Source organism: Arthrobacter sp. CMU6, from assembly GCF_059090205.1.
Map to the genome: position 1 here is coordinate 1 of NZ_JBNHFL010000025.1, position 57,671 is coordinate 57,671.

Annotated in this window: 43 protein-coding genes and 2 pseudogenes (1 of these 45 running past the window's edge); 23 read left to right on the plus strand and 22 right to left on the minus strand. The window is 66.8% G+C overall.

The window, feature by feature from the left end; translation table 11 throughout:
• The 3 genes and pseudogenes from AC5RWD_RS16855 to xylA all read right to left on the minus strand — a co-directional run.
• Positions 1-337, minus strand: a pseudogene (locus tag AC5RWD_RS16855) (hypothetical protein); the annotation flags it as partial.
• Between the two features lie 209 nt (positions 338-546).
• A complete protein-coding gene (locus AC5RWD_RS16860) occupies positions 547-2,052 on the minus strand; it encodes a xylulokinase (RefSeq protein WP_494021170.1) in 1,506 nt (501 codons plus the stop codon).
• Positions 2,053-2,071: 19 nt separating this feature from the next.
• Positions 2,072-3,262, minus strand: a complete 1,191-nt coding sequence (xylA, locus tag AC5RWD_RS16865; RefSeq protein ID WP_494021115.1) for a xylose isomerase — start codon at positions 3,260-3,262, stop codon at positions 2,072-2,074.
• 198 nt (positions 3,263-3,460) lie between these two features.
• Here xylA and AC5RWD_RS16870 point away from each other — a divergent pair, with 198 nt between their 5' ends.
• Positions 3,461-4,747, plus strand: coding sequence for an FAD-binding protein (locus AC5RWD_RS16870; RefSeq protein ID WP_494021116.1), 1,287 nt, complete (start codon positions 3,461-3,463; stop codon positions 4,745-4,747).
• A gap of 13 nt (positions 4,748-4,760) precedes the next feature.
• Complete coding sequence (locus tag AC5RWD_RS16875) at positions 4,761-5,969, plus strand: ROK family transcriptional regulator (RefSeq protein ID WP_494021117.1); 1,209 nt, start codon at positions 4,761-4,763, stop codon at positions 5,967-5,969.
• Between the two features lie 20 nt (positions 5,970-5,989).
• Here the strand turns inward: AC5RWD_RS16875 and AC5RWD_RS16880 are convergent, their stop codons facing one another.
• The 5 genes from AC5RWD_RS16880 to AC5RWD_RS16900 all read right to left on the minus strand — a co-directional run bounded on the left by AC5RWD_RS16880 (position 5,990) and on the right by AC5RWD_RS16900 (position 14,623).
• Positions 5,990-9,172 carry an Ig-like domain-containing protein gene (locus AC5RWD_RS16880; RefSeq protein WP_494021118.1) on the minus strand — a complete coding sequence of 1,061 codons (3,183 nt, stop codon included), beginning with the start codon at positions 9,170-9,172 and terminating at the stop codon, positions 5,990-5,992.
• Positions 9,173-9,221: 49 nt separating this feature from the next.
• On the minus strand, positions 9,222-11,261 hold the full coding sequence (locus AC5RWD_RS16885) for a beta-galactosidase (RefSeq protein ID WP_494021119.1): 2,040 nt from the start codon (positions 11,259-11,261) through the stop codon (positions 9,222-9,224).
• An 87-nt stretch (positions 11,262-11,348) separates the two neighbouring features.
• Positions 11,349-12,695 carry an ABC transporter substrate-binding protein gene (locus AC5RWD_RS16890; protein WP_494021120.1) on the minus strand — a complete coding sequence of 449 codons (1,347 nt, stop codon included), beginning with the start codon at positions 12,693-12,695 and terminating at the stop codon, positions 11,349-11,351.
• A 42-nt stretch (positions 12,696-12,737) separates the two neighbouring features.
• Positions 12,738-13,688, minus strand: coding sequence for a carbohydrate ABC transporter permease (locus AC5RWD_RS16895; protein WP_494021121.1), 951 nt, complete (start codon positions 13,686-13,688; stop codon positions 12,738-12,740).
• Between the two features lie 2 nt (positions 13,689-13,690).
• Positions 13,691-14,623, minus strand: coding sequence for a carbohydrate ABC transporter permease (locus AC5RWD_RS16900; RefSeq protein WP_494021122.1), 933 nt, complete (start codon positions 14,621-14,623; stop codon positions 13,691-13,693).
• Positions 14,624-14,746: 123 nt separating this feature from the next.
• On the opposite strand from AC5RWD_RS16900, the gene AC5RWD_RS16905 reads away from it, so the two are divergent.
• The 3 genes from AC5RWD_RS16905 (at position 14,747) to AC5RWD_RS16915 (ending at position 17,675) form a co-directional block, all read left to right on the plus strand.
• A complete protein-coding gene (locus AC5RWD_RS16905; protein ID WP_494021123.1) occupies positions 14,747-15,829 on the plus strand; it encodes a LacI family DNA-binding transcriptional regulator in 1,083 nt (360 codons plus the stop codon).
• Between the two features lie 101 nt (positions 15,830-15,930).
• Positions 15,931-16,392, plus strand: a complete 462-nt coding sequence (locus tag AC5RWD_RS16910) for a MarR family winged helix-turn-helix transcriptional regulator (protein WP_494021124.1) — start codon at positions 15,931-15,933, stop codon at positions 16,390-16,392.
• Positions 16,389-17,675 carry an MFS transporter gene (locus AC5RWD_RS16915; protein WP_494021125.1) on the plus strand — a complete coding sequence of 429 codons (1,287 nt, stop codon included), beginning with the start codon at positions 16,389-16,391 and terminating at the stop codon, positions 17,673-17,675. Before AC5RWD_RS16910 ends, AC5RWD_RS16915 begins: the two co-directional genes overlap by 4 nt.
• Here the strand turns inward: AC5RWD_RS16915 and AC5RWD_RS16920 are convergent.
• The 4 genes from AC5RWD_RS16920 to AC5RWD_RS16935 all read right to left on the minus strand — a co-directional run bounded on the left by AC5RWD_RS16920 (position 17,641) and on the right by AC5RWD_RS16935 (position 23,509).
• Complete coding sequence (locus AC5RWD_RS16920) at positions 17,641-18,174, minus strand: GNAT family N-acetyltransferase (protein ID WP_494021126.1); 534 nt, start codon at positions 18,172-18,174, stop codon at positions 17,641-17,643. The genes AC5RWD_RS16915 and AC5RWD_RS16920 overlap by 35 nt on opposite strands.
• 161 nt (positions 18,175-18,335) lie before the next feature.
• Complete coding sequence (locus tag AC5RWD_RS16925; RefSeq protein ID WP_494021127.1) at positions 18,336-20,591, minus strand: immunoglobulin-like domain-containing protein; 2,256 nt, start codon at positions 20,589-20,591, stop codon at positions 18,336-18,338.
• 95 nt (positions 20,592-20,686) lie between these two features.
• Entirely contained in the window at positions 20,687-20,809 is a 123-nt protein-coding gene (locus tag AC5RWD_RS16930; protein WP_494021128.1) for a hypothetical protein, read from the minus strand.
• 156 nt (positions 20,810-20,965) lie between these two features.
• Positions 20,966-23,509, minus strand: a complete 2,544-nt coding sequence (locus AC5RWD_RS16935; protein WP_494021129.1) for an alpha-L-arabinofuranosidase family protein — start codon at positions 23,507-23,509, stop codon at positions 20,966-20,968.
• Positions 23,510-23,869: 360 nt separating this feature from the next.
• Between AC5RWD_RS16935 and AC5RWD_RS16940 the strand changes: the two genes are divergently transcribed.
• The 5 genes from AC5RWD_RS16940 to AC5RWD_RS16960 all read left to right on the plus strand — a co-directional run bounded on the left by AC5RWD_RS16940 (position 23,870) and on the right by AC5RWD_RS16960 (position 30,017).
• Positions 23,870-24,853 (plus strand): ABC transporter substrate-binding protein, encoded by a 984-nt coding sequence (locus tag AC5RWD_RS16940; protein ID WP_494021130.1) that lies wholly within the window; start codon positions 23,870-23,872, stop codon positions 24,851-24,853.
• A gap of 79 nt (positions 24,854-24,932) precedes the next feature.
• A complete protein-coding gene (locus AC5RWD_RS16945) occupies positions 24,933-26,459 on the plus strand; it encodes a sugar ABC transporter ATP-binding protein (RefSeq protein ID WP_494021131.1) in 1,527 nt (508 codons plus the stop codon).
• Entirely contained in the window at positions 26,456-27,487 is a 1,032-nt protein-coding gene (locus AC5RWD_RS16950) for an ABC transporter permease (protein WP_494021132.1), read from the plus strand. Before AC5RWD_RS16945 ends, AC5RWD_RS16950 begins: the two co-directional genes overlap by 4 nt.
• Positions 27,487-28,503, plus strand: a complete 1,017-nt coding sequence (yjfF, locus tag AC5RWD_RS16955; RefSeq protein WP_494021133.1) for a galactofuranose ABC transporter, permease protein YjfF — start codon at positions 27,487-27,489, stop codon at positions 28,501-28,503. Before AC5RWD_RS16950 ends, yjfF begins: the two co-directional genes overlap by 1 nt.
• A 62-nt stretch (positions 28,504-28,565) precedes the next feature.
• Complete coding sequence (locus AC5RWD_RS16960; RefSeq protein WP_494021134.1) at positions 28,566-30,017, plus strand: family 43 glycosylhydrolase; 1,452 nt, start codon at positions 28,566-28,568, stop codon at positions 30,015-30,017.
• Positions 30,018-30,488: 471 nt separating this feature from the next.
• On the opposite strand, the gene AC5RWD_RS16965 is transcribed toward AC5RWD_RS16960, so the two are convergent.
• Together AC5RWD_RS16965 and AC5RWD_RS16970 are read right to left on the minus strand one after the other, a co-directional pair.
• On the minus strand, positions 30,489-31,409 hold the full coding sequence (locus AC5RWD_RS16965; protein WP_494021135.1) for a DMT family transporter: 921 nt from the start codon (positions 31,407-31,409) through the stop codon (positions 30,489-30,491).
• The gene (locus tag AC5RWD_RS16970) at positions 31,406-31,999 is read right to left on the minus strand and encodes a TetR/AcrR family transcriptional regulator (RefSeq protein WP_494021136.1); all 594 of its coding nucleotides are present in this window, start codon (positions 31,997-31,999) and stop codon (positions 31,406-31,408) included. Before AC5RWD_RS16970 ends, AC5RWD_RS16965 begins: the two co-directional genes overlap by 4 nt.
• Positions 32,000-32,346: 347 nt before the next feature.
• Between AC5RWD_RS16970 and chvE the strand changes: the two genes are divergently transcribed.
• The 4 genes from chvE (at position 32,347) to AC5RWD_RS16990 (ending at position 36,669) form a co-directional block, all read left to right on the plus strand.
• Entirely contained in the window at positions 32,347-33,471 is a 1,125-nt protein-coding gene (gene chvE, locus AC5RWD_RS16975) for a multiple monosaccharide ABC transporter substrate-binding protein (protein WP_494021137.1), read from the plus strand.
• An 85-nt stretch (positions 33,472-33,556) separates the two neighbouring features.
• On the plus strand, positions 33,557-35,086 hold the full coding sequence (gene mmsA / locus AC5RWD_RS16980; protein ID WP_494021138.1) for a multiple monosaccharide ABC transporter ATP-binding protein: 1,530 nt from the start codon (positions 33,557-33,559) through the stop codon (positions 35,084-35,086).
• 4 nt (positions 35,087-35,090) lie between these two features.
• Positions 35,091-36,425, plus strand: coding sequence for a multiple monosaccharide ABC transporter permease (gene mmsB / locus AC5RWD_RS16985; protein WP_494021139.1), 1,335 nt, complete (start codon positions 35,091-35,093; stop codon positions 36,423-36,425).
• Positions 36,426-36,459: 34 nt separating this feature from the next.
• Complete coding sequence (locus AC5RWD_RS16990) at positions 36,460-36,669, plus strand: hypothetical protein (protein WP_494021140.1); 210 nt, start codon at positions 36,460-36,462, stop codon at positions 36,667-36,669.
• 206 nt (positions 36,670-36,875) lie between these two features.
• Here the strand turns inward: AC5RWD_RS16990 and AC5RWD_RS16995 are convergent, their stop codons facing one another.
• From AC5RWD_RS16995 to AC5RWD_RS17020, 6 genes are all read right to left on the minus strand, one after another.
• Positions 36,876-37,856, minus strand: a complete 981-nt coding sequence (locus AC5RWD_RS16995) for a LacI family DNA-binding transcriptional regulator (protein WP_494021171.1) — start codon at positions 37,854-37,856, stop codon at positions 36,876-36,878.
• A 46-nt stretch (positions 37,857-37,902) separates the two neighbouring features.
• Positions 37,903-38,817, minus strand: a complete 915-nt coding sequence (locus AC5RWD_RS17000; protein WP_494021141.1) for an aldose 1-epimerase family protein — start codon at positions 38,815-38,817, stop codon at positions 37,903-37,905.
• Positions 38,814-40,334, minus strand: a complete 1,521-nt coding sequence (araA, locus tag AC5RWD_RS17005) for an L-arabinose isomerase (protein WP_494021142.1) — start codon at positions 40,332-40,334, stop codon at positions 38,814-38,816. The genes AC5RWD_RS17000 and araA overlap by 4 nt, the downstream gene beginning before the upstream one ends.
• A gap of 46 nt (positions 40,335-40,380) precedes the next feature.
• The gene (locus AC5RWD_RS17010; RefSeq protein ID WP_494021143.1) at positions 40,381-41,091 is read right to left on the minus strand and encodes an L-ribulose-5-phosphate 4-epimerase; all 711 of its coding nucleotides are present in this window, start codon (positions 41,089-41,091) and stop codon (positions 40,381-40,383) included.
• Entirely contained in the window at positions 41,088-42,842 is a 1,755-nt protein-coding gene (araB, locus tag AC5RWD_RS17015; protein ID WP_494021144.1) for a ribulokinase, read from the minus strand. The genes AC5RWD_RS17010 and araB overlap by 4 nt, the downstream gene beginning before the upstream one ends.
• Before the next feature lie 106 nt (positions 42,843-42,948).
• Positions 42,949-43,959, minus strand: a complete 1,011-nt coding sequence (locus tag AC5RWD_RS17020; RefSeq protein ID WP_494021145.1) for a LacI family DNA-binding transcriptional regulator — start codon at positions 43,957-43,959, stop codon at positions 42,949-42,951.
• 82 nt (positions 43,960-44,041) lie between these two features.
• On the opposite strand from AC5RWD_RS17020, the gene AC5RWD_RS17025 reads away from it, so the two are divergent.
• The 4 genes from AC5RWD_RS17025 (at position 44,042) to AC5RWD_RS17040 (ending at position 50,745) form a co-directional block, all read left to right on the plus strand.
• Positions 44,042-45,655, plus strand: a complete 1,614-nt coding sequence (locus AC5RWD_RS17025) for an FG-GAP repeat domain-containing protein (RefSeq protein ID WP_494021146.1) — start codon at positions 44,042-44,044, stop codon at positions 45,653-45,655.
• Positions 45,656-45,909: 254 nt separating this feature from the next.
• The gene (locus tag AC5RWD_RS17030; protein ID WP_494021147.1) at positions 45,910-48,132 is read left to right on the plus strand and encodes a multicopper oxidase family protein; all 2,223 of its coding nucleotides are present in this window, start codon (positions 45,910-45,912) and stop codon (positions 48,130-48,132) included.
• Complete coding sequence (locus AC5RWD_RS17035) at positions 48,129-49,313, plus strand: hypothetical protein (protein ID WP_494021148.1); 1,185 nt, start codon at positions 48,129-48,131, stop codon at positions 49,311-49,313. Before AC5RWD_RS17030 ends, AC5RWD_RS17035 begins: the two co-directional genes overlap by 4 nt.
• Positions 49,314-49,455: 142 nt before the next feature.
• Entirely contained in the window at positions 49,456-50,745 is a 1,290-nt protein-coding gene (locus AC5RWD_RS17040; RefSeq protein ID WP_494021149.1) for an ammonium transporter, read from the plus strand.
• Here AC5RWD_RS17040 and AC5RWD_RS17045 read toward each other — a convergent pair.
• Together AC5RWD_RS17045 and AC5RWD_RS17050 are read right to left on the minus strand one after the other, a co-directional pair.
• The gene (locus tag AC5RWD_RS17045) at positions 50,694-51,296 is read right to left on the minus strand and encodes a GNAT family N-acetyltransferase (protein WP_494021150.1); all 603 of its coding nucleotides are present in this window, start codon (positions 51,294-51,296) and stop codon (positions 50,694-50,696) included. The two genes, AC5RWD_RS17040 and AC5RWD_RS17045, sit on opposite strands and share 52 nt — an antisense overlap.
• A 3-nt stretch (positions 51,297-51,299) precedes the next feature.
• Entirely contained in the window at positions 51,300-53,234 is a 1,935-nt protein-coding gene (locus tag AC5RWD_RS17050) for an FAD/NAD(P)-binding protein (RefSeq protein WP_494021151.1), read from the minus strand.
• Between the two features lie 245 nt (positions 53,235-53,479).
• On the opposite strand from AC5RWD_RS17050, the gene AC5RWD_RS17055 reads away from it, so the two are divergent.
• From AC5RWD_RS17055 to AC5RWD_RS17075, 5 genes and pseudogenes are all read left to right on the plus strand, one after another.
• Positions 53,480-54,577 carry an amino acid ABC transporter permease gene (locus AC5RWD_RS17055; RefSeq protein ID WP_494021152.1) on the plus strand — a complete coding sequence of 366 codons (1,098 nt, stop codon included), beginning with the start codon at positions 53,480-53,482 and terminating at the stop codon, positions 54,575-54,577.
• 5 nt (positions 54,578-54,582) lie between these two features.
• Entirely contained in the window at positions 54,583-55,392 is an 810-nt protein-coding gene (locus tag AC5RWD_RS17060) for an amino acid ABC transporter ATP-binding protein (protein WP_494021153.1), read from the plus strand.
• 9 nt (positions 55,393-55,401) lie between these two features.
• Positions 55,402-56,451, plus strand: a complete 1,050-nt coding sequence (locus AC5RWD_RS17065; RefSeq protein WP_494021154.1) for an ABC transporter substrate-binding protein — start codon at positions 55,402-55,404, stop codon at positions 56,449-56,451.
• An 80-nt stretch (positions 56,452-56,531) separates the two neighbouring features.
• Positions 56,532-57,020, plus strand: a pseudogene (locus AC5RWD_RS17070) (LLM class flavin-dependent oxidoreductase); the annotation flags it as partial.
• On the plus strand, positions 56,998-57,671 hold the 5' portion of the coding sequence (locus AC5RWD_RS17075) for a DUF1684 domain-containing protein (RefSeq protein ID WP_494021172.1). The gene runs 202 nt beyond the window's last position; only the first 674 of its 876 coding nucleotides appear in the window; it begins with the start codon at positions 56,998-57,000; its stop codon lies beyond the right edge, outside the window. The pseudogene AC5RWD_RS17070 and the gene AC5RWD_RS17075, both read left to right, overlap by 23 nt.

Genomic DNA, 57,671 nt, shown 5'->3' on the forward strand with positions numbered 1-57,671 from the left:
GCGTCGTTCCGGACCCGCGCCCGGCAGTCCCGGTGGCGGCGCCACCGGCCAACAGGACATCTGCAAACTGGACGTCCCTAAAGAGAAGCTCGGGGAAAGGGTCCTCGGGGAAAACATCGTCCGGGTACACGAAGTCTGGGTCATCGCCATCGTCATCCGGTAACCCGTAGTTGGTGAACTGATCGAACGGGAACCCGCCGTCCGGGAACGCTACCTCGGGAATCGCGTCAAAAGGAAGAATCACGCATGGAAGAAGGGCGTCAGGAGCCGCGGCAGCCAGCAGAACGCCGCCGTGCGGCGCTCCTGCTGTCAGTGCTGCATTCCCCATGCCTTCCATGAACACAGTCTGCCAAGGGGGACTGACATTAAAGGGCCGATCCGGCACACATCGGGCGTGATCCAAAAGTTTTTTGGATCACGCCCGAGCAGCGGAAACTGGGTAGCAGCTCAGGACGTTCCCGCCCTGAGAACGTCCTAAACTGTTACGCATTGGAGCCCGCTGGCACGCATAGGCGGCCCAGGTTTCGGCAGGCCCAACCGGCAGACTCAACCAGCGGCCTGCTCCACCTTGCGCTGCTCCACCCGGTATTGCTCCGCAATGGCGGGACGGAAGTCCGGTTCCGGCGTGCTGTCCAGCTCCACCTTCCAGTCCGGCCGCTCGCCGATCAGGGCCCAGGCCGCCTGTACTGCCGCTCCCCGGGCCACGTACTCTCCGGGGCTGGGAACCAGCACGGGCAGGTCGAAAACCTGGGCCGCGATCCGCTGGACCGCTGGGTTCTGCACGGCGCCGCCGATCAGCAGGAGCCGCTCGGCGGGGTGGCCCAGTCCGCGGAGGGCATCGAGCCCTCCGGCCAGTCCGCAGAGCATCCCTTCGATTGCGGCCCGGGCGATGTTGGCGCGTGTGGTCGAGGCGATGGTGAGCCCGGAGAAACTCGCCGTGGCGTGGGGCAGGTTGGGCGTCCGCTCCCCCTCGAAATACGGGACAAGCACCACGCCGCCTGCCCCCGGTTCCGCCTCCAGCGCCAGCCGGGACAACTCGCCGAAATCCACGCCCAGCAGCCCCGCGACCGACGTCAACACCCGCGCTGCATTAAGGGTCACGGCGATCGGCAGGAACATCCCGCTCGCGTCCGCGAAGCCCGCCACCGTCCCGCTCGGGTCGCCAATGGGCCCATCGGAGACGGCGAACACGGTCCCGCTGGTGCCCACGGACACGACGACGTCGCCCGCCCTTGCACCCAGGCCCAGGGCCGCGGCGGCGTTGTCCCCCGCCCCGGCACCAAGCAAGACTGGCTGTTCTGCGATGTCTCTGTGGACCTGGCCGGGTGAGGCACCGGGGTCCAGCACCCGGGGCAGGATCACGGCATCGCCGGCCCCTGCACCGTCGCCGTCCAGCCCGGGCGCAGCAGACGAATCCGGGGAGGCTTCGACGGCGGGGCGGCCAAAGGCGAGGCGGAACAGCTCCAGATCGTAGCTGTCTGTTGCCGGGTTCCAGTAGCCGGTGCCGCTGGCGTCGGAGCGGTCGGTGGTGAGCTGCCCCAGGTCCGGTCCCAGGGGGCTGGCGCCGGCGGGGCCGTAGCCCCGCAGGCGCCAGGTCAGCCAGTCGTGCGGCAGGGCGACGGCGGCAACCCGGCTGGCGATCTCCGGCTCATGGTCCCGGACCCAGCGGACCTTGGTGACCGTGAAGGAGGCCACGGGCACCAGGCCTGTCCGCTTCGCAAAGTCCTCCGCGCCGACTTCTTCGGCGAGGGCCGCGGCAGCGCCTGCCGAGCGGGTGTCGTTCCAGAGCAGCGCCGGCCGCAGCACCTCACCGGCGGCGTCCAGCAGCACCATGCCGTGCTGCTGGCCCCCCACGGACAGCGCGCCCACCCCGGCGAGTCCGCCGGCGTCGTCGAGCGCTGCGGAGAGCGCCCGCCACCAGTGGTCCGGGTGGACCTCGGTGCCGTCCGGGTGGCCGGCACGGCCCTCCCGGACCAGCGCGCCGGTCTCGGCGTCCAGCACTACCACCTTGCAGCTTTGGGTCGAGGAGTCGACCCCGGCAACCAGTGACACAGGCGTGGCCGTCACAGTATCAGCGGGCGCCGAGCAGGTGCTCGATGAAGAGCTGCTGAAGCTTGACGAAGCCGAAGCCCTTGCCGCCGAAGTAGGCGTCGGCGTCGAAATCCTCGTAGGACGAGCGGTCGGCGAGGAGCTGCTCGTAACCCTCGCCCGGGTTCAGGGTGGGGACGTTGATTTCGGAAACCCGCGACGCCTCCAGGGCAGCCTGCACCTCGGGGTCGGAACGGAATGCCTTGGCGCGTTCCTTGAGCAGCAAGTAGGTCTGCATGTTGGCGGCCGCCGAATCCCAGACCCCGTTGATGTCCTCGGTCCGGCTGGGCTTGTAGTCGAAGTGGCGCGGGCCCCCGTAAGCCGGGCCGCCCTGCGGACCGCCGTTTTCCAGCAGGTCCACCAAGGAGAAAGCGTTCTGCAGGTCGCCGTGGCCGAACACCAGGTCCTGGTCGAACTTGATGCTGCGCTGGCCGTTGAGGTCGATGTGGAAGAGCTTGCCCTGGTACAGCGCCTGGGCAATGCCATGTGTGAAGTTCAGCCCGGCCATCTGCTCGTGGCCGGTCTCGGGGTTGATGCCCACCAGCTCCGGGCGCTCGAGGGTTTCGATGAACGCCAGGGCGTGGCCCAGGGTGGGCAGCAGGATGTCGCCGCGGGGTTCGTTGGGCTTGGGCTCGATCGCGAAGCGGATGTTGTAGCCCTTGTCCGTCACGTAGTCACCCAGCAGGTTCACGGCCTCACGGTAGCGCTCGAGAGCCCCACGGATGTCCTTGGCAGCGTCATACTCACTGCCTTCGCGTCCGCCCCACATCACGAACGTTTCAGCGCCCAACTCGGCGGCGAGGTCGATGTTCTCCAGGACCTTGCGCAGGGCAAAGCGGCGGACACCCCGGTCATTGCTGGTGAAGCCGCCGTCCTTGAAGACCGGGTGGCTGAACAGGTTGGTGGTGATCATCGGCACCACCATGCCGGTGGCCTTCAGCGCACCGGTCAGGCGGTCGATCTCCCGCTGCCGGTCAGCCGCGGAGCACCCGAACGGGAAGAGGTCGTTGTCATGGAACGTGATGCCGTAGGCGCCCAGATCGCTGAGCCGGTTGATCGCCTCCACAGTGTCCAGCGGCGGGCGGGTCGCGGAACCGAACTGGTCCTGCGCCTCCCAGCCAACCGTCCACAGGCCGAAGGAAAACTTGTCATCACGCGTGGGCTGAATCGCCATTGAGTGCTCCCGTTTGGTTTGGAGGGACCTATCCCGCGGGAAGATCCGGAAAATGTTCCATAACCAAACATATTCGGTTTTGACGCCCTGTCAACTGTTTTTCCGAGTTTAATGGCCGAGATCCGCTGGCCGGAAACCCCTATCGGAGCGTCCCGTCGGAGTGTTATGTTCTCTAAAACACCAAACGAAGGGCGGGCAATGGCCAGCGAAGCAGGAATCGAGCTGCACACCGAGGAGTACAACTGGGCCGGCAACCTCAGGTACGCCGCGGCCGAGGTGCGGGAACCGCGCACCCTGGCGGAGCTCCAGGACCTGGTTGCCGGCGCGTCCCGGCTTCGCGCGCTCGGCTCGCGGCACTCCTTCAACCGCATTGCCGACACCACGGGCGCCCTGGTCTCGCTCGAACACCTCGCGCCCGCCATCGAAGTGGACTCCGCGAACATGACCGTGACCGTGAGCGGCGGCACCCGGTACGGGACCCTGGCGGCGGAGCTGCAGCGGCAAGGCTACGCGCTGCACAACCTGGCTTCCCTCCCCCACATCTCGGTGGCGGGGGCCATCGCCACCGCCACCCACGGATCAGGCGACCGGAACGGCAACCTGGCCACCGCCGTCGCCGGCCTTGAACTGGTCACCGCCGACGGAGGGATCCTCACCGCCCGCCGCGGCGAAACCCCGGACTTCGACGGGATGGTGGTTAGCCTTGGCGCCCTCGGCGTGGTCAGCAGCCTGACGCTGGACATCGAACCGGCTTTCCCGGTGGCGCAGATGGTCTTTGAGAACCTCTCGTGGGACCAGGTGCTGGCGGATTTCGACGGCGTCACCTCCTCGGCGTACAGCGTCAGCCTCTTCACCGATTGGAGCGGGGACCGGATCGGCCAGGCCTGGCTGAAGTCCCGGACGGAGGCGGAAGCCGCAGCGGAGCCCGCAAGTTTCTTCGGCGGCAGCCCGGCCACAGACGCCAGGCATCCCATCGCCGGGGTTTCCGGCAGCACCTGCACGCAGCAGCTGGGCGTGCCCGGCCCCTGGTCGGACAGGCTGGCCCACTTCCGGATGGAGTTCACCCCCAGCAAGGGCGACGAGCTGCAGAGCGAGTATTTGGTTCCTCGCGAGCACGCGGTGAACACCATCGAGGCAATGCGCCGGCTGTCCCATCTCGTGACTCCGCTGCTGCTGGTCTCGGAAATCCGGACCATGGCCGCGGACAGCCTCTGGCTGAGCCCGAACTACGGAACCGACAGCATCGGCCTGCACCTCACATGGCGGCAGGACCAGCCCGCCGTCGAGGCCGTGCTCCCGGTAATCGAGGCCGAGCTTGCGCCGTTCGGCGCCCGTCCGCACTGGGGCAAACTGTTCGACGGCGATGCCTCACGCCTTGCGCCGCTTTACCCGCGCTTCGCCGACTTTAAGGCCCTCGCGCGCCGCCTCGACCCGCAGGGGAAGTTCCGCAACGACTTCCTCGACACCAAGGTCTTCGGCAGCTGATATCGTTCCGATGATGCCTTCCCCTCGCCAACGGGCCGCCCCGATCGCCCCGCCCAGCGAGCTGGACCCCTCCCGGCGGAACAACCTGGCGCTGATCACGTCCCTGGTCCACCATCACCGCGTCCTCAGCCGGGCGCAGCTGACGAAGAGGACCGGGCTCAACAGGTCAACGGTCGGAACCCTGATCGGCCAGCTGGTTGCGCTCGGCCTGGTCTACGAGACCGCGCCAACCGGCGAAGCCCAAGTGGGCCGGCCGAGCCCCGAGGTGCGGCCGAGCCCTTCCATCGCGGCGCTCGCCGTCTACCCGGAGATTGATGCTGTCACCATCGGGCTGGTCAACCTGGGCGGCATTGTCCAGAAGAAGATCCGGTTCGCTACCGAGCGGATTCCCAGTGCCCGGGAAGCGGTGAACATCGCCGCAGCCGTGATCGAGGGGATGCGCACGGAGCTGGAGCACTCGTACCGGATCACCGGCATCGGCGTGGCGGTGCCCGGCCTGGTGAATCCCGACGACGGAACGGTCCGCCACGCGCCGCACCTGGGCTGGCGGGACGAGCCTGTTGCCCGGATGCTCAGCGAAGCCACTGGTTATGCCTGCCAGGCGGCCAACGACGCGTCGCTCGCGGCCGAGGCGGAACTGATCTTCGGAGCCGGCGCCGGGCGGGACAACCTTGTGTACCTCAACGGCGGGGCCAGCGGCATCGGCGGCGGGATCATTTCCAACGGCATGGTGCTCCGCGGTGCCTCCGGCTACGCCGGGGAACTGGGCCACACGTTCGTCCGCACTTCCGGCGAACAGTGCCACTGCGGCGCCACCGGCTGCCTGGAAACAGAGGTGTCCCAGGGACGGCTCTTCGAAGTCCTCGGCCTCAGCGGCGGCGACACGCCCCAGCTGGAACAGGCACTGAGGGCGTCAGGCAGCCCCGCCGTCGCGGAGGAGATCTCCCGGCAGCTGGGCTTCCTGGCCATCGCGCTGCGGAATGCCGTCAACACCTTCAACCCCGAGGTGATCATCCTCGACGGTTTCCTGGGGGTCCTCTACGCGCTCGCGCCGTCCGCCCTCGACGGCCTGCTGCTGTCCCAGGCGATGGACGGGCCGGCCGCCCAGGCCAAGGTGCACCCCGCGGCACTCGGGTCCAATCTGATGATGATCGGCGCCGCGGAACTGGGGTTCGCCCGGTTCCTGGCGGACCCCGCAGGGCTGGGTTCCGCCGCGGAATAGCGGCGGCGGAACCCAGCTTCCTACTTGGCGAACACGACCTCGTACGTCCGGGTCTGGCTGCCATCCTCGCTACGGACCGTCACCACGGCGGTTCCGGACTGTGCCTCCGCCTGCTGCACGGTGACCGCAGCGTAGGGGTCTGCCGCGGTGGCGGTCACTGCTTGGCGTGGCCCCTGGGCGGCGGCCCGGTAGGAGGTGACGTCCGGGTCGAAGCCGGCCAGCGGCTCGCCGTTGACGGAGATTCCCGCCGCGGCGGCGTCGGAGGACTTGCCCGCAGCCAGCGCCAGCACCTGCACTTCACTGACCGTCATGTGGGTGTTCGGCCGGGCGGTGAGCACCACACGGACGTCACTGGTATCCACATTGGCAACCGGAACTGTGACCACCGGGGCGGGGCTGCCGCCGGGAACCTGGACCGGGGCGCCGGCGTTCCGCCACGTCCCGTCGGCTGCCTTGGTCTGCGCCTGGAGGCTTTGGGCGTAGCTGTCGGTGGATCCGTCCCGGTAGAAGTGGACCTTGACGCCGGTCACTGTTTTCCGGCTGGCGAGCGCCACGGACAGGCTGTCGGCGGTGTTCTTGGTGCCCGACTTCCAGTTGGACCAGGCCTTGTCCGTCAGGTTTCCATTGCCCAGTCCTGCCGTGCCGTAGCCTGGTTCGGTGAACGTGGCGCTGAACGTGGTGCCGGGGTCATCGGCCACGTTGTCGGCTGTTCCCGCCGTGACCTGGACGCGCACGGTGGCGGGCAGCTTCCGCCCGTCGGCGGCGTCGGCGGTGCCCGTAACCGTGGCCACACCAATCGCGGTGAACGCTCCGGCGGCATCCCAGACAACCGGCCGCTCCACTTCGCTGCCGCCTGCAGTCACCGCTGTCACGGTGGCAGGCAGCACGGGTGTTCCGCCTGCATAGGTCTTGGCCCGGGCCGGAAGCGTCGAGACAAGCCTGTCCACCGTGACTTTGGCCGTCACCGGATGCGCAGCACCCAGGACGTCGGTCGCGGTTCCGCGCACGTCAACGGTTCCGGGTGTGCTCCACCGGTTCTCCGGCGGCATGGTCCAGGTCACCGGAAGTTCGCCCCGGGCACCGTCGCGGTAGACGGGGACCACCGTGGCGGGCAGCTGCGGAGCGGTCCCGGGCACGGTGAAAGCCTTGACGTTTTGGAATCCCTGGACAGTTTCGTCGATCACCCGCCAGCGCTGGTTCTCGCCGGAGTTGGCCGTCCACAGGGTCACCGGGGATCCGTCCGCGGTGGCGTGCCCTCCAACTTCGAGGAGCCTGCCGGTTGCCGCGTTGACGAACGTGTAGGTGCCGTCGCCGGTAGTTGACATGGTCCACTGGGAGGCGTCAGCCGGCGTCGGCTCTGCCGGAGCCAGCCGGGGCGTTCCGTCGACGACGGCGAGCTGCCGCCCGCCGTCGGGCGTTTCAATCGCGTAGCGGGCACGGTTGCTGTTCTCGCCGCTGAGGCGGCGGAGGTTCCACTGCTGGTCGGCGCCTGCGCCGGAACGGATGACGGCGGTGCCGCCGGTTCCCTGGGTGAGGGACTTGCCGCTTTCCACTCCCTGCAGGCGGTAGACGTGGTCCGCCTGAACCAGCGCGGCGTCCTTGGCCACGCCGTGCACACCATTGACGAGGAAGGTCGTGACGGATTCGGCCGCTACCGTGAGGACCGCCGTGCGGTCCTTTCCGACGGCGACCGGCTCGCCCTGCACCAGCGCGCCCGAGGCGTCGCTGGTCACCGGCGTCACGGTGGCATTCCCCTGGATTGCACCGAACCCGGAGAGGTCCAGGGCAACCTTGCGCTGCTGCTTGCTGTCGTTCACGTGCACCACGGTGGCTCCGGAACCGGAGACGGCGGCCGCGCTGTTCATGTCGTCCACCTTGACCAGGCGGTCCCCGGGCTTGATGTAGTGCGTGAAGTTCCGCGCGGTGTCGTACTTGGTGTTCGTGTAGATCGGGCAGGTTTCGAGGTTGTCCCCGGCACCGCAGTCGAAAGGCAGCTGGATCTCGCCCCAGTTGGAGCCAATGGCACTTTCGCCGCCGGGCTTCATGTTGTTGTAGTCCTCAACGGGCTGCCAGAACACCCAGGCCTCGGGCTCGAGCTCGCGGAGGTCGTTGACCATGTGCTGGGCCAGGCCGAGGCCGGGCTGCATGCTGGTGAAGTTCTGCCCGTCCAGCCAGGAGCCGCCGGTTTCGCTCATCCACAGCGGCTTGTCCTCGCCCTTGGCGATGTCCCGGACTGCTGTCCGCTGCCCGGTTCCGTAGGTGTGGACGTTGAGCTGCCCGACGTTTGCCTTGGCGTCGGCGGAATAGCTGTTCCAGTTGCTGGCGAACGTCGAGGGGTTGGTCTCGTCCATGGCGCTGATGACGGCGCCGGTGTCGGCACTGGCCAGTGCCTTGGCCAGGGACTGGACCACCTTCTGCTGCAGTTCGGGGCCCATGTGGGCGCCTTCCTGCCGGCCACCGACGGGCTGGCCTGCCGAGTTCAGGTTGGTTCCCCAGTACGGGGTGTTCGGTTCGTTCATGGGGTCGATGGTGTCGATCTTGATGCCGTGCGCTTTTTCCAGCTGCTTGACGGCGCCCACCAGGTAGGAGGAGAAGTCGTCGACGCTCTCGGTCCGCAGCTGGTCCTGCGAGGAGTTGAAGCCGCCCGAAACGTATCCGCTGACAGTCTGGAACCACGGCGGGGAGTTGCTGAAGGCTTCCCAGTGCGTGATGTCGTTCTTGATCCGGTCCACCCACCAGCGCTGCGTCTGGTCGGCGTCGAGGTTCCAGTGGTCCGGATTTTCCGGATCCCACCAGTCCTTGTCCTGTCGGGTGGTGCCCTCGGGCGCCTTCCACCAACCTTCAACCGCGCCTCCCGCCCGGAGGTAGTCCTTCACATCCGGCGCGTTTCCGCCGCCGATGTTGTACCGCGCGATGTTGAGGTTCAGCCCCTCGTCACCGAAGACCATGTCAGCAAGCTTGTTGCGGATTTCATCCGGATAGCCGCCGGTGGCGTTGGCGAACCAGACCAGGCTGGTGCCCCACCCTTCGAAGGCGTCACCCTGGTAGGAGGGGTCCGGCCGCACGGTCACGGCGCCGGCCGGAACGGGTTCATCGGCCGCCGGGGCGGCGGGCGCGGGTCCGGCCACGAGCCCTGCGGAGAAGACCGCCGCGGTGATGCCGGCGGCGGTCACGGCCCAGGGCCGTCTGGATCTGTTCGTCATTGAATTCCCTTCGGTGCGGTGATGCTGCTGATCTCTGGGGACTGCTGCTTTATTTGGGGCTTTTGAGGACGGCCACGCCGCGGGCGGCGAGCTTGGCGGTACCGGCGCCCGGCCCGGTGCCCGCGAGCACGGCCCCGGGGACCGCCGAGATATCGACGGCCTGGTCCGTTCTGTTGATCAGGAAAAGGAAGCGTCCGTCCTCCCCTGCGCGGACGGCGAGTTCGACGGCGCCGCACAGTTCCGCGGGCAGTTCAGACCCGACGCCGGCCAGGCCTGCGAATTCCCGCAGGACAGGCACCAGGCCGGCCGGTCCGAGCCGCGTCGCCACGTAGCCCGCGGATCCGCTGCCCACGATGCGCCGGGTTACGGCCGGCTCGCCGGCGTGGTCACCGGAGGTGAACCGGCGCAGGACCTTCGTCTCGCCCGAGGTGGCGGCCACCCGGTCCGCCCACAGCGTGCCGGTTGACCCGTCGTCGAGCGTGGCTTCTTCCCCGGGGGCCAGAGGCCCGAACTCTTCCACCCGGATCCCCAGCAGCTCTCCGAGAGCGCCGGGATATCCCCCGAGCCACACGTGGTCGTTCTGGTCCACGATTCCCGAGAAGTAGGTGGTCACCAGGTGCCCGCCTGCCTCGACGAACGCGGTCAGGCGTGAGCGCAGCTCCGCCGGCACCACGTGCAGGACCGGTGCGATCACCAGTTGGTAGCCCTCAAGGGAAGCTGCCGCCGGGAGGACATCGGCCCGGATGCCGGTGGCCAGGAACGCCGAGTACCAATCGAGTGCCTCCTGCCGGTAGCGGAGCCGGTCACTGGGATGGGAGTCCAGCTCGCTGGCCCACCAGGAGTCCCAGTCGAAGAGGATCGCGGCCCGTGCCGGCTCACGCCGGCTGCCGGTGATCGGCGCGAGTTCACCCAGCGTGCGTCCCAGCGCGGTCACGTCGCGGAAGAGCCTGCTGTCACTGCCGGCGTGCGAAACCATGGCGGAGTGGTATTTCTCTGCCCCCGCACGCGACTGCCTCCACTGGAAGAAGCAGACCGCGTCTGCGCCGTGGGCAACGTGGGTGAGCGAGTCCCGGGCGAGGGCCCCGGGTTTCTTGGGCGTGTTCACGGGCTGCCAATTGACGGCGCTGGTGGAGTGCTCCATGAGGAACCAGGGGTTGCCGCCGGCGATGTTGCCGGTCAGGTTCGCGGAGAAGGACAATTCGTCATGGTCCTGCGGCCCCGGGACCACGTAGTGGTCGTTGGAGACGAAATCGACGTCGGCGGCCCAGGCAGCGTAGTCCATCCCCTTGGTCTCCCCCATCACCATGAAATTGGTGGTGACGGGGATATCCGGGGTGATGTTGTTGAGGATGTCGCGTTCGGCGCGGAGGTAATCCCGCAGCGAGTCCGAAGAGAAGCGCTTGAAGTCCAGCTGCTGGGTGGGGTTCGGGTAGGACGCCGCCTTGCGCGGCGGGAGGATGTGGTTCCAGTCCGCGTAGCGCTGGGACCAGAAGTCGGTCCCCCAGGCGGTGTTCAGCTCCTCAAGGGTGCCGTAGCGGTCCTGGAGCCAGCGGCGGAAGGCGGCCGCGGCGTCGTCGGAATAGTCATAGATGTTGTGGCAGCCGAGCTCGTTGGAAACGTGCCAGGCGCAGACGGCAGGGTGGTCCTTGTAGCGCTCGGCCATGGCGCGCACCAGCTCCAGCGCGTGCTCGCGGAACACCGGCGACGTGGGCCGCCAGTGCTGCCGGCCTCCCGGCCAGAGGGTTTCGCCGTTCGGGGTGACCGGCAGGATTTCCGGGTGCTCGGCCGCAAGCCACGGCGGCGGGGAGGCAGTGGCGGTGGCGAGGTCCACGGCAATGCCGTTGGCGTGGAGCAGGCCGATGATGTCATCGAGCCAGGCAAAGTTCCAGGCATCCCGTGAGGGCTGGATGCGGGCCCACGAGAAGATGGCCAGGGAAACGATGTTGACCCCGGCCTCCCGCATGAGCCGCACGTCCTCTGCCCAGACCTCGCGGGGCCACTGCTCAGGGTTATAGTCGGCACCGAAGGCCAGCCTCCTGGTGTCCGGGGACGGCCAGCGCAGCCAGCGGTGGTGGGTGGTGTGGGTCATGGAGTTCCTCTTTTTGGGCGCGGTTGGGTGGCCGCGGACGCGCCGGGCTGGCTGGCGCGTCCGCGGAGATGGACGTGGCTGCGGCTGCTATTCCTTAACCGTGAACCCCTGCTCGGTGCCGTACTTGACCGAGGCTTTCTGCCATGCAGTCAGGCCGTCCTTGAGCGTGGTCCCGGAGACGTAGGCCTGGCCGGCGGTGTCGTTGAAGATGCTGTTGGCGTAGACCTGGAACGGCAGGTAGGACCAGCCGGCGGGAACATTCTTCGCCGATTCGGCGAAGATCTGGTTGGCCTTTTGGCCGCCGAAGTACTTGAACTCGGTGTTCTGGAATTTCTCCGACGCGAGGTCCTTTGAGGTGGCGGGGAACGCGCCGCCGTCGATCCTGGCCTGGACGCCTTCCTCGTCAACGTTGGAGTACTTCAGGAAGCCGTAGGCCAGCGCTGCCTGGCTGCTGGCCGCCGGGATGGCCAGCGAGCTGCCGCCGTTTTCGGCGCTGCTGTTGGCGCCCTTCTCCCACTGCGGCAGCGGTGCGACCCGCCATTTGCCGGCCCCGTCGGCAACGCCGGAGACCAGGTTTCCGGGCATCCAGGCGCCGGTGGAAAGGGTGGCGATGGTGCCGTTGCCGAGGCCCTTGTACCACTCGTCGCTCCAGGAGCTGATGGGGGCCAGGAGGTTCTCGTCAATGAGCTTTTGCCAGGTCTCGGCGAACTTGGCGGAGCCTTCGTCGGAGAAGTTTACGCCGACGTTGGTGCCATCCACCTGGTACGGTTTGCCGCCGGCCTGCCAGATCAGGCTGGTGGCGAACCCGGCGTCGCCGGTGTCGTTGGCGATGTAGGCCTTGGGGTCGGCTTTCTTCAGCGCACGCCCGGCCTCGAGGAATTCATCCCAGGTGGTGGGCACTGCGATGCCGTGCTTATCGAAGAGTTGCTTGTTGTAGAACAGGGCCATGGGGCCGGAGTCCATAGGAAGTCCGTAGACGCCTCCCTGCGCCTGCACCGAGGACCACGGGCCGGCCGTGAAGGTGCCGTCGAGGTCTGCTGCGCCGAACTGGCCGAGGTCCGCCAGCGACTTGCTGAGCGCAAACTGCGGAAGTGCGTAGTACTCGATCTGCGCCACATCGGGTACGCCGGAGCCGGCGGAGATCGCGTTCTGCAGGGCGGTGTACTGGTCGTTGCCGGTGCCTGCGTTGACCAGGTTGACGTCCACGTTGGGGTACTTGGCCTCGAAGCCCTCGGCGACTTTCTTCAGCGACTGGTCCCAGGCCCACACCGTCAGCTTGCCGCCTTTTTGGAGGGCGGCTTCGACGGCGTCGCTGTCGACCGTTTGCTGCGGCGCCGCGTTGCCGCCGCCTCCGCAGGCGGTGAGCCCCAGGGCGAGTGCGGCGGCGACGGCGGAAGTCTGCAGCAGGCCGCGGCGGGTCAGGGTCTTGATCATGTCTTCCTTCTAACTGCGTTGTTGGTGAGGGTGGACGGGGCGTTATTCTTTGACGCTTCCGGCGGAAAGGCCGGACTGCCAGTAGCGCTGGAGCAGCAGGAACGCTGCGATCAGCGGCAGGATGGTGAGCAGGGAACCGGTGATGACAAGGTTGAAGATGGCTTCCCCGCCGGCGGTGCCGGCCTGCGCGTTCCAGGCGTTCAGGCCCAGGGTGAGGGGGTACCAGTCCGGGTTCTTCAGCATGATCAGCGGCAGGAAGTAGTTGTTCCAGGTGGCCACCATGGTGAAGAGCAGCACGGTGACGATGCCCGGGGTCAGCAGCGGAAGGCAGACCTGGAAGAAGGTGCGTGCCTCGCTGGCGCCGTCAATCCGGGCGGACTCCATGATCTCGGTGGGGACGGCCTCGGTGGCGAAGGTCCACATGAGGTACAGGCCGAAGGGCGAGATGAGCGAGGGGATGATCACGGCCCAGGGGGTGTTGGTGAGGCCCATCTGGCTGAACATGAGGAACGTGGGGACCGCAAGTGCCGTGCCCGGAATGGCCACCGCTCCGATGACGACAGCGAACACGGCCTTCCGGCCAGGGAAATCGAACTTGGCCAGCGCGTAGCCGCCCAGGACGGCGAGGAAAGTGGCGCCGCCAGCGCCAAGCACGACGTAGAGGACTGTGTTGGCGAACCAGCGAAGGAAGATCCCGCCGTCGTAGGTTGCTGTCCGGGCGATGTTGTCCCAGAGGGCAAAATCGCCGTCAAACCAGAGGCCAAAGGAGTTGAGCAGGCCGTCCTGCGTCTTGGTGGCGTTGACCAGCAGCCAGAACAGCGGGGCCAGGCTGTAGAGCAGGACAAGGCCCATCAGGAGAGTCAGTGCCAGGCTGCGGCGCGAGCGGCGGGACCCGGCCGTGCGTGGGGAACGCAGGCGCGGGGTGCGCAGTTTCGGCGGGGACGACGTTCCTGCGCCGGTACTGCCGGGGCGGGCGGTTGTCTGAACGCTCATGGTCAGCGCTCCTTTCGCATGCCGCGGACCTGGACGGCATAGGCAATGGCCATGGTGATCAGCCCCATGATGATCGCCACCGTGGCGGAGTAGTTGTACTGCTGCCCGGAGAAGGACAGGGAGAAGGCATACAGGTTGGGCGTGAAGTAGGTCGAGATGGTGTTGGGTGAGAGGCTCTTGAGGATGCTGGGCTCATTGAAGAGCTGGAAGCTGCCGATCACGGAGAAGATGGAGGCGACCACGATGGCGCCGCGGATGGCCGGCAGCTTGATCGCGGCGATGACCCTCAGCTGGCCGGCGCCGTCGATCTCCGCGGCCTCGTAGAGGGACTTGGGGATGACGGTCAGCGCGGAGTAGAAGATCAGCATGTTGTAGCCGATGAACTCCCACGTGACGATGTTTCCAATTGCGGCCAGCACCAGTTCCGAGGAGAGCGGGCTGGGGAGGTTCAGGCCGAAGGCCTGGTTGATATTTCCCACCAGCCCGAATCGGGTGCCGTACATGAAACCCCACATGAGTGTGGCGACGACGGCGGGTACGGCATAGGGCAGGAAGATCGAGATCCGGAAGAACGACTTCCCGTAGAGCCTGCCACTGTCCAGGGCGAGGGCCACAACGAGCGCGATCATCAGCATGACCGGCACCTGGACCGCCAGGAACAGCGAAACCCGTCCCAGCGCGGACCAGAACTGCGCGTCCCCCAACGCCCGGGCGTAGTTGTCCAGGCCCACGAACGCGGTGCCGCCGATGAGCTGGTTGCGGAAGACGCTCAGGTAGATGGAATACGCGATCGGGGCCAGGAAAACCAGGGCGAACACGGCCATGAAGGGGCCGATGAACCACCAGCCGGCCCACGAACGGCGGCTGGCGCGGCGGCTTGTGTTGCCTGCCGGGGCGGCCGCTCCGGCTCGCGCTGCGACTTGCGGGGACGTCATTGTCATGGAAGGTCCTCTTTTGGGCTGCGTCACCTGGCTGGCGACCGAACGTGTCCTGTTTACGCAAACATGAATGTGATGTTTTGTGAATGTTTGCGCAAACATGATTGGTACGATGGTGACATGGAGCACGAATCCGGTCAACCCCCGGTCCGCAATATGCCCTCCGTGGAGGAAGCCGCCGGCGGCGTGCCGCGGCGCAAGCAGCAGGTGTCCATGGCCGACGTCGCCAAGCTCGCCGGAGTCTCGTCGCAGACCGTTTCCCGAGTGTCCAACGGGAGCCCTGACGTCATCGAGAGCACGCGGCGCCAGGTAATTGCGGCAATGAACGAACTCGGGTACCGGCCGAACAGTGCGGCCCGGGCGCTTAAGCGGGGCAGTTTCCGGACCATCGGAGTGATCACGTTCTCGCTGTCCTCGCTGGGCAACATGCGGACGCTTGAGGCCATCGCACTGCATGCGGCCCGGCAGGATTTCGCCATCACGCTGATCCCGGTGACCGCACCAACACAGGCCGGGATCCAGGGGGCGTTCTCAAGGATGGGTGAACTCGCCGTTGACGCCGTAATCGCCATCATGGAGGTCCACCTCCTGGATGCAGCGACCGTGACACTGCCTCCGGGCGTGAAGGTGGTCGTGGTCGATTCCGACGCCGGCGAGCAATACAGCGTGGTGGATACCGACCAGGCCGACGGCGCACGCAAAGCCGTCAAGCACCTCCTGGACCTCGGCCACGAGACCGTCTGGCACGTCGCCGGCCCCCAAGAGTCCTTCGCCAGTGAACGCCGCGCCGCCGCGTGGCGCACCACCCTCACCGACGCGGGCAGGCCCGTTCCGCCGGTGCTCCGCGGTGATTGGTCAGCGGACTCGGGCTACGAGGCCGGGCTCCGGCTGGCCGGCGAACGAGGCTGCACGGCAGTGTTTGCCGCGAACGACCACATGGCCCTCGGCCTGCTCCGGGCGTTCCGCGAAAAGGGCCTGTCCGTCCCCGGGGACATCAGCCTGGTCGGCTTCGACGACGTCCCCGAAGCCTCCTCCTACGCTCCCCCGCTCACCACGGTCCACCAGAACTTCGCCGACGTCGGCAACCGGTGCGTGGACAACGTCCTGCAGCAGATCCGCACCAACACCACCGAACCCGGCGTCACTCTCGTGCCCACCGACCTGGTGGTCCGCTCAAGCACGGCGGCCCCGAAGGGGAAATAGATCACAATCACCCGGCATCGGTTGCTGGCCGGACAGGCTCGGTGGATAATGGTTAGACGAGCTAATTAGCGTTGCTAACTATCAGGAGGCGCACTTCCTCAATGCCTGCGACCGGAGCGGCACACCAAGAAACCCCTCAATCCATCAGGCCGGACATCCTGGCGATCGACCTGCGGACTGCCGTGATGCGCACTTCCCGCCGGCTCCGCGTGGAGGCCACCGGCGACATCATCACCCCGGGCCAGTACACCGTGCTGGCCCAGCTCCACAGCGACGGCCCGCGCACCCCGCGGGAACTTGCGGAGCGGGAACATGTGCAGGCGCCGTCGATGACCCGGATCGTGAACGCCCTGGCAGAGCTGGGCTTTGTGTCCCGGTCAGCGCATCCGGAGGACGGCCGCCAGGTCCAGGTGGGCATCACGCCTGCCGGCGTGGACGTCCTGGAAGAGGCGCGGGAACAGCGCACCGCCTGGCTGGCGCAACGGGTCGCGGGCCTGAGCCCGGAAGACAGGCTGACCCTCAGCCGGGCCGCGCACATCATGCAGGAGATGAGCGCCCGATGAGCGCCACCTTCCGGGCACTGCAGAACCCCAACTACCGGTTGTGGGCCGGCGGAGCCCTGGTCTCCAACATCGGCACCTGGATGCAGAGGGTGGCCCAGGACTGGCTGGTGCTGACCGTCCTCACGGACCATTCCGGCACCGCCGTCGGCATCACCACGGCCCTGCAGTTCCTCCCCATGCTCCTGCTTGGCCCTTACGCCGGAGTCCTGGCGGACCGGCACCGGAAGCGCGTGATCCTGCTGTGGACGCAGTCAGCCATGGGTCTGTGCGGGTTGGCCGTCGGGCTCCTGGTGGTGACCGGCGCGGCGCAGCTGTGGCAGGTGTACGCCGCCGCCCTCTGCCTCGGACTGGCCAGCGCCATTGACGGGCCGGCACGCCAGGCCTTCGTCTCAGAACTCGTGGGACAGGACGATATCGCCAATGCGGTGTCCCTCAACTCCGCTTCCTTCAACACTGCCCGGCTGACGGGACCCGCAATCGCCGGAGTTCTCATCGCTTGGGTTGGCACCGGACCCGTTTTCCTGCTTAACGCCGCCAGCTTCGCCGCCGTCCTGGTCTCTCTGGCCCGGATCCGCGTAGCAGGGCAGGCGCAGACCACGCCGGTAATCCGCGGCAAGCACCAGGTCGCCGAGGGACTGGGCTATGTGCGCCAGCGTCCGGATCTGGTGCTGATCCTTGTCCTGGTGGGCATCCTGGGGGCCTTTGGCATGAATTTCCCCATCACCAACGCACTGATGTCCACAGCGGAATTCGGCATGGGGCCCGGCGAATTCGGACTCCTGGGCTCCATCATGGCTGTCGGGACACTGGCCGGAGCCCTGCTGGCGGCCCGCAGATCCCTCCCACGGCTGCGTTTCCTGCTCGGCGGTGCGCTGGGCCTGGGTTTCTTCACGCTGGTCGGCAGCGTTTCGCCGTCGTTCTGGCTTTACGCCGCCATCCTGGTTCCGGTCGGACTAGCCTCGATGACCTTCCTGAACAGCTGCAACACGAGCATCCAGCTCTCGGTGGAGCCACAGTTCAGGGGCCGGGTGCTGGCCCTGTATCTGGCAACACTGCAGGGCGGAACCGCCCTGGGAGCCCCGCTGATGGGCTGGCTGGGCAGCACGTTCGGTGCCCGCTGGTCAGTGGCCGCCGGCGGCGCCGTCGTGCTGCTGACCGGATTGCTTGCGGTGATTGTGGTGGTCCGGAGCAGCCGGCTGACCTTGCGGCAGCAGCTCCGCGCCTCCTTTCCGAAGAGGCGGGCCGCTATCAGCCCTTCTGCGGGAGAGTGTGCTCCAGAATGAAGTCGCTCTCCACGGAGTCGCCCAAGGTGAATGACTTCGCCCCCACCCTGGTGAAGCCTGACTTCTCATAGAAGCGGATGGCCTTGGCGTTCTGGCTGTTGACGCCGAGCCAGACGCTTGCTGCACCCTGGTCCGCGGCCCAATCCAAAGAGGCCCGCATGAGCGTGGCTGCCGCACCCCGCCCGTGGTGGTCCGGGTGCACGTAGCACTTGCTCAACTCGACTGAGCGCTTTGCGCCGAGGGCGCGGAGCACATCGGGGTCCGCTGACCGCCGGTCGACCAGCAGCGTGTACCCGTCGAGCCTGCCGTCCTGCTCCAGCACCAGGATGACAATTTTGCTGTCGGCGAGGTACTCCGCGAACCGCTCCTCGCTAAGCGTCCGCTTGAGGTGGAGCTGGATGTCCTCAGGCGAGGAGCCGGGCGGGCAAGCGAGCGGGAAAGTCGCCGCCGCCAGACCGGCCAGCGCGGCAGAATCTCCGGCAACAGCCTTCCGGATCATTGGAACTCCAGGTGTGAGGGCGGGCAGAATCCACTAGAAGGATTCTAGGCCGTCCCGGGATTTGGCCGCTGGTCAGCGGCTCTCCGCCACTTGGCGTAGTAAGGAGCAGGCGCTCCGCCGGTACCGGCGGAGCGCCCTGGTTTTAGCGAAGAAGCGCTACATCACAGCTGGCTGTGCAGGCGTTCCAGCTCCGTCTTGGTCACCGGCAGGACAGTGCCATGACGCGGGGCGCGAGGAAGCTCGTAGTTGGTGGACAGCTTCCAGTCCGGGTTTTCCAGGCTGGTGCTTTCCAGCGGAATGTAGCCGCGGCCGCCGAACTCATCGACGAACAGGTAGTACTTCTGCTCGGTGTTCGACTTGAAGATGGTGGGCCCTTCCACCCCGCCCGTTCCGGCCTTCTTGCCGATGCAGTTGGCCATCAGCGTCCAGTTGCGCGGGTTCGTGGCGGGCACGTCGATGGCAAGCAGGTCGCTCGACTTTTCCTGCATGATGTCCAGGCAGCCGGAGACCTGCCCTTCGTCCTTGGTGAACCGGTAGTAGGTGTCGCCGTCCTTGATGACGGTGGAGTCAATCACCGAGTTGCCCGGGTCATTCCACACCTTTGCCTCGGTGAATCTCCGGAAGTCCCGGGTGGTGGAGTACATCATCTTGTTGTAGGTGCCGCCGGTGTGGTTGGGATCGTTGTCGGCGTAGAGCTTGGAGGCCCAGTACACGACGTAGGCGCCGATCTTCTCGTCATAGTGGGCTTCCGGAGCCCAGGTGTTGCCCGCGGTGTCCGGCGAGACCTTCACGTGCCGCTGCGCCGACCAGTTCACCAGGTCGGTCGATTCCCAGACCTCGATGTACTTGCTGCCCTGGCGCTGCGAGGAGTCCCAGCTGGTGCCGCTGCCGATGGAGAGGTCCGTGGCGATCATGTAGAACTTGTCGCCTTCCGGGGAGCGGATGATGAACGGATCGCGCAGGCCCTTGGTGCCGAGGCCGGACTTGAGGACGGGGTTTCCGCCGTTCAGTTCGTCCCACTTGAGTGCGTCATTACCGCGGCTGGCGGCCATGTAGATGTTCTCGCCGGCGAGATCGTTGCCGGTGAAGTACGCGAAGGCGTAGCCCTCCTTGGCCTCGGCCTTGGGCAGCGGCAGCACCGTGACGCGGAACTTCTTCTTGGTCTTGGCCTTGCCCAGGGCGACGGTTGCCTGCAGGTTGAGCTCGGCGGACTTGCTGCCGTAGGCGGGCCGGGTGACCTCGCCGGTGGAGGTGATGACGGCGTCGTCGTTCGACTTCCATTCCACGGCGGTGCCATACAGCCCCGCCGTGGGAAGGGTGATGTTCCCCCGGATCGCGTCGGCATCCCACACGGTCAGCGCTGCGGCGGCCTCAGCGACCTTCTGGTCGTCGCTGATGTCCTCCGGCACCGTGACGGTGAACGTTTTCGACGCCGATGCCTCACCTGAGCTGGCCGTGGCGGTCAGCGTCACGGTGGCATCGCCGGTTCCGTTGGCAGGGCGGGTGACCGCTCCTTGGGCGGAAACCGTGGCCGGGTCCGAGGATGACCAGGTGTAGGCCGAGCCGTTGGGCCCGGTGGCCGGCAGCTTTAGGTTGGCCGTCACTGCCGAGGTGTCCCCCAGCGACAGGTCCTGCAGGTCGAGGGCAACGCGCTGTTCCGGGGAAACGTACCCGAGCTCCCGCACCTCGCCGGCTGAGAGTGCACGGTTGTAGATGCGGAAGTCGCGGACCTGGCCCTTGAGGTACTTGTCCCCGCTGTAGACGGACCGCCCGAGGTAGTTCGCCGTCGTCGTTCCGCCCCCAATGCTTCCGGGCGTGACGGTGACGCCCGTCTTGCGGGCGACCTCGGTGCCGTCCTCGTAGAGGACGGCGGTCCCGCCGCTCAGGGTGTAGGTGATGGTTTTCCAGGCACCGCGCGCCAGGTCACGGTTGGCGCTGGTGGTCTGCTCGGTGGCCCAGTTGCCGGTGGCGATGGAGGTCCGGTAGGAGTTGCCCGTGGTGAAGAGGTAGCCGTTTCCGGTGCCGTTGGCGGTGTTTCCGAGGCCCCAGATGAAGTAGGGGGAGCCCTGGTCGGCCGCGATCTTTACGTCCGTGGATACCGTGATGGAATCGAGCCCGCGCATGACGTCATTAGGGAGCCGGACGTGGGCGTCCGTGCCGCCGAGCTGGAGGCCCTCGCCGCCCAGCCTGGTGGCGTCACCGCTGATGGTTCCGTTGCGGCCGTTGCCGGAGCTGTCCTCCGCCACGGATCCGGCGGCTTCGGTCAGGTTGTACTTGAGGACCAGCCCGTCATCGACGGCGGAATGGGCCGGCGCCGCTGCGACGAGGCCGCCGAGCGCCAGGGCAGCCGAAGCGGCCAGCGCGGCCGCCGTCGTCATGGCCGGGCCCGTGCGGGCCCGTGGGTCTGTAGGGAGCATTGAGACACTTTCGTTCGGGCGGCCCGGAGGCCGCTGCTGGGAATAACGCGGTGGGAATGGAACAAATCGGAACGGACGACGTCGGACTGGCCGGCTCAGGCGTTCAGCCTGGCCACCAGCGCCTGCGCGCCGCTGACCAGGAGGTCCCGCAGGGACTGGTCGGCAATTTCCCGGGTGGCGCCGTCGACGTACTGCCCGAGGTAGCCAGGGCCGAGCAACGGTGGCTGCTCCGAGCCGAACGATATTGCGTCTGGAAACGTGATTCGTCACTGGATCCCTCAGGAATGGTCTGCATAAGGGACGCCCAAGGGGAAGGCCCGGCTGCGTGATCCAGCCGGGCCTTCCCGGTCAAAGCCAAGGCTTCGGTGTGTTGCCTACTTGCGTGTGCCGGTGTCCGCCAGCCGGATGAAGGTCACGGACTTGGGCTCGAACTCATACGTGAATTCAGATCCCGCGCCGCCGAAGGTGCTCGCGGCCGGGGCCAGGTTCTGCCCGTCGGCGGTCTGGGTGAGGGTGGTGACCGCGGCAGAGCTGCTGATGTTGGCCGCGCCTGCCACCTTGATGTCCACCGGCGCCTTGTCCGCGGAGGTGTTGACCACCTTCACGATGGTGTCGCCGGACTTCGAGTCCTTCGTAACTACTGAGTAGACGGGATCGGCCTGGGTGTCATCCACTGTGCCCCACAGGACGTCGTCCAGGTAGAGCTTGGCCGTCCGCCCGGAGACCTCGATCCGGATGTCGTATTCACGGCCGGTCTCGATCACGGTGTTCTTCTCGATGACGTTCGACTTGCCGCCGTTGACGGCCTTCTCGACGACGGACTTCGAGTTGTTCCAGCCGCCCAGGTTCCACCAGAAGTAGTTCCCGGTGTCCTTGACCCCGAAGGAGACGAGGAAGCCTTCCGAACCGGCCAGCTTGGTGGCCTTGGTGCTCAGCGTGTAGTTGCTCCAGTCGGCGCTGCCTGCGGTCACCATGGTGTTCTGGGCCGTGGTGCTCGACTGGACGTAGCCGCCGTCCTTGATGGACCAGGACCCCGTGCCGTTGCCGGTCCAAGCAGCCGCCGTTCCGGAGAAGTCGTCGCTGAAGAGTGTGGCGCCGTCCGCCCCGGTGACCTTGACGTCGTCGTACCGTGCGGAGGTGGCCCACGTGGACAGGCCGATTTTGCCGGAGATTGGCACCACGGTGGAGGCCGGGTTGTCCTGCGTGCTGGGCACCACCTGGTTTCCGACGTTGTTCATGAACAGCTTCTGGACCTCGTAATTGGGAGTGGTCCGCACGGAAGTGCCGTTGAAGAACATCATGTCCGGGCTCCACTGCGTGTTGGCCTCGTTGGCGATCAGCGGCGCGTAGGACGCCATCTTAACCACGTCGGCGTTCCGCTCCAGGCCGGTCATGTAGGAGGCTTCCGCCAAGGCGTTCTCCGGCTTGTTTCCCTGCGACGCGTATTCGCCGAGGAACACCTTGTAGCTGTTCCGGTCGTAGGAGTCGTAGCGGTGGTTGTTGTTCAGGAACCACGACGGCGTGTTGTAGTAGTGCTCGTCCACCAGGTCCACGCCTGTCTGGGCGTTGAAACTGGCGAGATCGTCGAATTCCGGGCCTTGGCTGAAGGGGCCGGTGTTGCCGATGATCTTGATCTCGGGGTGGGCCTTGCGGACGGCGTTGTAGAACTGGGTGAAGTACTGCTTGAACTCCGGCTTGTACTCCTCGTTGCCCAGCGAGATGCGGTCGAGGTTGTACGGTGCCGGGTGGCCGTAGGCGATGCGCTTGGCACCCCACTCGGTGCTGGCGTCGCCGTTCGCGAACTCGATCAGGTCCAGGGTGTCCTGGATGTAGCGGTCGAGCGTTGCCTGGTCCGGGGCCCTGTTGGTGTCGCCGCAGCCGGTCACGCCGACCGGAACCACCGGCACCGGAACGGCCCCCATATCCTCGGCCCACTGGAAGTACTCCATGTAGCCCAGGCCGTACGTCTGGTTGTAGCCCCAGAAGTTGCGGTTCGCGGGGCGCTGCTCCACCGGGCCGATGGTGTCTTTCCACTGATAGGTGCGGGCCCGCGCGTAGTTGGGCGCCGAGTAGGTGTCGTAGCTTCCGGTGTTGACGATGCAGCCGCCGGGGAAGCGCAGGAAGCCGGGGTGCAGGTCATCGATCTTCTCGGCGAGGTCCTTGCGGAGGCCGTTTTCCCTGCCGTTCCAGGTGTCCTGGGGAAACAGCGACACCATGTCGAGGCGGACAGTGCCGGTGCCCTGGACAAGGGTGGTGAGCCGGCCGGCGCCGGTGGAGGCCTTGGGTGACAGGGTCACCTCGTACTTGGCCCAGCGGTCACCCTTGACCTTGATGGTGGCGATGTCCAGGCGGGTGCCTTCGGGCGTCTCCAGCGTCACGGCGAGGGTGGAACCGGACGGGTTGGAGGTGCGTGCCCACACGGAGTAGTTGTACTTTTTCTTCGCCTCGAGCTTCTGCCCGGCGTTCCAGCCGCTGTTGCGCACGCCCACTCCGGCGCCGCTTCCCGCACCGGCCGCGGTGGCATCGACCCGCAGGTAGTTCCGGTTGTTTTCGTTCAGCCGGTTGCTGTCATCGACGACGGCGACCGTTCCGTCGCTGCCCCGCTTCAGGGTTTCCCAGGCGGTCATCGGGGTGTAGGTGCGGTTGTCGGCGGAGTTGAACTCAAACGACCTGTTCTGGACGAGCTCCGCGTAGATGCCGCCGTCGGCGCCCTGGTTGATGTCCTCGTAGAAGGCTCCGTACATGGTGGGGTCGATCGAAGCCCCTGACCCGGCGGCGTTGATGCTGATGGTCCGGTTCTCGCCGGACTCGGCATTGGCGCCCAGGGCGGGGGCCAGCGTCAGCAGCGCGGCCGCCAGGGACCCGGTGAGCACCAGGGTGCAGGTCCGTTTGGCGGGACTTGGTGGTTTTGATGGCATGGAAGGGATGGCCTTTCTCCATTGAACGGTTCGCCGGCGACCGGTTTGAACGGGCTGAGTCGCAAAACAACAGCTGTTTGGAAACAACTGTTAGGAAAACTGCTGTTTCGAAAACGATCTGATGTTAACGCTAACAAAGTGCCGACCGGAGTTGAGTATTCGACATCTTTTCGCTCTTGTAAAGGGCATTCTCAAAATTCGGCAGACCTTGCGCGGCACGCGCGAAATTGTGACTGCGCCTACTTGACGACCTAATTGTTAGCGTTCACAATGATTCGCAGAGCGCATCAGCTCACTTGCAGCAATGGCGGTGTATGAAGTCTCCCGCCTGCATGTAACTAACGCTTCCGGGAGGATGTTGTGTTTAAGAAATCCCTGCTTGCGGTGGCCGCCGCATCAATGCTTACCCTCACTGCCTGCGGTGGATCCGCAGGCGCCGGCAGCGCTGCCGGCGGCTCCGGCGGAGACAAAATCACCATGGGCTTCGCCCAGGTGGGCGCCGAAAGCGGCTGGCGCACCGCCAACACCAAGTCGGTCCAGGACTCAGCCAAGAAGGCCGGCATCGACCTGAAGTTCTCCGACGCCCAGCAGAAGCAGGAGAACCAGATCAAGGCCATCCGCTCCTATATCCAGCAGAAGGTCGATGTCATCGCGTTCTCCCCCGTGGTGGAGTCGGGCTGGGACACAGTGCTGAAGGAAGCCAAGAACGCCAAGATTCCGGTCATCCTGACGGACCGTGCGGTGGACTCCTCGGACAAGACGCTGTACAAGACCTTCCTCGGCTCCGACTTCGTTGAGGAAGGCAAGAAGGCCGGGGACTGGCTGGTCAAGGACTCCAAGTCAGCAACCGACACCGTCAACATCGTCGAAATCCAGGGGACCACCGGATCCGCCCCCGCGAATGACCGGAAGGAAGGCTTCGCAGAAGCCATCAAGGCTGACCCTAAGCTGAAGATCGTGGCCTCGCAGAGCGGCGACTTCACCCGCAGCGGCGGCAAGCAGGTCATGGAGGCCTTCCTCAAGAACAACGCTGACATCGACGTCGTGTTCGCCCACAACGACGACGAGGGCCTTGGCGCCATCGAGGCGATCGAAGCCGCCGGCAAGGTTCCCGGGAAGGACATCAAGATCATCACGATCGACGCCGTGAAGGACGGTATGACCGCGCTGAGCAACGGCAAGATCAACTACATCGTCGAGTGCAGCCCCATGCTCGGTGACCAGCTCATGGACCTCGCGAAGAAGGTCATCGCCGGCGAGAGCGTGCCCGAACGCGTCGTCACCGAGGAGACGACCTTCACGCAGGAGCAGGCCAAGCAGGTTCTTGCCAGCCGCCCGTACTGAGCCGCGGCGCCCCTGAACGTCCGTGCGGCGGCGGATCACCGCCGCCGCACGGCACACCAATCACAGGAAAGACACGAGGATGAACGAAATCGTTCCGGTCGTCGAGATGACCGGCATAGCTATTGGATTCCCAGGGGTTAAGGCACTCGACGGCGTCGACTTCCGCCTCTTCCAAGGTGAGGTCCACGCCCTGATGGGTGAGAACGGTGCCGGAAAGTCAACGCTGATCAAGGCCCTGACCGGCGTGTACACCATCGACTCCGGCACCATCACGGTGCTCGGCGAACCGAAGCGGTTCTCTTCCCCCGGGGAGTCCCAGGCGGCCGGCATCAGCACCGTCTACCAGGAAGTCAACCTCTGCCCCAACCTCACCGTGGAGGAAAACGTCCTGCTGGGCCGCGAGCCGCGCCGCCGTGGCTCCATCGATTGGAAGCGCGTCCGGACCCGGACGAGGGAGGTGCTGGCCGAGCTGCAGCTGGACCATATCGATCCCGGCTCGCTGCTGTCCACGCATTCCATCGCGGTCCAGCAGCTGATCGCCATCGCCCGGTCCGTGGAGATCAACGCCAAGGTCCTGATCCTGGATGAACCGACGTCGAGCCTGGATGCCGACGAGGTCAGCCAGCTCTTCCGTGTCATCAGGGACCTCCGCGACCGGGGCGTCGCCATCCTTTTCGTCTCCCACTTCCTTGAACAGGTCTACGAGATTTCCGACCGCATGACGGTCCTGCGCAACGGCAAACTCGTGGGCGAGTACCTGACCCGCGACCTCTCCCGGATGAGCCTCATCTCCAAGATGATCGGCAAGGACATGGAGGCCCTCGCCGAACTGGACCGGGCCCCCGCCCGCACCCGCACCGCCGCCGGCACCGGCGACACCCCCTTCATCGAAGCCCGGAGCCTCGGCCGGAAGGGCTCGGTTTCCAACGTGGACCTGGCCATCCATCCGGGCGAGGTCGTAGGCCTGGCGGGCCTGCTCGGGGCTGGCCGGACTGAAATTGCCCGGCTCTTCTTCGGCGCCGACAAGGCCGACGAAGGCTCCATCAAAATCAAGGGTGCGGGCCAGAAAATCCGCTCCCCGCGCACCGCCATCGACAAGCGCATCGGATTCTGCTCGGAGGACCGCAAGGAGGAAGGCCTCATCGGCGACCTCACCGTCCGCGACAACCTGGTGCTTGCCATGCAGGCCAGCAAAGGCTGGGCGCGCCGTATTCCGCGCAAGGTCCAGGACGAGCTGGTGGCCGAGTACATCAAGACCCTTGACATCCGCCCGGCAAACCCGGACGCACTCATCCGGAACCTCAGCGGCGGCAACCAGCAGAAGGTGCTCCTCGCCCGCTGGCTGGTCACGCATCCCGAACTCCTGATCCTCGACGAGCCCACCCGCGGCATCGACATCGGGGCCAAGACCCAGATCCAGAAACTCGTCAGCCAGCTCGCGGCCGACGGCATGTCCATCCTCTTCATTTCCTCCGAACTCGAGGAAGTCCTGCGCGTGAGCGACCGCGTCGCCGTCATCAAGGACAGGGCGATGGTCGCCGAAATCAATAATGACGGCGTCTCCGTGGAAGACGTCATGACGGTCATCGCCGGAGGTACCAAGTGAAATCCCTTCTGAAACACCGCCTCGCGTGGCCGGTGATCGCCCTGGCAGCGCTACTGCTGCTCAACCAGGTTTTCCGGCCCGACTTCCTGGGCCTGCGGATGCAGGACGGCCACCTCTACGGCAGCCTCATCGACATCATGCGCAACGGCGCACCCACCATCCTCATCGCGCTCGGCATGACCCTTGTCATCGCCACCCGCGGCATCGACCTGTCGGTCGGCGCTGTGGTGGCGATCGCAGGGGCCGCCTCGTGTGCCTACATCGCCGCCTCCCCGGACCCCGGATCCCCGGTGACGGCCGCCACGGCGGTCCTGATCGCCGTCGTCGCCGCCCTTGCCCTGGGAGTCTGGAACGGTTTCCTGGTGTCCACCATCGGCGTGCAGCCGATTATCGCCACGCTGGTCCTCATGACGGCGGGCCGCGGCATCGCCCAGCTCATCACCGGCGGCCAGATCATCTCGGTGTCCAACGACCACTACAAATCCATCGGCGCGGGATACCTGTTCACCCTGCCGATCTCCATCCTCATTACCGCCGCCGTGTTCGTCCTGGCCGCCGTGCTCACCCGCCGCACCGCGCTGGGAACCCTGATCGAGGCGGTGGGCATCAACCCTGTCGCCAGCCGCCTCGCCGGGCTCCGGTCGCGGAACATCATCTGGATCGTCTATGTCTTCAGCGCCGTCTGCGCCGCGGTTGCCGGCCTGATGATCAGCTCCAATGTCACGGCGGCCGACGCCAACAACGCCGGGCTCTATATCGAAATGGACGCCATCCTGGCGGTGGTTATTGGCGGCACGTCACTGGCAGGCGGGCGGTACACCCTGGTGGGAACCGTCGTCGGGGCCTTCATCATCCAGACACTGACCACCACCGTCTACACCCTCGGGATCCCGCCGGAGGTGACCCTGGTGTTCAAGGCGCTGGTGGTCATCACCGTTTGCCTCCTGCAGGCGCCCAAGGCACGGAACCTGCTCAGCAGCCTCAAGGCAGCACCCAAGCCCGCCGCAAAGGAAAAGGTCGCCATCTAATGTCCCCGCTGTCCACGCTTACGCCCCTGACCGTCAAAAAGCCGTCGCCGGCGCGCAACCGCCTGCGCGGCGGTGCCCGCTACGCGCCGACGCTGGCCACGGTGGGGCTGTTCATCGCCATGTTCGCCGTGGGGGCGGGGATGTACCCGAGTTTCCTCTCCGGCCAGGTCTTCCTCAACCTCTTCATCGACAACACCTTCCTCATCGTGCTCGCCGTCGGCATGACCTTCGTGATCCTCACCGGCGGCATCGACCTCTCAGTAGGGGCCGTCGTCGCACTGTCCATGATGGTGAGCGCCACACTGCTGCAGCAGGGCTGGAGCGCAGGGGCCGTCATCGTCCTCGTGCTCCTGATCGGCGGCGGCCTCGGGCTCCTGATGGGGCTGATCATCCAGTACTTCGACATCCAGCCGTTCATCGTGACCCTGGCGGGCATGTTCCTGGCCCGCGGCCTCTGCTACGTCATCAGCCTCGACTCCATCCCGGTCACCGAGGGGTTCTTCACCGGCATGGCGCAGGCCCAGATCCCGCTCCCGGGCGACCTCTTCGTCTCGCCGGGCGTCCTCCTGGCCCTTGGCATCGTGGCCATTGCCTTCTTCGTCCTGCACCACACCCGCTTCGGCCGGACCGTCTACGCCATCGGCGGCAACGAACACTCCGCCATGCTGATGGGCCTGCCGGTGAAGAGCACCAAGATCCTTGTCTACGCGCTCAGTGGCCTCTGCTCAGCTATCGCCGGCATCCTGTTCTCCTTCTACAGCCTCTCCGGCTACAGCCTGGCGGCCCAGGGCATGGAGCTCGACGCCATCGCGGCCGTGGTTATCGGCGGCACCCTGCTGACCGGCGGCACCGGCTACGTGCTGGGCTCCGTCGTCGGCGTGCTGGTGCTGGGGATTGTCCAGACCTTCATCGCCTACGACGGCACCCTCAGCTCCTGGTGGACCAAGATCGTCATCGGCGGCCTGCTCCTCGTGTTCATCCTGCTGCAGCGGCTCTTCGCCCGGAAAGCCGGCTGACTCTTTACCTGTCCCGCACCTCCCGCACGTCAACGCCCGTACGTCGAAAGGACATTTTCAGCATGAATGATTCCCTCAACCGCCGCTTCTCCCGCCGTTCCTTCCTTGGCTCCGGAACCGCCGCAGCCGCAGCCTTCGCCGTCGCGGGGGCGGGAGGCGGGGCCCTGGTGTCGGCGCCCGCCGCCGCAGCCGCCGATTCGGCTCCGCTGATCAACCCGGTGGTTCCGCAGCGGGCGGACCCGTGGCTCATGAAGCACACGGACGGTAGGTACTACTTCACCGGTTCCGTGCCCGAGTACAACCGCATCATCGTCCGGTCCTCCCCCACCATCGCGGGGCTCGGCAGCGCTTCGGAAGCGGTGGTCTGGACCCGGCCCGCCTCCGGAACCATGGGCGGCCACATCTGGGCTCCCGAACTGCACCACTTCGACGGCCAATGGCACATCTACTTCGCCGCCGGCGACAGCAGCGATGTCTTCCGGGTGCGGATCTACGTGATTTCCACTGACGACGCCGATCCGACCACCGCCGTGTGGGGACCGCCGGTCCGCGTGTACACGCACGCCGACACCTTCTCCCTGGATGCCACCACGTTCGAGCACGGGGGCACGCGCTACCTGCTGTGGGCCCAGAGCGACACTGGCGTGAACTCCAGCCTGTACATCGCGTCCATGTCATCACCGTCGACGCTCTCCAGCACCCCCGTCCGTATTGCCGTTCCCACGCTGGACTGGGAGACGCGCGGTTTCAAAGTCAACGAAGGCGCTGCGGTGATCAAGCGGAACGGCCGCATCTTCGTGACCTTCTCCGCCAGTGCCACCGATGCCAATTACTGCATGGGCCTGCTGACGGCTGACGCCACGGCCGACCTGCTCAGCCCTACCTCATGGCGCAAGACACCCGTCCCCGTCTTTGTGACCACCGAGGGCTCGAAGCAGTACGGACCGGGACACAATTCCTTCACCGTCGACGAGGCCGGCAACGACGTGCTGGTGTACCACGCCCGGTCCTACCGCAATATCGTCGGCGACCCGCTGTACGACCCCAACCGGCACGCCCGGGTACAGCGGCTGTACTGGAACGCGGACGGCACACCGAACTTCGGCGTACCCGTGGGCGACGGCGAACTGCCGGTGCGCCTGGAACCCGCCTCGGGCCCGGGCACGTTCCTGGCGCACGACGGCGCCACCGTCACCGCCGCCGCGTCCCCCGCGCTGGGGTCATCCCAGTTCCGCATCGCACCGGGCTACGCCAAAAAGAACTCCGTGGTCATCGAGCCGGTCCTGGCCAAGGGCCGCTACCTCCGGGTACAGGGATCAGCGGTGACCATAGCGACTACGGAGGGGTCGTCGTCGGCCTTCCTGAAGCGGGGCGGCCTGTCGGACGCTGCCGGCACCTCCTTCGAGTCGGTGGACGTCCCGGGTTCCTACCTTGTCCTCCGGCAGGGTGCCCTGGCGCTGGCAAAGGTGGGCAAGGACGAGCGGCCGGCGGCCACGTTCTTCCTGCGCTCCTAGTCCTTCACGGACCCCGAAACCCCCCGCGCGCCAGGCGCGCGGGTGACTGCGAATCACTGGTGATGTGGTGGTTGTGCATCTTGGCAGGGCCGGCGGTTTATCCGCCGGCCCTGCTGTTCTTTGCGGCTTGGGAAAGCTTGCCGTTGGCAGGGCTCAACGGCCGCCCGTCCAAAAGGGTAGCCGGAACCGTCAAAAAACGGCGTTACCCCTGCCCCTCGGGTTCGGAATCATGGACATCACGCAGAAATCGTGCAATCGAAAGGAAAGACCCATGACACGGGAAGAAGCTTACGCACGGTGCCCTCCGGACTCGTATGTCGAGTTTTACGGAGGCCGGTGGCTTGTTGTTCCGTTCGCACCGGTTGAGCAACCGCAGTTCTTCGTTTGCTCGCCGGAGAGGGTCAGCGCCTTTAGCGCCACGCGCCGGCTCGAAATAGCCAGCTTTGACCGTTCGCAGGCAGCCTGAAATTCCTACCCGCTGGCGGGGCGGGGCGTCAGGACGAACAGGCTCGCCAGCACCATGGCCACCCCGACCCATCCCAGCACGGGCAGCCGCTCCCCCACCACCACAACCGCCAACACGGCAGCGACAACGGTTTCCATGAGGGATAGGCCCGTTGCGGTGCTCGCGCGAACGCGGGCCAATCCCCAGCCGAACAGGACGTAGCCTGCGAACATCGGGACCAGCGCCATGTAGGCTCCCACCGTGAAATTGCCCCAGGACTCAAGCAGCGGCCGGCCGGTCGCGGCGAGCACTGGCATCAGGAGCACTCCACCGAGGCCGAATACCGCACCCATGGCGGCCCGGGATGGCACTCCCCCGCTGATCAGGCGGTGGGCGGCCCACGAGTACAGCGCATAGGTGGCACCTGCCACGAGCCCCAGAACAATTCCCGCCGGGGCGGCCCAGGGTTCGGCAAGTGCGCCCGGGCGTTCGGCACTGTCACCGGCAAAACACAGGAGCCCGGCACCCGCCACCCCGATCAGCGCGCCGAGCATCCAGCGGCGGGTCAGCACCTTCCGCTCCGCCAGCCGCTCGATGACAGCCGATGCAAGCGGGGCTGAGCCGATCGAAACCACCGTGCCGAGCGCCACACCGGAGAGGTGCATGGAACTGTAGAAGGCAAGAGGGTAGACGGCGACCGCCGCAGCACCCAGGGAGACAAGCAGCCACCGGCCGCGGAGGCTGCCCCAGTGGCTGGCGATCGGCCGCACCGCGTACAGCGCCTGCAGCAATCCACCCACGCCCATTGCCACGGCGCCGATGGCCAGCGGACTCACCGACGGCGCGAACGTGGCTACGGTTCCGGTAGTACCCCAAAGCGCCGACGCACCCACAACAAAAACCGCACCCAGGAGGGGCCCGTTCAGTCGGCCGAGCGCCGTCCTCACAGCTCCTCCAGCATCCGGGCAGCGATCATCCGGGCATCGCGCAGGCAGCGGTCCCCGCCTTCAAGCCCGGCCCTCGCCATGGAGCCCTCGAGCACGAACGCCAGATGCCGGGCCACCGTGCCCGCAGCCTCGCCCAGCTCCGGCTGCAGTTCCGCCAGATGCTTGAGCAGGAGGGCCTCAACTTCTTCCTTGTGCTGCCGTACGGCCCGCCTGCCGGGAGCGTCCGCCGGCAGTTCCGCTGCCGCATTGAGCAGGCCGCACCCCCGGAAACCGTGCTCATAGGCGAGGTTGGCGTGGTCAATGTAGGCGTCGAACACCGCGAGGACACGGTCCTCCGGAGTAACCGCTGCCGCGGCCCGCTCCCGGTATAGGGCGAGCCATTCCTCATGCCGGGCAGTGAGGTAGGCCGCCACGAGGTCCGCCTTGGAAGCAAAGTTGTTGTACAGGCTCTTCTTGGCCACGCCTGCCGCCGCGGTGATGGAGTCAATGCCCGTGGCCGCAACGCCGTCAGCATAGAAAAGGCGCGCCGCAGCATCAAGCAGCGATGCACGGGCAGGCCGCTTTATTGATCGGCCCTCGGATGAAGCCACGGTTGTACCTCCAACACAGAGTAGGTAGACCAGTATACCTACTCTGGCGACGCGCGTTGAACTTCAGTCCAGCCACCCGCGAACACATCCGCCAGGCATCGCATATTGTCATCAATCTGTGTCTTGCTTCACAGCCGGGGCGGGGATAATATTGCCTATTATTGTTAGCGCTAACAGAGATGTTGGGGCAGCCGGGGTCTCCGCTCCGGTGATAACAGCCTCCGGCGCCGGTCCTGCGGAACGGCCTCGGTACGCCGGACACAAGTGGCCGGCTCTGGCGGAAAGTACATACGCTTTCCGCTCAAGCACCGATTCGTGGCCCAACCAGGCCACGGAAGGAGAATAACGTGAGAATCAAGAAACTCCTGGGCGCCGTCGCCGTCGTCCTGGCTGTTACGGTGGGGGCAACGGGCTGCGGCAGCCGTCCCGGCGCCGCCACCAGCTCCAGCAGCGCCGACGCTGCCGGTGCCCTGGTGGGGATCTCCATGCCGACGCAGACGTCGGAACGCTGGATCGCGGACGGCAAGAACGTCTCCGAGTCCCTGACCAAGCTCGGTTACAAGACGGACCTGCAGTACGCCAACGACGACATCCCCACCCAGGTCTCGCAGATCGAGAACATGCTGACCAAGGGCGCGAAGTCCCTGATCATCGCCGCCATTGACGGCACCACGCTGACGGATGTCCTGGCCAAGGCCAAGGAACAGAACGTCAAGGTCATCGCCTACGACCGGCTGATCAACGGCACCCCGAATGTGGACTACTACACCACCTTTGACAACTATGAGGTGGGCGTCCAGCAGGCCACGTCGCTGCTGACCGGGCTGGGCCTGGTGGATGCCTCCGGCAAGAAGGTCGAGGGCAAGGGCCCGTTCAACGTGGAGCTCTTCGCGGGCAGCCCGGACGACAACAACGCCAACTTCTTCTGGACCGGCGCCATGGACACCCTGAAGCCGTACCTGGATGCCGGCACCCTCAAGGTGCCCAGCGGCCAGACGAAGTTTGAGCAGGCCGCCATCCTGCGCTGGCAGGCGGCAACCGCCCAGAAGCGGATGGAAGACATCCTCACCGCCGCCTACGGTTCCGGCAAGAAGCTCGACGGCGTGCTGTCGCCCTATGACGGCCTCTCCATCGGCATCATCTCGGCGTTGACCAGCACCGGCGGTTACTCCAAGGGCGCCCTGCCGGTCGTGACCGGCCAGGACGCGGAAAAGGGCTCGGTGAAGTCCATCGTTGCCGGCGAGCAGTACTCCACGATCTTCAAGGACACCCGCAAGCTCGGCGAGCAGGCCGTGAAAATGGTGGACGCGGTCCTGAAAGGCCAGCAGCCCGAGACCAATGACACCGAAACCTACAACAACAAGGTCAAGGTGGTCCCGGCCTTCCTGCTGAAGTCCGTGATCGTCACCAAGGACAATTACAAGCAGGAACTCATCGACTCCGGTTACTACACGGACGCCGACATTAAGTAGCAGTGATGCGGGGGTGCCTGCAGCCGCAGGCACCCCCGCCCCTCGGACAGATCAGCTCATCGAACAGATCAGCGGGAATTAACCAATGAACGTACCCATTCTTCAGATGCGCGGGATCACCAAGACCTTCCCCGGCGTCAAGGCCCTCCAGGACGTCACCCTGGATGTGAACCGCGGCGAGGTCCACGCGATCTGCGGCGAAAACGGGGCAGGCAAGTCCACCCTGATGAAGGTGCTCTCCGGCGTGTACGCCCACAACACCTTCGAGGGGGACATCCTCTTCGAGAACGAACCGTGCGACTTCGCATCCATCAGCGACAGCGAGAAGCGCGGCATCGTGATCATCCACCAGGAGCTGGCACTGAGCCCGTACCTGTCCATCGCGGAAAACATCTTCCTGGGCAACGAATTGGCTTCCCGCGGCTGGGTCGACTGGCGCAAGACCAACCTGGAAGCGGCCAAGCTGCTGGCCCGGGTTGGCCTGGATGAAAACCCGGTCACCCCGATCCAGCACATCAGCGTGGGCAAGCAGCAGCTCGTAGAAATCGCCAAGGCGCTATCCAAGGAAGTGAAGCTGCTGATCCTGGACGAGCCCACCGCAGCCCTGAACGACGAGGATTCCGACCACCTGCTGGACCTGATCCTGCACCTGAAGGGCCAGGGCGTCACCAGCATCATCATCAGCCACAAACTCAACGAGATCCGCAAGGTCGCGGACGCCGTCACCATCATCCGCGACGGCAGGTCCATCGAAACCCTGCGCGTGGACGAGGGCCAGATCACCCAGGAACGCATCATCCGCGGCATGGTGGGCCGGGACCTGGACAGCCTCTACCCCGAGCGGGAACCGCAGATTGGCGAGGAAGTCCTGCGCATCGAGGACTGGACGGTCCAGCACCCGCAGGACCACAGCCGCACCGTGGTGCACAATGCCAGCCTCAACGTCCGCAAGGGCGAAGTGGTGGGGCTCGCCGGCCTCATGGGGGCCGGCCGGACCGAACTGGCCATGAGTGTTTTCGGCCGCACGTACGGCCGCGCAGTGTCCGGAAAAGTGTTCAAGTACGGCAAGGAAATCAACACCTCCACCGTCCCTGAGGCCATCCGCCACGGCATCGCCTACGCCACCGAGGACCGCAAGCACTACGGGCTGAACCTGATCGAGGACATCAAGCGGAACATCTCCATGGCGGCCCTGCCCAAGCTCGCCAAGCGCGGCTGGGTGGACAAGAACAAGGAAACCACGGTGGCCAACAGCTACCGGAAGAGCATGAACATCAAGGCCCCGTCCGTCGCGGCCATCACCGGGAAGCTCTCCGGCGGCAACCAGCAAAAGGTGGTGCTGAGCAAATGGATGTTCTCCGACCCGGACGTGCTGATCCTGGACGAGCCCACCCGGGGCATTGACGTCGGCGCCAAGTTCGAGATCTACACGATCATCGCGGAGCTCGCCGCCCAGGGTAAGGCCGTCATTGTGATCTCCTCTGAGCTCCCCGAGCTGCTGGGCATCTGCGACCGGATCTACACCCTGTCCGCCGGCCACGTCACGGGTGAAGTCCCGATCGCCGAGGCCTCCCAGGAAACCCTTATGCACTACATGACCAAAGAGAAGGAATAACCAGATGTCCGCCCTACGAGAATCCCTCGGCTTCCTTGCAAGCCGCCTCCGCCAGGTCGGCATCTTCGTCGCCCTGATCCTGATCGTCCTGCTGTTCCAAGTCCTCACCGACGGGATCCTGCTCGAGCCGCAGAACGTCAGCAACCTCGTCGTCCAGAACAGCTACATCCTCATTCTGGCCATCGGCATGGTCATGGTCATCATCGCCGGCCACATCGACCTCTCCGTCGGGTCCATCGCCGGGTTCATCGGCGCCGTCGCCGGTGTCATGATTGTGCACTGGGGCTGGGCCTGGTGGGCAGCGATCCCGGCCTGCCTCCTCGTCGGCGCTTTGGTCGGCGCGTGGCAGGGGTACTGGATCGCCTACGTCGGCATCCCTGCCTTCATCGTCACCCTGGCCGGCATGCTCATCTTCCGCGGCCTGACCCTGATCACCCTCAAAAACCAGCAGATCACCCCGTTCCCGGACGAGCTCCGTGCCCTCGGCGGCGGGTTCCTGCCGGACATCTCGGGCGGCACCTCCGTGCTCGAGTGGCTCACCGTGATCCTCGGCGTCGGCGGCACTGCCGCCCTGCTCCTCCAGGCCATCAAGGAACGCCGCATCCGCACCAGGTTCAACCTGGAAAACGAGCCCATGGCCTGGTTCGCCACGAAGACCGCGTTCATTGCCCTGCTGATGTTGGTCATCACGTTCCTGCTCGCCAGCTACCGCGGCACCCCGATCGTGCTGATCGTCCTCGCCGCCCTGGTCATCGCATACTCCGCGCTGATGAACAACAGCATCTTCGGCCGGCACACCTACGCCATCGGCGGGAACCTGCACGCCGCCGAGCTGTCCGGCATCAAGACCAAGGCTGTGACCTTCCGGCTCTTCGTGAACATGGGTGTCCTCGCAGCCCTGGCCGGCCTGATCTTCACGGCGCGCCTGAACTCGGCACAGCCCGCCGGCGGCACCGGCTTCGAACTGGACTCCATCGCCGCCGCCTTCATCGGCGGCGCAGCGGTCCAGGGCGGCATCGGCACGGTGGCCGGAGCCATGATCGGCGGCCTCATCATGGGCGTCCTTAACAACGGCATGTCCATCCTCGGCCTCGGCACCGACTACCAGCAGCTGATCAAGGGCCTGGTGCTCCTGCTCGCCGTCGGCTTCGACATCTTCAACAAGAACCGTGCCGGCGGCGGATCCTCCATCGCCAAGCGCTTCAAGCTCAAGACCACACCGCCGGCCACCGAACAGACCACGGCACCGGAGCAAAGCCAGGCCCCGGCATCAGCCAAGGCAACGGCCGAACCCGCCGCACCCGTGGCGGCCGGCAGCCGCGAATCAGGCAACGCATAGCCCACCACCCCACAGCCAGCAGAAAGGACGCGCCATGACCGCACGCCTTGAATCCATCGACATCAGCGTCACGAGCCGGCACGCCCTGGACGAGCACCTCGAAGCCGCCGTGAAGGACCTCCAGGAATTGGCGATGCTCACGGGTACGCACGGCATCCTGGTCACGCGCCACAGGCCGGGAAACTACACGGCCGCGCTTTCTGACCAGGTCCCGTTCGGCATGACGCGCGAAGTGGTTTGCTGACTCGCTACTCAGCCAGAGAGTTGACAGCAGAGCCCCTCCCCCGGGGTTAAACCGAGGGAGGGGCTCTGCTGGTTAAGGAAGCCGGCTGGTTAAGGAAGCCGGCCTGTAGTGAAGGACAGAACCAGCCGGGGCTGGTGCGCGGCGTCGCGGCGAGTCGTGCTCCGGCAAGCCTGCTCTGCGACGAAGCCTGAGCCGGCCGGCAACACCTATGCAGGGGTAGCCGTGGAACCCCGCACCACGAGCTTGGGGTTGAGGACCGAAGCCGCTCCCGAAGGGCCATGGGCCATGTCGGACAGGAGCATCCGCATGCAGCGGGCGCCGAGCTCCTTGAAGCCCTGGTTCACTGTGGTCAGCGGCGGGACGAAATAGCCGGCCTCCGGCTGGTCGTCGAAGCCCACCACGCTGATGTCCTGCGGCACGCGCAGGCCGGCCTCGTTGAACGCACGCAGTGCCCCCAGGGCCATCTGGTCGTTCGCCGCGAACAAAGCGGTGACGTTGCCGGCTTCCGCCAGTTCCAGTCCGGCGCGGTAGCCGCTTTCGGCGCTCCAGTCGCCCTGGATCAGCACGCCCTCCGGCAGCCCGGCCTGTTCAAGGGCGCGCCGCCAGCCCTCGGTCCGGGCCGCGGCGTCAATCCAGTCCTGCGGGCCCGAAACATGGGCGATTGACGTGTGGCCGAGGTTCACCAGGTGCCGCACGGCGAGGGCCGCACCAACGCGCTGGTTCACGGCCGCAACCGTCAGGTGTTCATCCGCCCCGAAGCCCACGGCCACCAGCGGGACGGACAGTGCGATGGTGTGCAGCGATTTCAGCATCGTCTCGTGCGGGACGATCACCACGATCCCGTCCACTGACTGCAGCAGGAAGTGCTCAAGGGCGTCGTGGATGCCGGCAGCCGTCACTTCGCTGAGGCTGGCCATGCTGACGGCGTAGCCCTCGTTCCGGGCTGCCTGCTGGACGCCCAGCAGCGTGTTGGCCGGGCCGTAGTGCGCCGTGCCGGCGCCCAGGACTCCGATGGCCTGTGAACGCCGGGTGACCAGGCTGCGCGCCGCGGTGTTGCGGCGGTATCCCAGCTCGGCGATGGCGCGTTCCACGCGCTTGCGGGTCCGGGCACTGACGTTCGGATGCGTGTTCAGCACGCGTGAGACGGTCTGGTGGGACACGCCTGCGAGACGCGCCACGTCCTCCATTACGGGAGGACGTGGCGTGGTGTTTGCTGTCACTGCGCTGGACTGGTCACGTGGCGAAGATGCTCCAGGATGCCTCGTGCGTGGCGCCCGGCTCGAGCCGGATCAGGTCCACGCCGCTGTTGAAGGCATCGGGCGGGCAGGTCATGGGCTCCACGGCGAGGCCCAGCCGGTTGGGATACGGCGGCCGCTTGTCGGCGGTATGGATCTGGAGCCACTGGCAGGTGCGGTCCCAGGACATTCCGACGCCGGTTCCGCCCGGATCCCGGACCAGCAACCGGGCCTGCCCGCCGCCGTCGAACGCTATGTCCGTGAAGGCGTGGTCAATCTCGGTGGCGCCGATGGCGCGAGGCGCGCGGAAATCAAACCCGTGGCCCTCCACGGTGCGCGTTTCCTTGGGCAACAGCCTGTCCGGGGTGACCTCGAGGAACTGTCCGGCGGGGATTTCGAGGATCCACTCGTCCAGGGCCGACGGACCGGCCACCAGGTAGGGATGCGGGCAGACCCCGTAGGGCGCCGCGGTGCCGCCAACGTTCACCGCCGTGACCCGGCTGTGCAGGCCGTCCTCGGACAGCCGGTATTCGACGCCGATCCGCACCGAATGCGGGTAGCCCGGCGCTGGACCGGCGGTGCAGGAAAGCGTCACCGACGACTCGCTCTGCGACTCCAGGTCCCAGTCCAGGGGGAACACCAGCCCGTGCAGGGCACAGGCGCGCTCCGGCTCGTTGACCGGCACCTCGTACTCGCTGCCATCGAAGGTGTACCGGCCGTCGGCGATCCGGTTGGGCCAGGGCGCCGCGACGATGCCGCGGTAGTCGGGGATGGGCCCGCCCGCCGGGAACGGGACGATGAGGTCCCGACCCCGGTGGCGAAGCTCCCGAAGCGCACCTGCCTGTGCCGTGACAACGGCGGTGTACTCCCCCGCCCGGATGCTGAATTCGGTTCCGGCCCCCTGTTCGGTCACAGCCTGCCGGCCAGCCTGTAGTAGGCGGCGTTCCAGGCCAGTTCCTTCTTGAACTGCTTGAGGGTGGTGCCTTCGTCGATGGTCAGCAGCTCGGTCTGGGCGATTTCGGCGAAGTCCTCGAACACGTCCACGCCCACCTGGGTGGAAAGAACCGTGTGGTGCGCGGCCCCGGCGGTGAGCCAGGCGGCCGCGGAGGTGGCGAAGTCGGGCTTCGGTTCCCAGAGGGCGCGTGCCACCGGCAGGTTGGGCAGCGGCTCGTCGAGGTCGACGACGTCGACGGCGTTCGCCACGAGGCGGAAACGGTCGCGCATGTCGGACAGCGCCACCACGACGCCGGGGCCGGCGTCGGTGTCGAAGACCATGCGGACCGGGTCCTCCTTGCCGCCGATGCCCAGCGGGTGGATCTCGACGCGCGGCTTGGTGGCAGTCAGCGACGGGCAGACCTCCAGCATGTGGGCGCCGAGGATCCTCTCCTGGCCGGGCACCAGGTGGTAGGTGTAGTCCTCCATGAGCGAGGCGCCGCCGGGCAGTCCGGCCCCCATGACCTTGGCCGCGCGGATCAGGATGGCCGTCTTCCAGTCGCCCTCGGCGCCGAAACCGTAACCGTCGGCCATGAGCCGCTGGACGGCCATCCCCGGCAGCTGCCGCAGCTCGCCGAGGTCCTCGAACGAGGTGGTGAAGGCGGCGGAGCCGTTGGCTTCGAGGAAGCTGCGCAGCCCGAGTTCAATGCGGGCGCTGTAGCGCAGGGAGTCATGGCGGGCACCGCCGGAGCGCAGCTCCGGCGCCACGTCGTAAAGCCGTTCGTACTCGGCCACCAGGGTGTCGACGTCGGACTCCGCGGCGCCGTGCACGGCGTCGGCCAGTTCGTTGACCGACCAGGTGTTGACCGAGACGCCGAAGCGCAGCTCCGCCTCGGTCTTGTCACCTTCAGTGACGGCGACGTTGCGCATGTTGTCCCCGAAGCGGGTCAGCTTCAGGTTCCGGACGGCGGCCCAGCCGGCGGAGGCGCGCTGCCAGACACCCACCTGGCGGGCCACCTCGGGGTTGGACACGTGGCCCACGACGGTCTTGCGCGGCACGCCGAGCCGGGACTGGATGTAGCCGAACTCGCGGTCGCCGTGCGCGGCCTGGTTCAGGTTCATGAAGTCGAAGTCGATGTCCGCCCAGGGCAGTTCCACGTTCGCCTGGGTGTGCAGGTGCAGGAGGGGCTTGCGGAGCAGGTCCAGGCCCTGGATCCACATCTTCGCCGGGGAGAACGTGTGCATCCACGCCGTCACGCCGATCACCGAATCGTCGGAGTTGGCCTCCAGCGCGGTCCGGCGGATGGCGTCCGAATCCGTCAGCACGGGCTTCCAGACAAGCTTGACGGGCACGTCAGAGGATTCGTTCAGCGCGGCGGCGATCTCCTGCGACTGGGCAGCCACCTGCTTCAGCACGTCCTCGCCGTAGAGGTGCTGGCTGCCGGTGAGGAACCAGACCTCGTAGTGCTCGAGCGAGGTGTTGTTGGCGCTGGGCATTGGTGTCTCCTTTTGAAAGTCTTTGGGTGTGGTGCAGGGTGCCGGACTAGCGTCCGTATACGTTCTGGTAGCGGTCGTAGAGCGACTCGATCTGCCCCTGGTCGATGGGCAGCGGTTCCCCCAGCTGGCGTGAGATGTGGACCGTGCGGGCCACTTCCTCGCACATCACGGCGGCCTTGACCGCGGAGCGGGCGTCCTTGCCGATGGTGAACGGGCCGTGGTTCTGCATCAGCACCGCCGGCGAGTTGGAGCCCCGCAGGGTGTCCACGATGCCGCGGCCGATCGAATCGTCGCCGATGAGCGCAAACGGGCCAACCGGGATCGGGCCGCCGAACTCGTCGCCCATCATGGTCAGCACGCACGGGATCTCCTCGCCCCGCGCAGCCCAGGCCGTGGCATAGGTGGAGTGCGTGTGGACCACGCCGCCGACGTCGGGCATGTTCCGGTAGACGTAGGCGTGCGCGGCGGTGTCCGACGACGGCGTGAAGTCCGGGTTGTCCCACCGGGCCGGGGCGCCGTCGGCGTCGGCGCTCAGGTTGCTGACCGGGGTGCCGTAGAGATCGGTGACCACCATGGCCTCGGGGGTCAGGGCGTCGTAGGAGACCCCCGAAGGCTTGATGACCATGAGGTCGTAGCCCGGAATCCGGCCGGAGACGTTGCCGGCCGTCCAGACCACGAGGCCGTACCGGGTCAGCTCGGCGTGCAGTTCGCAGACCTCGCGGCGGACACGGGCAATGGTTTCCAGCAGGGCGCTCATGCCGGAACCTCCTCGGTAAGCAGGGACTGGACGTTGGCTGGCCGGGCGTTGGCCGGCTTGGCGGCGCTGCGCTGGATCGCCTTGAGCCGGTGCATGACGTCGTTGGTTCCCCTGCCGAAGTAGTCGTGGAGGGTCCGGTACTCGCGGAACAGTTCGTCGTAGGCTGCGACGTTTTCCGGGATGGGGGTGTAGACGGCGCCGGGTGCGGCACCCATCGCCTCGGAGGCAGCCCGGACATCGGCATACTTTCCGGCGGCGACGGCCGCGTGGATGGCCGAACCCAGGGCCGGGCCCTGCGTGGAGCCGATGGTGGAGAGCTGGAGTCCCGTCACGTCCGAGTAGATCTGCATGAGGAGACGGTTTTTCAGCAGGCCGCCGGCCACGATGAATTCCTTCACCGGGACGCCGGAATCGCGGAAGGCCTCCACGATGGTGCGGGTGCCGAAGGCGGTGGCTTCGAGCAGCGCCCGATAGATGTCCTCCGGCCGGGTGGCCAGGGTCTGTCCGACCACCACGCCGGAGAGCTCGTGGTCCACCAGCACGGAGCGGTTGCCGGAGTGCCAGTCGAGCGCGATCAGGCCGTGCTGGCCGATCGCCTGCCCGGCGGCAAGGTCCGTCAGGTATTCGTGGATGCCCTGTCCGGCCCCGGCGGCGGCCCGGTGGTATTCCGGCGGGACGCCGTACTTGGTGAACCAGCCGAAGATGTCGCCCACACCGGACTGGCCGGCCTCGTAGCCCCAGAGCCCGTCAACAATGCCGCCGTCCACCACGCCGCACATTCCCGGCACCTCGTGGAGTTCGGCGCCGTTCATGACGTGGCAGGTGGAGGTGCCCATGATGGCCACGAGCTGGCCCGGTTCCACAGCCTTCGCTGCCGGGGCGGTGACGTGTGCGTCCACGTTGCCGACGGCGACGGCGATGCCCTCCGGGAGCCCGGTCCAGGCGGCGGCCTCGGCGGTCAGGTAGCCGGCGGCGTCGCCCAGGCGTCCGATGGTGTGGTCCAGCTTGGCGCTGACGAAGTCCTTGAACTGGGGGTTCAGGGCGGCGAGGAAATCATCGGACGGGTAGTGCCCGTCCTGGTAGATGCCCTTGTAGCCGGCGGTGCAGGCGTTGCGGACGTAGTTTCCGCACAGCTGCCAGACGATCCAGTCAGCTGCCTCCACCCAGTGATCCATTTCGGCGTAGGCCTCGGGGTCCTCCTCCAGCAGCTGCAGACCCTTGGCGAACTCCCACTCGGAGGAGATCAGTCCGCCGTACCGCGGCAGCCAGGATTCGCCCAGCTCGGCGGCGAGCGCGTTGATGCGGTCCGCCTGCCCCTGCGCGGCATGGTGGCGCCACAGCTTCACATACGCGTGCGGCCGGTTCGCAAAGCCCGGCATCTCGTTCAGCGGGGTGCCGTCAGCCTTGACGGGCACCATGGTGCAGGCCGTGAAGTCCGTGGCGATCCCGACGACGGCGGCCGGGTCGATTCCGGCGTCAGCGATTGCGGCGGGAACAGCGTGCCGGAGCACGTCGCGGTAGTCGTTGGGCACCTGCAGCGCCCATTCACCGGGCAGGCGGGCGGCTTTTCCGTCGGCTGCGCCTGCCACGTCCGCCGGGAGCGCTTCGGTGACTACCGCGTGCGGATAGTCGAACACGCCGCTGCCGAGTTCCTTGCCGTCCCGGACCCGCACGACCACGGCCCGGCCGGACAGGGTGCCGTAGTCCACCCCGATGACATAGTTTTCGCTGCCGTCTGCTGTGACGTCCATGAATCCTCCAAATGATGGCCCGTTGCTTATCGGACTGAGACTATTGTGAGCGCTAACAACTTACTGCGTCAAGTGCTGCGGATCACGGGTTCCTGGTTCTGCCCCTTCAGGCCGGGGCGGAAGTGCTCCGGCGCACCACCAGCTCGGGCTCCACCACTGTGGTGCTGACGGTGTCCCCCTTCTCAATGGCGCTCAGCATGAGGTCCATGCAGCGCCTGCCGAGCTCCTCGAAGTCCTGGCGCACGGTGGTCAGCGGCGGGGTGAAATAGCCGGACTCCGGCTGGTCGTCGAAGCCCACCACGGAGACATCCTCGGGGACCCTGACGCCGGCCTCATTGAAGGCACGGAGCAGGCCCAGGGACATCTGGTCATTGCCCACGAACAGCGCCGTGGCGACTCTGTCCGCGGCCAGCTTCCGGCCGATCTCGTAGCCGCTGCCGGCGCTCCAGTCCCCCTCGACCACCAGGCTGTCGTCCAGCCCGGCCGCGCGCAGCGCAGCGCTCCAGCCCTCGGCACGCGCCACCGCATCAATCCAGTCCTGCGGACCGGCAACGTGGCCTATCCGGCGGTGGCCCTGCTCGATCAGATGCCCGACGGCGAGCTCGGCCCCCCGCTTCTGGTCCACCATGGCGCCGCTCACCCGCTCGCTGCCCAGCGACCCCACAGCCACCACCGGCACGCCGGGGTTCAGTTCGGCCAGGGCGAGGAGCGTCTCGGAATGCGGCACGATCACCACAATGCCGTCCACGGACTGGTCCAGGAAGTGCCGGATGGCATCGAAAATTGCCTCCCGGCTCACCGACCGCAGCGCCGCGATGCTCACGAAGTAGCCGGCGTCGCGCGCGGCCTGCTCCACCCCCAGCAGAGTGTTGGCGGGACCGTACTGGGAGAGCTCGCTGCCAAGCACGCCGATGGTCTGCGACTTCCGGGTCACCAGACTCCGCGCCGCGGTGTTGCGCCGGTAGCCCAGCTCGGCAATGGCGGCCTCGACGCGCTCACGCGTGGCCTTGCTGACGTTGGGATGGTTGTTGATCACCCGGGACACAGTCTGGTGCGAGACTCCCGCGCGCTCCGCCACATCCTCAAGCCGGGGCAGCCGGGCATTGCTTTTTGCCATGGGGTAATTGTGCGGGACCCACCGCCCTGAGGACGAATAGGCGCGGCCCGACGTAAACTGATAGAGCAAAGGAGCGCTGGCGATGGACGGCCAAGTTCATCATTCGGGGGGCGGATTTTCCGCACGGCACATGCTGACGGGCCTGCTGCTCCTGCTCTCCTTCTTCCTTGGTTCCCTGCCCGGTGCCACGCCCGCGCGCGCCGTATCGCTCAACGGGCACGACATTTCCTGGCCACAATGCCCGACGGCGGTGGGCGGCTTTGGCCTGCCGCTGCCGCCGGCGTCGTCCCAGTTTGTGGTGATCGGCCTGACGAAGGGGCTACCCTTCAAGGAGAACCCGTGCCTGGCCAGCCAGGTCGTCTGGGCAGCCAACAACCGCAAGCCGGCCCAGGCCTACACCATGGCCGCCTTCCCCACTGCCGCCCAGCTCGCCACCTACCGGTCCCAGGGACCGTGGTCGGCAGCCACCCGGGCAGGGCAGCTCTCCAATGTTGGCTACGCGGAAGCCCGGTTCGCGGCGGCAAGCCTGGCGCGGGTCCGGTTTGCGCCGCGCGTGGTGTGGATCGACGTCGAGCCCCGGCCGGCTCAGCCGTGGCCCACCGCATCTGCCGCGCAGCAGCGCGAAAACCGTTACATCGTCGAGGGCCTCATGCGTGGCCTGCGCGATTCCGGCTACTCCTACGGCCTGTACTCGTTCGCTTCGGGCTGGGCCAGCATCACCGGTTCCTGGCGGCTGCCCGGCGTTCCCGTGTGGGCAACCGCCGGCCGGCTGGATTTCCCCGGCGAAGCCCAGAACCTCTGCCGCACCGCCAGCTTCTCCGGTGGCCGCGTGTACCTGTCGCAGTGGTACGACGACGTCCGGGACTACGACCTGACCTGCGACCCCTACGCTTTCACCCCCCTGCCTGTGCCGGCGTCCACCCTGTCCCGGTCGACGGGCGATTTCAACGGAGACTGGAACACCGACATCCTGGCCCGCGTGAGCGCGACGGCCGAACTGCGGCTGTACCCGGGGAACGGCCGCGGGGGCAGGCTGCCGGGCGTGCGCATCAGCACCGGCTGGAACGGCTTCAGCGCCCTTGAAACACCCGGTGACTTCAACGGCGACGGCCCGCAGGACGTCTTTGCCCGGGAGGCCGCCACCGGATATCTGTGGATGTACCGAGGCAACGGCACCGGCGGGTTCCTCCCCCGGATCCGGCTCGGCACAGGCTGGAACAGCTTCAACGCGATCATCGGCCCCGGTGATTTCAACGGCGACCAGCGCGTGGACATCCTCGCACGCGAGTCTGCCACCGGATTCCTCTGGTTGTACCGCGGCAACGGCACAGGCGCATTCCTGCCGCGGATCCGCGTGGGCACCGGCTGGAACGCCTTCAGCGCCCTGGTGGGCCCGGGCGACATGAACGGCGATGGCGCCGCCGACATCCTCGCACGGGAGGCGGCCACGGGCGTCCTGTGGCTCTACCGCGGCAGCGGCACGGGCGGCTGGCTTCCCCGCGTCCGGGTGGGCGCAGGCTGGAACGCCATGACCGCCGTCGTAAGCCCCGGTGACTTCAACGGCGACCGCAACCCGGACCTGCTGGCGCGCGACGCCGCCGGCGTCCTGTGGCTCTATCCCGGGCTGGGCACGGGACAGTTCGCCGCCCGGGTGCGCATCGGCGCAGGCTGGAACGGGCTCGCCCCGCTGTTCTAGCAGCCTGTTACTTGGCCGTAGCCCTATGACGGCCACCCCCTTATACCCATCTCATTGAGGGGTATGCACCGCACCCGTCCAATGTTTTCCCAAGCCCCGGCCCGCACTGTAGTTGCGCGGGGCAACGACAAGCGCAGCCGGCTTCCGCAAGGCCAGGATTTCCCGGTGCAGAAACCGCTGGGGCAAGACCCTGGGAAGGCTCGAATACCAGGGCCAGCAGGCCATTCTTTTTGCCCCGAAGGAGGCGCATACCCATGTCAGAAGAAACCGCCACGGCAAACGGAGTGTCGACGAACAAAGTGTCCCGCCGCAACCTCTTGCGGCTCAGTGCGGCCGGGGGCGCCGGCGCGGCCCTCGTCGCCGCCCAGGGCTGGGCAGGCCCGCTGCTCGCGCAGAAGGGGCTCCTTTCCCCCGACGGCGCGTTCGCCGCTTCGTCCACCGCCCTCGGTGATCTGCTGTTCTACATCGAGGCATTCCCCACCAGCCCGCTGATCCTAACGCCCTTCCAGGACCAGCTGCCCATTCCCAAGGCCCTGGCCCCCACGCCTGCCGTGGGTGACGGCTTCACGAAGGGCTACACGGAGTGGAACGACCCGCCCGGACCCGGGCAGGGCCAGCAGAGTTCCTTTAAGAATGAGCAGCACCAGATCTGGCCCTCGAAGCTGAGCTACCCGGACCCCCTGGTCTACAAGATCGACCTCCTGCTGAGGCAGCACGCGTTCACCACCTCGCAGGTGCTGCCCATTGACGCGAACGGCCGCCCCACGATTTCCTTTGACGAGAAGCGCAAGACGTACCCGGCCGGGACCAAACGCACGCTGCCGCTGAGCACCATCTACGGCTTCAACGGAACCTTCCCCGGCCCGATGATCAACGCCGAATACGGCAGGCCGGCGCTGGTCCGGTTCGAGAACCACCTGGACGAAAACCCGCTCAACCTGGACCGCCAGGATTTCGGTTCGCCGGACTGGTCCTTCCTGACCCATCTGCACAACGGCCACACGGCCCCGGAGAGCGACGGCAACCCGCACTACACCATGGTGAGCGGGCCCAAGTATGAGGGCTACATGCCGCAGACGTTCTGCGACAACCTGTACCTGAACTGGCCCGCCGGCGGCGACGACCGGGAAAAGCAGAGCTTCTTCTGGTTCCATGACCACCGGATGGACCACACCGGTTCCAATGTCTACAAGGGCATGGTTGGCCTGTACCCGATCTATGACCCGAAGGACGGCATGGATATGGGCGATGAACGCCAGGGCCTGCGGCTTCCGGGCGTCCGGAAGGACAACCCGGACGGGTCCTTCGACGTCGACTACGACGTCCCGCTGGCCTTCTACGACTGCCGGCTGGATGACGGCGTCACCATGCACAAGGACATCCACGACGTGCAGAAGGAGTTCCCGGACGCCAAGAATCCGGCAAAGCACCCTGAGTGGTGGGGCAAGACCTTCTACAAGCACTTCCCCAACCACGGGTTCGTGGGCGATATCTTCACCGTGAACGGCACCGCCTACCCGGTCATGGAGGTGAAGCGGCGCAAGTACCGCTTCCGGTTCCTGGACGCTTCCATCGCCCGGATCTATGAATTCAAGCTGATGAGCTCCACGAAGGGACCGAAGACCTCCGCCTCGCTCGGTTACAAGGGTGATGAGCTGGAGGGGCAGTACCGTATCCCGGACGCCCAGCAGTGCATGCAGTTCACCCAGATTGCGTCCGACGGCGGCCTGTTGCCGTTCCCGATCAAGCGCGATTCCTTTGAGCTGTGGCCGGCCAAGCGACGCGAGGTGGTGGTCGACTTCACGCGGTACCAGGACGGAACACCCACCACCAAGGGCGACGTCATCTACCTCACCAACGTGATGAAGATGCCCAACGGGCGGATGTGGAGCAATTCGTCCCGGTTCTCGCCCGACCCCGCCTACAAAGTCCCGGTGCTCAAGTTCGTGATCGGCGACGACGCACCGGACGACAGCGAGATCCCCGTGAAGATGCGCGACCTTCCGCCGCTGCCCAGCAACTGGCAGAGCCTGCTGGACAACCGGCTGATCTTCGATGTGGAGCGCGGGTCCGGCGGCGGCGAAACCGAGTGGCTCATCAACGGCAAGCCCTTCACCCCGAACACCGTTGCCACCAGCCTCAAGAACCGGGCTGGCCGCTCGCCGCTCGCCCAGCAGAAGAAGGGCAGCTACAACCTCTGGGAAATCCGCAACGGCGGGGGCGGCTGGGTCCATCCCTTCCACCTCCACATGGAGGAGCACCGGACCGTCATGCGCAACGGCAGGGACGTCACCCGCGGCGGCGACAAGGGCCATCCCGACGATGTGTCACGTGAGGACCTGGTGGCCCTGGACCCGGGCGAGTCCGTGATCATCTACCGCGGGTTCCGGGACTTCGTGGGGCCTTACGTGGCCCACTGCCACAACCTGGCGCATGAGGACCACGCCATGATGTTCGGCTGGGAGATCACGCCATGACGGCGGTCCCCGCGGCCGCCGCCGGCGGAAACAGCACCCGGAACAGCAGCGGGACCGGCGCGCAGGCGCCGGTCCGACCCGCGGTCCCGTGGCTCACGGTCATCCCGCTGGCGGCAATGATGGCCTACGCTGACGGCTTCTGGATGGTGTCCCTCAGGGGGGCCGTGGGGGCCATCGAACGCACCCAGGAGCCGTTTCTCAGCTGGCTCCGGGAATCAACCGTGCTGCTACCGGTGTTTGTCCTGGCCGTGGTTGCGGCCGTGACGCTGGCGCTGCGGTGGTTTGGGCCGGTACTGGCGGGCAGGAAGGCATTCGTCACGACCGCGCTGTTGATCGCCGCGGCCGGCACGGTGGCCGGGACGCTCGCGCTGGCCGCCAGCCAGGCCTGGGACTACGCCCTGCAGCACGATCTGATGAGCATCCTGCACCATGCATCCTCCGCCCAGTCAGTGGAACAGCTGGACCAGTCCTCGCTGGGCCTCCAGCTGGCAGCCTTTGGCTATGGCGCCGGCCTGCTCCTGGTCACCAACCTCGTGGTGACCGGGTGGACGGTGGCCATCCGCGGCGGGCGGCTGGAGGTCAGCCGGCAACAGAAGGCAACACCGGCCCGCACCCGGCGCCGGGCGCGGGCCGGCCGTGCCCGGACGGGCGCCACGGATCTCAGGCAAACGCTGGCGGCGGTGGCACTGTTCGGCTGCGCCGCCATCCACCTCGCGGTCATACCGGACCACATCGACCACTGGGTGGTCGCCAGCGCCTTCTTCCTTGCCCTGGCGATGGCGGAGCTAGCCTGCGGCGTCCTGCTGCTGGGACAGGCGGGGCTGAGCGTCCTCGTTGCGGTCGCGGCCGCCGCCGCGGTTCCGCTGGCACTGTGGGCCTGGTCCCGCACGTCCGGGCTGCCGTTCGGCCCCAACTCAAATGTGCCCGAGCCTGCGGGCCTTGCTGATGCTGCCGCGGGCCTCCTCGAACTGGCCACCCTGGTGATCGCCGTCGTTCTGCTCCGTGCCAGGCGCAGCCGCGCCGTCAGGCCGGAGAGGCGGACGGCGGTGTCGGCCCACCTCCGCGCACTGGCCGTGGTGGGGGCAATCGCCATCGGCTCCCTGGGCGTGGCCGGAGCCGTGCCCGGCATGCTCGGCGATGTTGACACCTCAGGGAAAACCACCCACAACGCCACGCATTAGGCGCGCACTACACGCGCTTGTGACAAGCAATTTACATGGCCGAAACCTACCGCGGTTTCCGGCGCCATATGTTGTGGGGACACACGGCATTCGTCCGGTCTCAGCAAAATGCCACCCACCGATTTACTGAGTGGAGTTCAAAATGAACGCTGGAGATGTTGCCTGGATCCTCGCAAGTTCCGCACTGGTGTGCATGATGATTCCCGCCCTGGCCCTCTTCTACGGGGGCATGGTGGGATCGCGCCGGATCCTGAACATGATGATGATGTGCTTCGGCGGGGCCAGCCTCGTGGCCGTGCTGTGGGCACTCTTTGGGTACTCGATGGCCTTTGGCAATTCCGTGAACGGCCTGGGCCTGATCGGGGACGTCACGCAGTACGCCGGCCTCGAGCCGATGCTGACCGATAACCCGAATGCTTCCCTGCCTGCGGCGCTGTTCACGGCCTTCCAGCTGTTTTTCGCTTGCGTCACCACCGCGCTGGTTGCCGGCGCGGCCGCCGGGCGTATGAAGTTCGGCGCCTGGATGGTGTTCGCCGGTGTGTGGGCCACGCTGGTCTACTTCCCCATCGCGCACTGGGTCTTCGCATTCAGCTCGGCGGACGGCTCGGTGACGGGCGGCTGGATCGCCAGCGGCATCAAGGCCATCGACTTCGCCGGCGGAACAGCCGTGCACATGAATGCCGGCGCCGCCGCCCTCGCCCTGGCCCTGGTCCTGGGCCGCAGCTCCGGCTGGCCCAAGATGGAGCACTCCAAGCCGCACAGCCGGCCCCTGGTGCTGGTGGGCGCAGGCCTGCTCTGGGTGGGCTGGTTCGGCTTCAACGCCGGCTCCGCGCTGACCGCCGGCCATTCGGCGTCGGTGGTGTTCCTCAACACTGCTGTGGCGGCAGCCGCCGGCCTGCTCGCCTGGGCTCTCGTCGAACGGATCCGGCACGGCGCCACCACCAGCATGGGCGCAGCCTCGGGGCTGGTCTCCGCGCTCGTGGCCATCACCCCCGCCTGCGGAGCGGTCAGCCCGCTGGGCGCGGTGGCCATCGGGGCCATCGCCGGCGCTGTTTGCTCACTGGCCATCGAGTGGAAGTTCCGCCTCGGCTTCGACGATTCCCTGGACGTGGTGGGGGTGCACCTCGTGGGCGGCATCATCGGCACGCTCCTGATCGGCATCTTCGCCACGGACAGCGCACCCAACGGCGTCAGCGGCCTGCTGTACGGCGGCGGCCTGACGCAGCTGGGCATCCAGTCGCTCGCTACAGTTGCCGTGCTTGCCTACTCCTTCGGCCTGACCTGGGTGATCGCCAAGGTGGTGGACATGGCCATGGGCCTGCGCATCCACGAGGAGGACGAACTCCGCGGCATCGACATCGCCGCGCACTCCGAGCTCGCCTACCTGACGGACGAAGACCCCGTGAACCTGGGCTCCTCGCCCAGGTCCTGAGTCTGGCCGCCCGCGGGGACAGCCAGGTCCTTCGTGAACGCCAGCGGACCTATGGTCTCAGGGTCGGCAGTGAGGTCGAACTGCGCCGTATACCCGGTGTTCAGGTACAGGTGTTTGGCCTCCGGCTGGCGCGGCCCCGTGGTGAGGTACACGCCGCTGTACCCGCGCTCCGCGGCCAGCCGCTCCAACTCCGCCAACACCCTCCGGGCCAGGCCCCGCCGGCGGTGTGCCGAGTGCGTCCAGATACGCTTGAACTCGGCGGTTTCCGCGTCGTACCGGCGGTAGGCTCCGCCGGCCACGGACTCGCCGTTCTCCTGGATGATCAGCAGGGCACCGGACGGCGCCTCGAATTCCTCGGCCGGATACCTGTTCAGTTCCTCCGCGGCCGCGCCCCGGCCGAACAGGTCGCCGTAGCGGGTGTCGTATTCGACGGCGAGCTCGTCCAGGAGCGGCCGGACCCGGGGATCGTGCATGGGCAGTTCCAGGACGGTGAGGTCGGCAGGGGTTGTTACCCTTTGCCGGGTTGCTTCCAGTTGCGCATCCAGTTGCATGGTTCAGGCCTTTCCGACGGCGGCAGCTGTGCGTGGCCGGCCGGCGCCGGACACCGCTTCAAGTATTTTTCGGGCCAGGGCGTCGTTCTCCCGGAACGGCGCCGCGTTGGTGCCGGGCCGGGCAAACGCGCCCGCTCCCCAGCCGGAGGTCCCGGGGCCGATGCCGAACAGGCGGCTACGGGTGCTGCCGCCGCGGCCCACAATCCGGTGGCCTGAGGTGATCAGGAGCCGGCCGGTGGAGTGGCCGCCGTCGGACGTGAGCAGGTGCTGCTCCGCGCCCAGGCCCGTGCCGTGCAGCGAGCGGAGCAGCGGGCTCGCGGAGCGGACCACGGCGGGCCCGGGCAGCCGCGCCTCGATGAAGGCCTTCGTCCGCACGCTTACCGGCGAGTGCGCGGACGTGGCCACGAATTCACCGGTGGCGTCGTCGGCGGCGACCGCCAGGCCCGGTCCCAGGAAGTGCAGCAGTCCGGCGCGGTGGACGGCCAGCATCTCGCGCAGGCGGCGCGGCGGCGGTCCGGAATCCACGAAGCTGAAGAACCCGTGCCACCAGACGTGCACATCCTCCTGCGAGCGCGCGTTCAGCCGTTCGGGCGGGACCAGCCTGCCCAGCTCCATGTACACCTTCAGCAGGGCCAGGAACAGTGCCAGCGTTTCCGGGTGGTCGGGTCCGGTCCGCAGTTCGAGGTCATGCTCGATGTACGCGGCCACCGCCGTCTGGACCTCATCGTGGCCGGCAAAGAGCCGCCCGGCGAACGGCTTGTCCAGCCGTTCGAGGTCCAGGTGCAGCTCCGGATCCGGCACGGCCGCCGAGACGAGCTCGCGGCGGGCGCTGCTGTACCAGTCGAGGGCGGCAAACCGTCCGGCGAACTCGTCCCAGCCCAGCGCCACGCGCTCCGGGCTGCCGGTGAACAGTTCGCGGTAGTAGCCGTAGCCGGCGTCCTTCGCGATCAGGGGCCAGAGGTGGGTGCGGAAGTCCAGTTCGACGTGCTCGGCCAGGAGCGCGTCCACGGCGTCAGCGGTGAAGAACCGGGGCGCCGCCGCCGGTTCGCCGCGCAGGGCCACGGAAATCTTGGAGTGGAACGGCACGCCCCGGCGCGAACCTGCCCAGAGCCTGGGCTCGGCGCCGGACGGAAGGTAGCGCAGCCCGCCGTCGGCCGCCTCTTCAAAACGGCCGCCGCGGCCTTCGGTGAGCAGCACCAGCAGGTCCACGAACGCCAGGCCCATGCCCGAGACGATGACGTCCTGGCCGGGTGCGATGGGTGAATAGTCGACGTCCGTGGTGTAGCTGGGTGCCGCATGGAAGCCGCCGTTCCGGGCCGCGAACGCGGACCAGGCAGCGGAGCGGGCATCCGGCTCCGCGTCCGTGTGCCCTACGGCGGTGATCACGACGTCGGCGTGCAGGGTGCCGCCGCCGGCCAGCCGCACGCTGTACCCGTCGTCGTCGCCGCCCTCTGGTTCGACGCTCTCCGCGGTGTCGCGGTGGACGGTGACGCGGACATCGCTGCCCAGGGCGCGGACGGCGCGGCGGAAGAACCACTCGAGGTACTTGCTCTGCAGCTGGCGGGTGGGAAAGGTGCCGCCCGTCAGCGAGCGCAGCTGCTCCTGCAGGTGCGGCGGCAGGGCCGGCGCGTCGGTGACGGAACCGTCCAGGATGCCGGCAGCCCACGCTGCCAGGCCGGGCCCCTCGATGGCCGGCCCCTCGCAGACCACCGAGGAGTCGGTGAACATGGTGACGTCCTGCGCGGCGGAATTCAGCATCAGCCCGGGGTACTGGTCGTAGCGCCAGATCCTGCCGGATCCGGGCTCGTACGGTTCCACGATGTGGATCTGCAGCGGACCCTCCGCCAGCCCGGGCCTGTTGGCTGCGAGCCGTTCGAGGATGCCGGCCGTGCGCGGACCACCGCCGATGAAGACCACGGATGGGTGCTGCGCTGGCATCGGAAACTCCTGGTTGGAAGGGCTCGGAGCACTCAATCTAGGGTCTGGACAAACCGCAGGTCGAGGGCCCTGTCACGGCCGTTCACCCCGCGTAACGGCGCGTAAATCAGCGCAAGAATTCGTCTCATGACGCCCCGCTAAGCCGCGTGAACGAATGAAACGGACGGCTTTGCCGGACCTTCCGGGCGCACCTAGATTTGCAGCCAACTACCCCGAATGACCAGCCGGAAGAAGCGAGATGGCGCATGAGTTCAGCAGCAACCAGGACGCCCCAGTCCCCACCTGAGGCACAATCGCCGTCCGAGGCCCCGGCCCCATCTGTCGCACAGGCCCCATCTGAGGTGCAGTCCCGCACTGACGCGCCGGCCGCCAGCGGAGCGCCGTCTTCGGCGGAGCCGGCCCGCCCCACCGCCGAACTGCGTGCCGCCGTCGACTACGCCGACTACCGGCTGGTTCCCGCCCGCCGCCCGTGGCGCTGGGTGGGCACCGTGCTGGTGGCACTCGGGGTGGCTGCCGTGGTGTGGTCCCTGGCAACGAACCCGCGCTGGGAGTGGGGTGTGGTGGCCCAGTGGTTCACCGCCAAGTCCGTGGTGAACGGCCTGCTGGAAACCCTCAAGCTCACGGCCATCTCCGGGGCGCTCGGCTTCATTCTGGGCTTCATCCTCGCCCTGATGCGGCTGTCCGCCTCGCCGCTGCTGGTCTCCGTGTCCTGGACGTTCTCGTGGATCTTCCGGTCCACCCCGCTGCTGGTCCAGATGCTCCTCTGGTACAACCTGGGCTACCTCTACGAGAAGATCAGCCTGGGCATCCCGTTCACGGACATCCGGTTCTTCGAGGCGCAGACCACCACCCTGATCAGCCAGTTCGCGGCCGCGGTGCTGGGCCTGACGCTGAACCAGGCCGCCTACTCGGCCGAGATCATCCGCGGCGGCATCCTGTCCGTGGACCAGGGCCAGCTCGAGGCAGCGGCCGCCCTGGGCATTCCCGCCTGGCGCAGGTCCACCCGGATTGTGCTGCCCCAGGCCATGCGCGCCATCCTGCCCACGGCCTTCAACGAGATCATCGGACTGGTCAAGGGCACCTCGATCGTCTACGTCCTGGCCTACTCCGAGCTCTTCTACACCGTGCAGGTCATTTACAACCGCACCCAGCAGGTCCTGCCGCTGCTGCTCGTGGCCACGCTCTGGTACGTGGTGATCACCTCCGTGCTCAGCGTGTTCCAGTACTACATCGAGCGCCATTACTCCAAGGGTGCGGTGCGCACCCTGCCCCTCACGCCGCTGCAGAAGGCCCGGAAGTTCTTCGCCACCCACGCCCCGGTCAACACCGCCGGAAGGAAATGATTCCGATGAGCACAACACTTGAGGCCCCCGCCGCCACGCGCGGCCTTGTGGAAATCACCAAGGTCCGGAAGTCCTTTGGCCCCACCGAGGTCCTGAAGGGCATCTCCCTGACGGTGGAGCCCGGCGGCGTGGCCGTCATCGTCGGCCCTTCGGGTTCCGGGAAGTCCACCCTGCTGCGGACCATCAACCACCTGGAAAAAGTTGATGCCGGGTTCATCGCCATCGACGGCCAGCTGGTGGGCTACCGGGTCAAAGGGAACAAGCTGCACGAGCTGCCCGAGAGGGACATCCTGAAGCAGCGCACCGAAATCGGCATGGTGTTCCAGAACTTCAACCTGTTCCCGCACCTCACGGCGCTGGAGAACGTGACCGAGGCGCCCGTCGTCGCGCAGGGACGGTCACAGGCCGAGGCCCGCGAGCGCGGCCTGGAGCTCCTGGACCGCGTGGGCCTGCGGGACCGTGCCGGCGCGTACCCCCGCCAGCTCTCCGGCGGACAGCAGCAGCGCGTCGCCATTGCCCGGGCCCTGGCACTGGACCCCAAAATCCTGCTCTTCGACGAGCCCACGTCCGCCCTTGACCCCGAACTGGTCAACGAGGTGCTGGACGTGATCCGCGAGCTGGCCAAGTCCGGCACCACCCTGATCATCGTCACGCACGAGATGGGCTTTGCCCGTGACGTCGCGGACACCGTGGTGTTCATGGACCAGGGGCAGATCGTCGAACAGGGCAAGCCCCAGGACATTTTCACGAACCCGCAGGAAGAACGCACCAGGAGTTTCTTCTCCAAGGTGATCGAACCCGCCTTCAACATCTAAGGAACTCCCATGGCACTCTTCTCCAGACAGCGCCGCAACGGTGCGCTGCCCGCCGTCGTTCTTGCCGGCGCGCTGCTGGGCACCGCGGCCCTGTCCGCCTGCTCCGATCCCGGCGCCGCCGCGTCCGGCGGTTCAGCCGGTACCGCATCAGGTGCGGCGACGACGGCGGCCCGCAACGGCGTCGTCTACAACACCTCACCGGACCAGCAGCGGATCCGCGCCGAAAAGGACGCCGCGCTGGCCGTCAAGGTGCCGGCGCTGATCGGCAAGGACGGCAAGCTCTCGGTGGCCACCACCGCCGCTTCCATCCCGCTGTCCTTCCACGCCACGGACGACAAGACGCCCATCGGTTCCGAGCTGGACATCGCCCAGCTGGTGGCTGACAAGCTGGGCCTGGAGCTCGACATCCAGGTCACGTCCTGGGAGAACTGGCCACTGAAAACACAGTCCGGTGACTTCGAGGCCGTGTTCTCCAACGTGGGCATCAACAAGGACCGGGTGAAGCTGTTCGACTTCGCCAGCTACCGGGCTGCGTACATGGGCTTCGAGGCCAAGAAGTCCTCGTCCTACAACATCCAGGGCGCGGACGACATCTCCGGCCTGAAGGTTTCCGTGGGGTCGGGCACCAACCAGGAGAAGATCCTGCTGGCCTGGAACAAGGAGCTTGAGGCCAAGGGCAAGGAGCCCGCCAGCCTGCAGTACTACTCGTCCGACGCCGACACCATCCTGGCGCTGTCCTCCGGCCGGACCGACCTGAACATCGCCCCCTACCCCTCGACCGTCTACCGGGAAAACACCCGCGACGACCTCAAGATTGTCGGCAAGGTCAACGCCGGCTGGCCGTCCGAGACCCTGGTGGCCGCCACCACGCTCAAGGGCAACGGCCTTGCGCCGGTGATCACCGAGGCACTGAACTCCGCCATCAAGGACGGCTCCTACGCCAAGGTGCTGGACCGCTGGGGACTGTCCGAGGAAGCCCTGCCGGAATCCAAGACCGTGACCGAGGCAAACTTCGCGGGCACCCAGGCCGGGACAACCCAGACGGGGGCTGCGAAATGAAGTTCCAGGGGCTGGACATCATTCCGCACCTGAAGAATCCGGTCACCGGGGAGATTGTCTCCACCGCGGACCGGCTGAAGACCACCACCACGCCCCGCCCCTACTCGGGTTCCCCCAGGATTTGGCACGGGTCTGCTAAAACGCTGACATCCGCAGCGCTGGCTGCCCGCTGGGGCGACCCGCTGTTCACCGCGAACGCCATCCAGCCGCGGGAAAACTACAAGGTACTCATCGACCACACGGTGGCGGAGGGGCCGGCGCTCGTGGGCAGCCCGGAACAGGTGATCGACAAGATCCTCAGCTATCACGAGCTGTACGGGCACGACCTGCAGTCCATCTCGCTGCCCACCACTCTGCCCTTCGAGCAGCAGCTGGACATCCTGGAGCGGTTCGCGCTTGAGGTGGTCCCGGCCGTGCGGGCTTCGGCCCCCACCACCCTCTGGGAGTCACCGGATCCCTTTGGCGGCCGCCCCGGTTCCGCGGGGGCCACCGAACCGGACGCCGCCTCCGCCGTCAGCACCGACCACGACAACCACAGGAGCCATGATGCCCACGTCTGCGCACACTGAACCGGATTCCGACACGCTCGATCACCGGGGCGCGGCCTTCGCCGCCGAATGGGAGCAGTGGCATGCCGCGCATGAGCGCCGCCGCGCCGATCCCCACGGCTTCCTCGCCGTCACCCACCTGCACTGGCTGGGCGCGGAACCCACGCGCCTCGACGGCGTTCCGGGCATCTGGAGCGTGCAGGACGACGCCGTCACTGTCGTTTTGGAGGCCGGCGAAAGCCTGCTCCGGAACGGCCGGGAGCTGGCCGGCGGCGCAGGTCAGGACGGAAGCACCACCGTCCTCTTCGATCCGATCGCCGAGCGTGAGGGCATCAGCCTCACGGCGGGTCCCGCCGTCGTCGAACTCGCCAAGCGCGGCGGGGAATACATCGTCCGCCCCCGGCATCCGGAAAACGCCCTGCTCAACGCGTACCGCGGCACGCCGGCCTATGCGCCGGACCCGCGCTTCGCCGTCGAGGGCGTGTACGTGCCGTTCGAGTCACCCCGTCCCACCACGGTGGGCGCCGCAGTGGAGGGCATCGTGCACGTGTACGAGGCACCCGGCGAGATCCGGTTCGAGGTGGACGGTCAGGACCTCACGCTCACGGCCTTCAACGGCCACACGCCGGGCACCCTGTCCGTGCTGTTCACGGACGCGACGTCCGGCAAGAC

Bases quoted from the DNA above. Each gene is read 5' to 3' on its own strand.
- xylA (WP_494021115.1), bottom strand. From the start codon at position 3,262: ATGGCGATTCAGCCCACGCGTGATGACAAGTTTTCCTTCGGCCTGTGG.
- AC5RWD_RS16870 (WP_494021116.1), top strand. From the start codon at position 3,461: ATGGCCAGCGAAGCAGGAATCGAGCTGCACACCGAGGAGTACAACTGG.
- AC5RWD_RS16875 (WP_494021117.1), top strand. From the start codon at position 4,761: ATGCCTTCCCCTCGCCAACGGGCCGCCCCGATCGCCCCGCCCAGCGAG.
- AC5RWD_RS16880 (WP_494021118.1), bottom strand. From the start codon at position 9,172: ATGACGAACAGATCCAGACGGCCCTGGGCCGTGACCGCCGCCGGCATC.
- AC5RWD_RS16885 (WP_494021119.1), bottom strand. From the start codon at position 11,261: ATGACCCACACCACCCACCACCGCTGGCTGCGCTGGCCGTCCCCGGAC.
- AC5RWD_RS16890 (WP_494021120.1), bottom strand. From the start codon at position 12,695: ATGATCAAGACCCTGACCCGCCGCGGCCTGCTGCAGACTTCCGCCGTC.
- AC5RWD_RS16895 (WP_494021121.1), bottom strand. From the start codon at position 13,688: ATGAGCGTTCAGACAACCGCCCGCCCCGGCAGTACCGGCGCAGGAACG.
- AC5RWD_RS16900 (WP_494021122.1), bottom strand. From the start codon at position 14,623: ATGACGTCCCCGCAAGTCGCAGCGCGAGCCGGAGCGGCCGCCCCGGCA.
- AC5RWD_RS16905 (WP_494021123.1), top strand. From the start codon at position 14,747: ATGGAGCACGAATCCGGTCAACCCCCGGTCCGCAATATGCCCTCCGTG.
- AC5RWD_RS16910 (WP_494021124.1), top strand. From the start codon at position 15,931: ATGCCTGCGACCGGAGCGGCACACCAAGAAACCCCTCAATCCATCAGG.
- AC5RWD_RS16915 (WP_494021125.1), top strand. From the start codon at position 16,389: ATGAGCGCCACCTTCCGGGCACTGCAGAACCCCAACTACCGGTTGTGG.
- AC5RWD_RS16920 (WP_494021126.1), bottom strand. From the start codon at position 18,174: ATGATCCGGAAGGCTGTTGCCGGAGATTCTGCCGCGCTGGCCGGTCTG.
- AC5RWD_RS16925 (WP_494021127.1), bottom strand. From the start codon at position 20,591: ATGCTCCCTACAGACCCACGGGCCCGCACGGGCCCGGCCATGACGACG.
- AC5RWD_RS16935 (WP_494021129.1), bottom strand. From the start codon at position 23,509: ATGCCATCAAAACCACCAAGTCCCGCCAAACGGACCTGCACCCTGGTG.
- AC5RWD_RS16945 (WP_494021131.1), top strand. From the start codon at position 24,933: ATGAACGAAATCGTTCCGGTCGTCGAGATGACCGGCATAGCTATTGGA.
- yjfF (WP_494021133.1), top strand. From the start codon at position 27,487: ATGTCCCCGCTGTCCACGCTTACGCCCCTGACCGTCAAAAAGCCGTCG.
- AC5RWD_RS16960 (WP_494021134.1), top strand. From the start codon at position 28,566: ATGAATGATTCCCTCAACCGCCGCTTCTCCCGCCGTTCCTTCCTTGGC.
- mmsA (WP_494021138.1), top strand. From the start codon at position 33,557: ATGAACGTACCCATTCTTCAGATGCGCGGGATCACCAAGACCTTCCCC.
- mmsB (WP_494021139.1), top strand. From the start codon at position 35,091: ATGTCCGCCCTACGAGAATCCCTCGGCTTCCTTGCAAGCCGCCTCCGC.
- AC5RWD_RS16990 (WP_494021140.1), top strand. From the start codon at position 36,460: ATGACCGCACGCCTTGAATCCATCGACATCAGCGTCACGAGCCGGCAC.
- AC5RWD_RS16995 (WP_494021171.1), bottom strand. From the start codon at position 37,856: ATGGAGGACGTGGCGCGTCTCGCAGGCGTGTCCCACCAGACCGTCTCA.
- araA (WP_494021142.1), bottom strand. From the start codon at position 40,334: ATGCCCAGCGCCAACAACACCTCGCTCGAGCACTACGAGGTCTGGTTC.
- AC5RWD_RS17010 (WP_494021143.1), bottom strand. From the start codon at position 41,091: ATGAGCGCCCTGCTGGAAACCATTGCCCGTGTCCGCCGCGAGGTCTGC.
- araB (WP_494021144.1), bottom strand. From the start codon at position 42,842: ATGGACGTCACAGCAGACGGCAGCGAAAACTATGTCATCGGGGTGGAC.
- AC5RWD_RS17020 (WP_494021145.1), bottom strand. From the start codon at position 43,959: ATGGCAAAAAGCAATGCCCGGCTGCCCCGGCTTGAGGATGTGGCGGAG.
- AC5RWD_RS17025 (WP_494021146.1), top strand. From the start codon at position 44,042: ATGGACGGCCAAGTTCATCATTCGGGGGGCGGATTTTCCGCACGGCAC.
- AC5RWD_RS17030 (WP_494021147.1), top strand. From the start codon at position 45,910: ATGTCAGAAGAAACCGCCACGGCAAACGGAGTGTCGACGAACAAAGTG.
- AC5RWD_RS17035 (WP_494021148.1), top strand. From the start codon at position 48,129: ATGACGGCGGTCCCCGCGGCCGCCGCCGGCGGAAACAGCACCCGGAAC.
- AC5RWD_RS17040 (WP_494021149.1), top strand. From the start codon at position 49,456: ATGAACGCTGGAGATGTTGCCTGGATCCTCGCAAGTTCCGCACTGGTG.
- AC5RWD_RS17045 (WP_494021150.1), bottom strand. From the start codon at position 51,296: ATGCAACTGGATGCGCAACTGGAAGCAACCCGGCAAAGGGTAACAACC.
- AC5RWD_RS17050 (WP_494021151.1), bottom strand. From the start codon at position 53,234: ATGCCAGCGCAGCACCCATCCGTGGTCTTCATCGGCGGTGGTCCGCGC.
- AC5RWD_RS17055 (WP_494021152.1), top strand. From the start codon at position 53,480: ATGAGTTCAGCAGCAACCAGGACGCCCCAGTCCCCACCTGAGGCACAA.
- AC5RWD_RS17060 (WP_494021153.1), top strand. From the start codon at position 54,583: ATGAGCACAACACTTGAGGCCCCCGCCGCCACGCGCGGCCTTGTGGAA.
- AC5RWD_RS17065 (WP_494021154.1), top strand. From the start codon at position 55,402: ATGGCACTCTTCTCCAGACAGCGCCGCAACGGTGCGCTGCCCGCCGTC.